The organism is Mesorhizobium sp. P2_F7, assembly GCF_056403695.1.
In genome coordinates, this window is the sequence record NZ_JBFUFA010000007.1 from 221,060 (window position 1) to 278,730 (window position 57,671).

Here is a 57,671-nt window from a genome sequence, read left to right on the forward strand (position 1 = left end):
CGAGATATCGCCCCTTGGCAACGACGCCGCGCAGCCAGTCGAGCCGCGCTTCGGTCGCCGCCAGAAGCACGCCGCCGGTCAGGTGCACCCCGGTCGCCTGGCCCGACAACTCCTCGATCTCCTTGTAGAGCGAGATCGTGTATTTCTGCAGCTTGGCGACGTTGGGGTCGCCATTGATGGTGTGCATGCCGCCGGCAGCATGCCAGGTCGACCCGGAAGTCAGCTCGTCGCGCTCCAGAAGCACGACATCGGTCCAGCCATGACGGGCCAGATGGAACAGCACCGAGCAGCCGACGACGCCACCGCCAATCACCACCACCTTTGCATGCGATTTCATGGATTTTTCTCTGATATCAATGAGTTGGGGAGATAATGTGAATCAGAAAGGCAGCGCCAGGCATCCCCCTCTGGCCTGCCGGCCATCTCCCCCTCGAGGGGGGAGACCAGCAGCGGCTGCGTTGCCGCCCGCTTGTCAGCGTTGGTGATTGGCGAAGGAAGATGTGCCAGCCAATCTCCCCCCTTGAGGGGGAGATGTCCGGCAGGACAGAGGGGGTGCCACGCGCCGACGCCAAAGAATTCACGGTTCGCCCTGCCCGATCGCTTGCTTGCGCCTGGTCACATACGCCTCCAGCGCCTCGCGCACGGCAGGATCCATCGTCGGCTCGACATAGTCCTCCAGCGCCTTCTTCCACAACCGCGTCGCGCGCGCCGTCGTATCGAGGCCGCCCGCCTCCTGCCATGCCTCGTAATTCTGCCAGTTGGACAGCATCGGCTGGTAGAAGGCGGTGGCATAGCGCTCCAGCGTGTGCGGTTCGCCAAAGAAGTGGCCGCCGGTCGGCACCGCGCCCAGCGCCTCCACCGCCAGCTCCGCCTCGTCGACGATGATCGGGCGCAAAAACTCCATCATGTGCTGGATCATCTCGACATCGATGATGAGCTTTTCGAATGATGCCGTCAGCCCGCCCTCCTGCCAGCCGGCGGCGTGGTAGACGAGATTGCCGTGGCCGAGCACAGCGCCCCACAGCGCCATCAGCGTCTCATAGGCGCCCTGCGCGTCGGCGGCGTTGGAGGCCGATCCCGGTGTCGTGCGGTAGGGCAAAGAATAGCGCCGCGCCAATTGCCCCGAGGCAATGTTGGCCTTGGTGTTTTCCGGCGTGCCGAAGGCAGGCGCGCCCGACTTCATGTCGACATTGGAGGTGAAGGCGCCGTACATCACCGGCGCGCCGGGGCGAACCAGCTGCGTCAGCACCACGCCGAACAGCGCCTCGGCATTCTGCTGCGCCAGCGCGCCGGCAAGCGTCACCGGGCTCATCGCGCCCATCAGTGTGAACGGCGTCACCGCCACCGACTGGCCGAACTCGGCCATGGTCATCAGCCCTTCGGCCATCATCTCGTCGAAGCGGCGCGGCGAGTTGACCGAGATGATGGTGGCGATGCCGGGGTCGTCGCGCATCTGGTCCAGCGTCAGCCCGCGCGCGATCGCCATCATCTCGATGCCGTCCAGCGCTCGGCCCCGGCCGATCGCCGAGACATGGAAGGATTTGTCGGTCAGCGTCAGATTGGTGAAATAGGTGTCCATATGCCGGGAATTGGCCGGCAGCTCCACCGGCGCGCAGACCTGGTTGCCGAGCATGTGGATGCAGTTGAAATGCTGCGCCAGCCGGGTGAGATCGGCATAGTCGCGCAAATTGCCGGCGCGGCGGCCGCGCTCCATGTCGTGCACATTGGGTGGCCCAGCGACGAGCGTGAAATTGATCGTGTTGCCACCGAGATGGATGGCGTTGGCCGGATTGCGCGGCGTCAGCCGATAGCTGGACTGCGTGGTCTTCAGCGCCTCGGCGACAAGGCCCCTGTCAATGCGGACATTCGCCGTCGCATGATCGACCGTGGCACCCGCCTTCTCGAACAGCGACAGCGCCCGGGGGCTCATCACCTCGATGCCGAAATTTTCCAGAATGTGCATAGAGGCCTGATGGATCGCCTCGATCTGGTCGGCCGACAGCATGGCCATCGGCGGATAGGGATTGGTCACCCGCCTGAGCGGGAGTTGCGGGATGGCCGACGGCCCCCTGTTGCTGGTGCGCTCGGCGCCGCGCTTGCGTCTTGGTTCATTCATGCCGGCATCAGAACGCCAGCATCCGGATACGGCTGTCAGAAATCCGCCCTTCGCAGGCGTGATTTTAGCCAAGGCGGCATTTTTGAATTCCGACGAAGACAAAGGCGACGCAAAAGGTCGAAATAATCACACCGGCTCTCGCCGGCGGAGCCGGGCCGGCAACCCGTTAAGAAACGCCGCAAGATTCCCTTTATGATTTCGGCCTATTCGTCTTCCCATGCGTAGGTCGAGTTTTAGTAAAATTGTAGCGGTTGGTGTGCTGCTGGCGTTGTCGGCCTGCGCGACGCCGCCCAACCACATCAACAATGTCTGCGCTGTCTTCGACCAGAATGACGGCTGGTTCGACAACTGGCAGGCGGCGGCCGAACGCGCCTCGCAGAAATACAGCATCCCCGTCCCCGTGCTGATGGCGACGGTGCGCAAGGAGTCCGGCTTCAAGGCCAACGCCCGGCCGCCGCGCACCAAATTGCTCGGCTTCATTCCGTGGACGCACGTCTCCTCGGCCACCGGTTTCTCGCAGGCGCTCGACGGCACCTGGTCGCAATACCAGAGCGAAACCGGCAGTTGGGGGGCGCGGCGGACCAAGTTTGCCGATGCCGTCGATTTCGTCGGCTGGTATCACTCAAAAACCGCCGACACCTTCGGCGTCGCCCGCAACGACACTTACAATCTCTACCTCGCCTATTATCTCGGCTGGACCGCCTATGGCCGCGGCAACCGCGGCGATGCGGGCGTGCAGGGTTATGCGCGGGCGACCGAAAAGATGGCCCGCGACTATGCCGTTCAGCTGCAGCAATGCAGCAACTGAACGCGCAGCTACGGCAATTCGAAAACCAGCACCCTTCCGGTTTAGTGCCGCCTTGTCGTATCTTTCGGCTTCTTGACACCGGTTTCGGAAGTCTCGTCGACTACTTTGAGGCGACGGACTCGCATCCCAGCCTGGCCCTGCTCCACGGCATCGCCAATCTCGTCCGCTGCCGCTGTCGACGATTTGCCACGCGGCCGTTTGGGCGCTGTTCCTGTCGAACCTGGCCCAGTGATATGGGGTGCGTCTTCCGGCACGCCTTCATGCGCCGCGTGCTCCTTGTCGAACTTGATTACCGGCTCCATCGTCGCCAGCACATCGTCCGATAGCCAGCAAAGGCTCATATGGCCGTCGCCGAGATGCTTGACCGGCGGCACCTTGGTTTCGCACAGATTGTCCGGCACCAGCTTCTTGTAGCCGCAGCGCGTCTGGAACGGGCAGCCTGATGGCGGGTTCATCGCCGACGGGATGTCGCCTTCCAGCACGATGTGCTTCTTGACCACGCTGGTGTCTGCGATCGGGATCGCAGAGAGCAATGCCTCGGTATAAGGGTGATAGGGCGGCGCAAAAATCTGGTCGGTCGTGCCTTGCTCGACGATATAGCCGAGATACATGACGACCACGCGGTCGGCGATGTAGCGCACGACTGACAGATCGTGGCTGATGAACAGCATCGTCGTCTTGTTCTTGCGCTGGATGTCCATCAAGAGTTCGGTCACCGCCGCCTGCACCGAGACGTCGAGGGCCGAGACCGGCTCATCGGCCACCACCACCTTGGCATCGCCAGCAAAGGCGCGCGCCACACCGATCCGCTGCTTCTGGCCGCCCGAGAGCTGGCGCGGCTTGCGCGTCTCGAAGGCGCGCGGCAGCTTCACCAGGTCGAGCAGTTCCAGCATGCGCTTGCGCCGGTCGGCGACCGTCTTGCCGACATTGAATTTTTCCAGCGTACGGATGATCTGCGAGCCCACGGAGTGGCTGGGATTGAGCGTGTCGAACGGGTTCTGGAACACCATCTGGATCGACGACACCGTATCGACGCTGCGCTTCTCGATGCCGGTCGACTGGATCTGCTTGTTGCCGAGCGTCACGGTGCCGGAACTTGCCGTCTCCAGGCCGAGCAGCACCTTGGCTAGCGTCGACTTTCCGCAGCCGGACTCGCCGACAATGGCGACGGTCTCGGATTCGCGCGCCATGAACGAGATCGTCTCATTGGCCTTGACGACGCGGCCTTCGCTCGAGCCGAACACTTCGCTGCCGCCGACCTTGTAGTATTTCCTGAGGTCTTCGATCTTGAGCACCGGATCGCCGGGCACGACCTTTTCATTGACCTTCTTGGCGCCGGGCGGCAACGCTTCCCAGTCGATCTCATTGAAGCGCACGCAACGCGAGAAATGGCCTTCGTGACCGGCGACCTCGATCATCGGGATTTCGGCGGCGTTGCAGACGCCCTCGACGAAATGGTGGCAGCGCGGGCCGAAATTGCAGCCCTTGGGCCGCTCATGCGGCAGCGGCAATTGCCCGGGAATGGAAATCAGCGGCCGCGAGTTCTTGTCGGCGCCCGGCAGCGGGATAGAACGGAACAGCCCTTGCGTATAGGGATGACGCATCCGGTCGAACACGTCCTTGATCTTGCCGGTCTCGACCGCCTCGCCCGAATACATCACCGTGATGCGGTCGCAAGTCTCGAGGATGAGGCCGAGATTGTGCGACACGAAGATCATCGACGTGCCGAACTTTTCGCCCAGCCCCTTGACCAGTTCGACGATGCCCGCTTCCACCGTCACGTCGAGCGCCGTCGTCGGCTCGTCGAGCAAAAGCAGCGCCGGCTTTGACAAGAGCGCCATGGCGATGACGATGCGCTGCTGCTGGCCACCGGAGAGCTGGTGCGGATAGGAGCGCATCATGCGCTCGGGATCGGGCAGCTTCACCGCCCGCACCATGTCGAGCGCGCGCGTGTAGGCCTCTTCCTTCGACACCTTGTCGTGGATCAGCGGCACTTCCATCAATTGCTGACCGACCTTCATCGCCGGATTGAGGCTGGCCATCGGCTCCTGGTAGATCATGGCGATCTTGTTGCCGCGGATGGCGCGCAGCTCCTCGTCGGACAGCTCGCCCATGTCCTTGCCCTGGAACTTGATCCTGCCGCCGACGATCTTTCCGATGTTGGAGAGGTCGCGCATGATGCCGAGCGACACGGTCGACTTGCCGCAGCCGGATTCGCCGACAATGCCCATCGCCTCGCCCGGCATCACCGTACAGGAAAAATCCATGACGGCAGGGATCTCGCCCTTGCGGGTGAAGAAGGAGATCGACAGGTTCTCGATCTCGATGATCGGTTCGCCGGGATTTCGAACTGCCTCATTCATGGGTCGCTCCAATCCTATTTTCATGCGTCGGGCCAAAACCCGCAGATCAGTCTTTCATCGATTGTTCGCGCAGCGAGTCGGCGAGCAGATTCAGCCCCAACACGAACGACATTAGCGCGATCGTCGGCGGCAGCGCCGGGTGGATGAAGGAGCGCAGCAGGCGGCTGGCGTCCTTGATCGCAGTGCCCCAGTCCGGGCTCTCCGGCGCCAGGCCGAGACCGAAATAGCCGAGCGTGCCGAGCAGGATCGTGGTGTAGCCGATGCGCAGGCAGGCATCGACGATCAGCGGTCCGCGCGCATTGGGCAGGATTTCCCACAGCATGATGTACCAGGGCGATTCACCGCGCGTCTGCGCCGCCGCCACATAGTCGCGCGTCTTGATGTCCATCACCAGGCCGCGCACGATGCGGAACACGCCGGGGCTGGAGGCGAACACCACCGCCACGAAGATGTTGAGCTGGTTGGGATCGATGTGGATGACCTTGAACGGATCGGCATCGAAGACCAGGCCGGCATAGACCCAGCCGCCGATGACCAGCGTCAGCCCGAGCAATATGTAGAGCCGATCCGGGCGGTTCTTGTAGCGGGTCCAGAACAGCACGGAAAAGAAGATGATCGGGAACAGGAAGAACAGCCCGGCCATGGCGTAGGGGATGGGCGTGTCCATGATGCCCGGCGTCACCAGCAGGTAGAACAGCAGGATCACCGGGAAGGCCAGCACCAGATTGGCCAGGAACGACAGCACGGTGTCGATCCTGCCGCCATAATAGCCGGCGGGCAGGCCGAGCGTGATGCCCACCATCAGCGCGAACCCCGTCGCCGCCGGTGCGATGATCAGCACGATCTGGCTGCCATAGACCATGCGCGAGAAGACATCGCGGGCGAGCTTGTCGCCGCCGAAATAGTAGATGAGCTTGGATACCGGCTCGATCCCGCCCGGCAGCGCGTCCTTCATGATCGGCACCTGGGAAAGCGGATCGAAGGGCGCGACGGTCGCCGCGAAGATCGCGGTGAACAGCCAGAACAGGCAGATGCCGACGCCGACAATGCCGACGCCGCTGTCGAACAGCTGGCCGTATAGGCCGAGCCTTTTCTTGTAGGTGAAGCTCGCCCCCATCACCAGGGCAAGCCCCAGCCAGACCGGCCAGAAGCGCGCAATCACGCCGAGCACGATGTTGAAGGCGCCGATATATTCGACCTGCATCTGCCCAGACCCCTATTGAACCCTGATACGCGGATTGAGGAACGCGTAGCCGACATCCGAGATAAGCTGCGTGATCAAGACGATGAACACCGAGACCAGCGAGCAGCCGAGCAGAAGGTCGATGTCGTTGTTGCCGGCAGCCTCGACCAGCGTGTAGCCAAAGCCCTGATAGCGGAACATCACCTCGACGATGACGACGCCGGTGAGCAGCCAGGGGAATTGCAGCATGATGACGGTGAAGGGCGCAATCAGCGCGTTGCGCAGCGCATGCTTGACCACGACGCTGCCGAAGGAGAGCCCTTTCAGGCGGGCGGTGCGGATATATTGCTGCGTCATCACCTCGACCATCGAGGCGCGCGTCATGCGGGCGATATAGCCGATGCCGTAGATCGCCAGCGTCATCACCGGCAGGGTGAAATTGTAGAAGGTGATGCCTTGGCTGGCCGAGGCGGCCGAACCGTTCAGCCAGCCGAGCCAGGAGGCGAAGATGACGGTGAAGATGACGCCCGACACATATTCGGGCGTCGCCGTCGAGGCGATCGAGGCGACGGACAGCGTTCGATCCGTTCGCGAGCCCTCGCGCATGCCGGCCAAAATGCCGATCAGCAGCGAAATCGGCACCATCACCGCCAGCACGCAAAGCATCAGGATGCCGGTGGCGCCGAGTGCGGGAAAGAGCTTTGACGCAACGGTGGTCTTGAATTTGGTCGAACAGCCGAAATCGCCTTCCAGGATGCCGGAGAATTTCGGTTCCAGCGGTTCATTGCAGAAGGAAAACCGCTGCGTCGGCTTGCCCGTCACCGGATCGGTCACCGGCTGCTTGGGCAGGACACCCAGCCACTGGCCGTAGCGCGCGAAGAAGTTCTGCCGGTAGCCATGGTTGACCAGCCAGCTTTCGAGCTGCTCGGCGGAGGTGTGCATTTCTGTCTGGCTGATCGCCAGCTTCTTCAAATTCGGCTCGAGATTGATCAGGAAGAAGACGATCATCGTCAGGCACAGCATCGTCAATGCCATGGTGCCCAGGCGCCTGATTACGAAAGAAAGCATGGCGGTCCCCTGCCGGTCTGGTTGGGGTTGGAGCCAGCTTGAACAACCAGCTTTGCCGTTGCCGGCAGAGTTGGCCCTCAAACCGGCCCTCGAATGCGATCAACCCTGTTTTATTGCATGGTCCTTGCTGAAGAGTCCGCAACTTGTTGCTGCGCCGGCTTCAGGTCCTGGACCCCTGCGAGGAGTGATGGGGAGGAGGCGAACCGCCCCCTCCCGATCTGTCCGATCAGGCCTGTTCAAGCCAGATCTTGCCGTAGTCGCGCTCGTACGTCGGATGCATCTTGTAGTTCTGCACCGCCTTGACCGAGTGGCTGTAGAGCTTGCGCCAGTAGGGCTGGATGATGATGCCGGAATCCTGCAGCGTCTGCTCGATATCCTTCATCATTTCCTTGCGCTTGGCAGCGTCGGCGACCGACAGCGCGGCGTTGAGCTTGGCATCCCAGTCCGGGTTCGACCAGGCAGCTTCGTTCCATGCCTCGCCGGTCCGGTAGGCGATGGCCAGCACCTGGACGCCGAGCGGGCGCATATTCCAGTTGGTCATCGACAGCGGGTACTTCGTCCAGTCGTTCCAGAACGTCGAGCCCGGCAGCACCGTGCGCTTCACCTTGATGCCGGCGTCGCGAAGCTGGGCGGCGATGGCGTCGCCGGTGTTCTTGTGCCAATCCTCGTCGACGGTGATCAGCTCATGCTCGAAATCGGCCTGGCCGGCTTCGGCCATCAAAGCCTTGGCCTTGGCCGGATCGCGGGCGATCTTCGGCAGTTCGAAATACTCCGGATGGATCGCGCAGACATGGTGGTTCTCGGCGACGGTGCCGGCATTGCCGTAACCGAGCTGGAGGACCACGGCGTTGTCAACGCCGAGCTGCAAGGCCTGACGAACCTTCTGGTTGTCGTACGGCTTGTTGCTGACGTTGGTGCGGCACACGATGGTTGCCGCGGTTACGACTTCCGACTTTACCAGGTCCAGTCCGTCGAGGATCGACACGTAGTCCGCCGAAGTCTCGAAATTGGTGTGGACTTCACCAGCCTCGAAAGCGCTGACCATGGCCGCCGGATCGGTGCCGTAGTCGATGAATTCGATGCCGTCGAGGAAGACTTCGCCGTCCCACCACTTGTTGTCTTCGCGGCGCTTGTAGACCACCTTCTGGCCGACATCGTAGGACACCAGCTCGAATGGGCCGGTGCCGATCGGGCAGGCTTTGAAGTCGCCGCCCTTTTCGTCGAAGCTCTTGTGAACGATCAGGCCGGGATAGTCGCACATGTTGGGGATCAGCGCGATGTCGGGCTTGGTGAGCTTCAGCACGACCGTGTGGTCGTCCGGCTTGGAGACGGCGCTTTCGTCGAGCTTGTCGTCCTTGACCAGTGAGCCGAGGCGGCCTGGCATCGAATTGCCCTCGGCTTTCTTGTCGGCCCAGCGCTTGAGGTTGAAGATGACGTCATCGGCGGTGAAGGGATCGCCGTTGTTCCAGGTCACGCCCTTGCGCACATGCAGCGTATACTGCGTGGCGTCGTCGTTGACGTCCCAGCTCTCGAGCAGATAGGGCCGGAAGGTGTATTCGGTCGTGTACTTGACCAGCGGCTCCAGCGCCTGGCGTTCGGCATTGGCGATTTCCGACCAGTCAGCCTTGCGCGGATCCTTGGGATCCTTGATCCATTGGGCGACCTTCAGGATGCCGCCTTTCTTGCCTTGCACTTCTTCGGCCTTGGCGGGCGTCGGGTCTACCAGTCCGAGCATGCCATAGGCCATCGCCGTGGACGCGCCGAAGACGCTGGCCAGAGCGAGGAATTCGCGGCGATCGACCCTACCTGCCTTGGCTTCTTCGGCCATGGCCAGGATATGATCGGGAACGCGATCGCCATTACTCTTGTAAATTGTCATGACTTAACTCCCATTGTTGGCTTTCCGCCTTTTACCATTCCGCATCCCTGCCGTGATGTCAAAGACGGCATGGATGGGAACATGTTAGGGAATGTGCAACTTTGGAAGGAGAGCGGTTCGCGCGATAACGACAGTCTTGACGCAAATTTGCTAGTGCGCCCAGATTCCGCCTGAATCTTTCTTAGGCGATTAAATTGATACATTTGGGCAGCTTAAGACAGCGCCAGTGCCGGCCGTGGTAAGGGCCAGAGGCTCAATATTCCTTTTCGTAGAAGATGCCGCCCTTGGCCTCGCCGCCATCATTGGCCTCGCCGCGCAGCTTGACGCCGCGCCCGACGTTCAGATCGATCGTCGCCTTGCCCGAGCCCGGCTTGTCGCCCTTCTGGATCGTCACATAGGTGCGGTCGTTGAGGTATTTGCCCGCCGAAACGGCGGTGCCGCCCTGATCGTCCGTGGTCACATCCAGATCGTCGACGCCGATTGCGCTGCGCAGGTTTTCGAGCAGCGAGGTCGAGCCGCCGACGCCGGCCAGTTGCCCGGCCGCCTCGGCCAGCTGGGCGATCTGCAGCGGCGACAGGTTCGACATCGAACGGCCGAAAATCAGCTGCGCCAGCACCTCGTCCTCTGGCAGCGCCGGCACCGAGGAGAAGGTGAATTTCGGATTGGTCGCCTCGCCCGAGACGACGATAGTGACGGTGGTGCTGGTCGTTGTCGAGGTCGCGGTCAAATTGAGATAGGGCACCAGCGAGCCGGAAAAGCCGACCGTGCCCTCGGTGAAGGTCAGCCGCTTGCCGAGGATCGACAGCCGCCCGCGCTGCAAGGTGAAGGTGCCGACCGCTTGCGGCGAAGCCGCGGGGCCGGTCAGCCTCAGCGAGCCGCCGAGCTCGGCGTCGACACCCCTGCCCTGGATGAAGATCTGGTTCGGCGCGTTGACGGTGACGTCGAGGACGAGCCCACTGCCGCCACCGCCGCTGGCAGCGGCAGGGCGCAAGGCCTTGTCCTGCGCCCGCACGCTGGCGGGCGCGTTCTTGTGCTTGACACCGAGCGCCGCCAGCGAGCCCGGCAGCTTCTCGGGAACGGTGATGACGGTCTTGGCCAGGTTGACGATACCCGAAATCACAGGCGCCGAAGTGAGCGGCCCCTTGATGGTCAGGTCGCCGCCGAGATTGGCGGTCACCACCCTGCCATCGGTATAGCGGCCATCGACCAGCTTGATCGACAGATCGGCCGGGAACCCTTGCGCCGGGTTGATGCCGATCGTGCCGGACGCCGACAGGCTGCCGCGCGTCGACAGCGTGCCGGTCAGCCGGTTGATCCGGGCGACGCCATTGCCGATTGAAACGTCGGCGGCGATGTCGTTGACCGCAAGGCCCGAGCGCGCATCGACCAGGCGGGCGCCGGACGTGCTGACGGTGCCGCCGATCACCGGCGATGTCGCTGGGCCGCGCACCTGGACATTGACGTTGGCCGTGCCGCTCAGCGACAGGCCTTGCGCGGCGAGCTTGGCGGCGAGGAAGGAAAACGGCACCTTGCCGTTGAAGTCGAGCACCAGCGCCGGGGTTCCCGATGTGGTGACGCTGCCGCCGCCCTTGAGGCCGAGCCCGGCGCCGTCGCTGATGTCGGCGTTGAAGGTGAGTTTCTTGCCGGCGAAGGTGCCCGACGAAGAGATGTTCATGCCGCCCAGGCCGGCGCTGCGCGTCTGCGATGTCTGCACCCCACCGGCGTCGATATTGAAGGCAACCGCCGGATTGGCCGGAGCGCCCGTCACCTTCACGGTTCCGGAGATCGAACCGGCGGTCTGAAGGCCCGGGGAAAAACTGTTGGCCAGTGACGCCGGCACCTTGGCCAGCGCGGCATTGATGTCGAGCGTCTGCCCGACCTTGCCGGTCACCGTCGCCGTGCCGCCGCCAAGATTGAGCACCAGCCTGTCCAGCGTCGTCGTGCCGTTGGCGATGCTGACGGTCGAGGCCTGCGCGATGGCGGCCTTGATGCCCTGCACCGTGGCCTGGCCGGAAGCGAGTTCAATGGTGGTGGTGCCACCGGCCACCTTCACCCGGCCCGCGGCCTTCGCCGGGATGCCCTTGACGGTGGCGCCACCGGAAAAGCCTGTCCAGTCGCCGTCGCGCTTCAGATCGACATCGATGCCGCTGATGGCGGTGCCGCCGGAGATGACGCTGTCGGCGCGGATTTTGCCGGAGATGACCGGCGCAGCGAGATAGTTGGCGACCAGCGCATCGATCGACACCGTCTTCGCCTGCAGGTCGCCGCGCGCGATCGACGCCGTCGACGCCTTGACGGCGACGTTGGCGCCGTCCGCGCTCTTGGAGAAGGCAATGGTGCCGCGCACGTCACCTTCGGCCTTCTCCAGCGCCAGCGCTGCCAGCGGTCCGATATCGGGCAGGTCGAGCGCGATGGTGCCGACCGGCACGAAAGCCTCGTCGAGCGCGAGGTCGCCGGAAATCCTGTTCTTGCCCAGCGACAACAGCAGGCCGTTGATGGCGCTCTTGCCGTCCGCCGTCGCCAGCACCGCGCTGCCTTGCAGCGCCTGCCCCGCGACATTGCCGGTCAGTTGCACATTGGCGGCCGGACTGGCGGCATCGGCCTTGCCGGTGGCCGTCAACTTCAGCCCTGTGATTTCCCGCTCCGCCACCAGCAGCCGGTCGCTGTTCACCGTCAGCGACAGGTCCGGCGCCAGGCTCGGCCCCTGCGCGTTGAGCGCAAAGGATATGGCGCCCTTGGCGTCCTTCGACAGCAGCGAGATGTCGGATAGCCCGCCCTTGATGTCGGCGCTGAGCTTGTTGTCGGCGAGGCTGGCCTGGCCGTCGGCGGTCAGCGCACCCGACACCAGCTTGACCGGATTGGCGCTGACATTGCCATTGGCGTCGCGCTTCAACGTAGCGCTGAGTTTTGTGCGTTCGGCCAGCATGCCGCGCACCGCCGCCGGCAGCGCTGCCGACAAGGCATCTGCATTGAGGTTAAGGTCGATGGCGCCATCGGCGAACGAGACGCGGCCATTGAAGGCCGCGCCCAGCGCATCGCCCTGTACCGAGCCGCTGTCGATGGTGATGGCGTCCGCCGCCAGGCTGCCAGCGACCTTGGCGGTGACCTTGCCGGCAATAAGCGGCGCGATGGTTGGATTTTTCAGCCCGATCTTGGTCGCCGTCACCGTGCCCGTGATCGGGCCGGTGCGGCTTTTCACATCGAATGCATCGGAGTGCAGCGCCAGCGTGATGCCTTCGACCTTGGTGTCATTCGTCGCCACCGAAGGCAGCACCGCCGAGATATCAAGCTTGGCTTGCGCAGCCTGCCCCGCCGCCTTCACCGACAGCGCCTGCAGTTCCAGTTTGATCGGGCTTTCCGCGCTGCCAAGCGTCAACGGCAGGCTCGGGCCGGACGAGGTCAGGTCGAGCGCAAAATCGCTGGCGCCGTTCGGGTTGATGGTCCCGGCCGCCTTGCCGGAGATTTTTTCGCCCGAGAGCGTTGCCTGGTCCAGCATCACGCCACCGGCCACGGAATAGCTGCCGGCCGCATCGAGATCGAGCGGCCCGAGCCCTGCTTTGCGGGTCTGGCTGGTTTCAGCCCCGGCCAGCTTTGCATTGAAGCGGATGTCCGGATTGGCCGGCGCCCCGGTGATCTGCGCCGTGCCGTCCAGAGTGCCCGCGGCGTCGAGGCCAGGCGAAAAATCATTGGCAAGGGCCGCCGGCAAGGCCGAGAAAGTTGCCGCAAGATCCAGCGTCTGGCCTGCTGTGCCCGAAAGCGTCACCGAGCCGCCGCCGAGATCGACCACCAACCTTTGAATATTGGTCACGCCATCGGCGATCGTCAGGCTCGACGGCTCGGCGATCGCCGCCTTGATGCCGCGCACCGTCGCCTCGCCGGACGCGATCTCGACGCTGGTCGTGCCGCCGGCGATCTTCGCCCGCCCGGCAGCCGTCGCCGGGATGCCTGATATGGTCGCGCCACCGGTAAAGTTGGTCCAGTCGCCGTCGCGCTTCAAATCGACACCGATGCCGCTGACCACAGTCGTCCCCGAGGTCACGCTGTCGGCCTTGATCGTGCCCGAGATCGCCGGGCTGTTGAGATAGTTGGCGATCAGCGCACTGACAGTGATCGCCTTGGCCGCCACATCGCCGCGCGATATCGACACGCTGGCTGCATTGATGGTGACGGTGGGCGCCTCGCCGTCCTTGGCAAAGACAACGGTGCCGCCGATATCGCCGGCCGCTGTCTGCCCGGCCAGCGAAGCCAGTGGCGCGATGTCGGAAGCGGCGATGGTCAGCGTGCCCGCCGGCAGGAAATGATCGTCCAGCGCGAGATCGCCCGACACCTTGTTGTCACCCAGCGCTACGCTGAGCCCGTTGATGGAACGCTTGCCGTTGCTCGTCACCAGCGCCGCTTTGACCGCGAGCGGCTGCTCGTCGACCGAGCCGGTCAGCGAGACTTGCGCTGCCGGACTTGCGATGTCCGCCTTGCCGGATGCGGTCAGCTTGATGTCCTTGACCGTGCGCCCCGACGCCGTCAGGCTGGCGCTGTCAGCCGAAACGCTGAAATCCGGTGCGTTGCGCGCGCCGCTTGCCGTCAGCGCGAAATCGACGCCGCCGGCGACCGGCACGCCAACCAGCGAAGACAGCACCGAGACGTCGCCGAGCTTGCCCTTGATATCGGCCTGGATGACGCTCCCTTGCGCGCTGGCCGTGCCGCTGGCGCTGAGCGAACCGGAGGTGAGTTCGATCGAATTGGCGGCAAACGCGCCCTGTGGATCGCGGGTCGCGGTCGCCGAGAACTTGACCCGTTCGCCAAGCAGCGAACTGATCTGCGGCGGCAGCGCTGTCGACACCGCATCGGCATTCATCTTCAGCGTCATGGCGAGGTCGGCCAAACTGACCTTGGCGGTCAGCCCGGCATTGAGCGCATCGCTGCGCAGCGTGCCTTCGTCGAGCGATATCTCATCCTTGCTGATCGTGCCGGCCAGAGAGGCCGTCAGTTTGCCGGTGATCAGCGGCGCCAGCGTCGCCACGTCGGTCTTCAGGCCGGCTGCCGACAGCGATACGCTGACCGGGCCGGCGCGGTTTTCGATATCAAAACCGTCGGAATGGATCTGCGCATCCAGATTGTTCACCTGGGAGCCGCCCGCCACCACCGAGACAAGCGAAGCGCTGGCGTCGATCATCGGCGCCTTGCCATCGCCGAACGCGCGCGCGGTGACATTGTTGATGGCGACCATGATCGGCTGCGCCGGGGTGCCGACATTGACCGTGACCGGCTCAGCCTTGGAAGCGAGTTCGACCGAAAGGTCACTGGCGCCCTTCGGATCGACCATGCCTGAGGCGGCGCCGTGGATGGCGCCGCTCTCGATCGTGGCTCGCTCGATGTCGACGCCGCCGGCCGTGGTCACGGTGCCGGCGACGTCGAAACTGGTCTTGCCGGCAAACAGCGACTTGAACTGTTCCGGCATGAAGCCTTCGAACGAACCGTCGCCTTTGGCTTCGATCCGGTTGCCCTTGTCGGTCAGCTGATGGCGGCCGGTAAGCTGGGTGACGATCTGTCCGTCGACCATGAAAGTGCCGACACCGCTCCAGTTCGCCAACGGCCCGGTGCCGGAGACAACGATGTTGACCGGCGGCGCGCCCGGCAGCTTCAGCAGATTGGCGATGATGCCATCCGCCGGCTCGGATGCCTTGAGGTCGAGGTCGAGCTTGTTCTCATCAGGCGCGAAGTGGATGTTAGCGTCGACATTGCCTTGTTTGCCGTCATGGCGGGTGATGTTGAGCACCGTCTGGACCGCCAGCGGCGAGGCATCGACCTTGGCCGATCCCTTGGCGGCAAGTTCGGCAATGCCGCTGCCGGCAAGCTGCTGGCCGAGCGCGATCTGTGGCAGATCGATCGCTCTGATATCGAGCGAAACCGGCAGACCGCCCGACCCGCTTTTGCTCGGCTCGGTGCTTGCCACCGGCAGCCGCGCCAGTTCGATGCGCTCGGCAGCGATACGGTCGGCGCTGAAATTCTTCGACAGCAGCGCCAGCGGCGACCAGTCGACAGCCACTTTTCGCGCCACCAGCCAGGCGCCGTTGCGGTCTTCCAGCACGACATGGTCGACCGTCAACGCGCCCGACCAGATGCCATCAATGCCGCTGACCGTGACCTTGCTGTCCGCTGATGAGGCCATAGACGAGATGATGCCGGCAAGATTTTCACGGCCGCGCTCGGTCTTGGTCAGCACGACGAGCGCGCCTATGGCCGCCGCCAGCACGATCAGCAGCGTGTAGAAGAAGAGGCGAAGGATGCGTTTCAAAATCTTCATCGTCAGAACGCCTGTCCGATGCCGGCATAGATGCCGAAACGCGGGTCGCCACGTTCGCGGTTGAGCGGCAGGGCGGCGTCGATGCGCAGCGGCCCGAACGGCGTGATGTAGCGCAAGCCGACGCCGGCGCCGACCTTCATGTCGGAAAAGTCGGGCGTCGATTTGGTCGAGACAGTGCCGGCATCGACGAACGGCACGATGCCGATCGTGTCGGTGATCGCGATGCGCATCTCGACCGATGTCTCGAAGAAGGACAGCCCGCCGATCGGCTTGTTGTTTATGTCCCTCGGACCAATGCCTTGGTAGGAATAGCCGCGCACCGAACCGCCGCCGCCGGAATAGAAGCGCCGGTCGGCCGGAACGTGTTCGAGGCTGGTGCCGACGATCGAACCCACCGCAACGCGTTCGGCGAGCACGAATTTCGAAGCCGTATCGACCGACTGATAGGCAGACCCCTCGCCCTTCAGCTTGAGGAAGGCAGCACCGCTCATGATGTCGTAGCTCGGCTCGGCATAGGCCAGCACCCTGAAGCCGCTGGTCGGGTTGAGGCGGTTGTCCCTGTTATCATAGACATATTGCAGCGGAATGCTGGCGATCAGGTAATTGTGCTTGCCGAAGGCGTCGGTGACCCTGGAATAGTCGAGCGCGATTTCGGCCGAAACCGTCTGCTTCTTGTCGATGTCATAGGACAGGCCGGTGCTGCCCTTGACCGAGAAATGGTCGTAAGCGTCGGGATGTTCGAACACGGTCTTGACGCTGGCGATGAATTTCGAGGCCGGTCCGACCACGCCCGGCTTCTCGAACATGATGCCGGCATTGTAGTTGAGTTCGCTGAGATCATTGCTGCCGATGCCGCTGATCTTGCCGTCGATGCGCAGCTTCTCGGCCCGGCCGAACAGATTGCGGTGGCCCCAATAGCCTTCGAGGCCGAGCCCCTCGGTGTTGGAGACGGTGCCGCCGACGCCGAAATAGCGCGGCTTGCGCTCGCTGACCTGGACGCCGATCGGGATGTTGCCGTCGGCGTCTAGCTTCTCGGCCTCCTTCAGCGTGACGCTGTTGAACACTTCGAGCCCAAGCAGCCGGTCGCGGGCATCGTCGATTTCGTCAGGCGAATATTGCTGGCCGCGTTTCAGCCCGGTCATGTATTCGGTGAACTCGCGATCGACCTTCTCGGTGCCCTCGACGGTGGTGTCGCCGTAGCCGGCTACAGGCCCTGCGGCCACCGTCAGCGTCACGTCGAGCGTCGAGGTGTTGTGCTCGGCGACGATCTGCCGGTCGGTTATACGGGCCAGCGGCCGGCCCTCCTGCTTCAGCGCCCGCACGATCAGCGCCTCGGCCTTGAGCACGGCGCCCGAACCGGCATCGCCGCCGGCGATCAGGCCGAAATCGGCGCTCGCCAGCCCGGCAGCGTCGCCTTCCAGCCGGATGTTGCCAAGCGTGAATTTAGGCCCGCTGGCGATGCTGATCACCACCGGAATCGGCTGCGGGCCTGTGAATTCGGCGTCCGGCGGCAAATCGTCGAGCGCCTTGCCCTGGATGGTGATGGTGACAACGCCTTCATAGCGGGCATCCGCATAAAGCGCCGCGACCAACTGCTCGCGGTCGCTGCGCGCCTTGGCCAGCAAGCCGAGCGAGCCGGAAACCGGACGCTCTTCGTCGGCTTTCAGTGTCGAGGCGTTTTCGAGCTTCTTAACCAGATCCTTATCGGCATCGGGAACTTCGATGCTGACGGAATAGCGCAGCGGGTCGACGATATCGGCGTCCTCGTCGTTGGACGAACCCCACAATTTGATGCCGAAAATCTCGAAGGCGGCCGCCGACCCCGATTCGGCGGCGAGCACGGTCGAACACACCAACGCCAAAATCAGCGCGCGCGAAAGCGCACGCCGTGGCGCGGTTCCTTTCGACATCTGCGCTTCACACGCCGGCATTAAGACAACCTAGGTTACAAAACTAAAATTGGAATGAAGTTTTGAAGCGCTCGTAAAGGGGCCACAATCCAATTGTCTGAAATAGGCAGGGCTTGGAATTCACACCTTTTGCGTTGCCGCAAGAAAGCGTGATCCCTTTCCCTGTGGATGAACTATCGGCATACCGGTCATTGGCCGGCTTGGGAACCGTTGGCAGGCGGAAACCTGCCCGTCCTCGTGTTGACAAGCTTGACTGAAGCTTGAACAAGCCTTGGACGTCAGCAGTGTCTGGAGGGTGTTATGGCAATGCGCGCGGCTCGTGGTCTGTCTATCCTGATCCTTCTCTTTTTCGCCTGGGGAGCTATCGCGCAAGCGGCAGAAGCCCGCCGGGTGGTGACCTCAAACAATTCCGACTATTTCGGTTTCGATCTCAGATCGGACCAGAATGTCAGCCTAGATCAGTGCAAGACCACATGCCTCGGCGACCCCGCCTGCCGCGCCTTTACTTACAACACCAAGGCCAAATGGTGCTTTCTCAAATCCGACTATAACCAGTTGAAACCGTTCAGTGGTGCGGTTGCCGGCAAGGTCGTCAACGTCGATGGCGACCCCGATATCGGCGCCCCGCCGGCACTCACTTTCTTTCCCAACTGGATGGACGACCAGGCCCAGCAATACCGCAACAAGCTGACCGATCCGGCCTATGACAAGCCGACCGAGGGCCTGGAAGCGCTCCGCGCAGCGGCCGAACAGGCCGCGCTGACCGGCGACCATGGCCAGGCCATGAACAAATACGAGGCCGCAGTTTCGGTCCTGCCCGATGACGGCCAGCTCTGGCTCGGCCTGGCGCGCGAAACGCTTGCCATACAGCCGGCTAGCGGCAGCTCGGAATCCTACAATCTGCCCGTCAAAGGCACCTCCGCCGCAATCAACGCCTACAAACTGCTGCGCACCACCAAGACCCGCGCCGAGGTGCTGGCGCTTCTGGGCGCAGGCCTCGACCGCCGCGATCTCTACCGCCCGGCCCTGCAGGCCTATGAAGCCAGCCTCGCCCTGGTCAGTTCGCCGGCGGTCAAGGCCGAATATGAGGATCTCAAGGCCCGCAAGGGCTTCCGCGTCATCGATCACTCGGTCGACGCCGACACCAGCGCGCCGCGCATCTGCGCGCAGTTTTCCGAGGAGCTGGTCAAGACCGGCGTCGACTACGCCCAGTTCGTCACCGTCGACAACCAGCCGCCCAAGGGTGTCGAGGCCAAGGACAAGCAGATCTGCGTCGAAGGCCTGGAGCATGGCCAGCATTATGAAGTGACCTTCCGCGCCGGCCTGCCGGCCGCAATCGGCGAGGTCACCGCCGCGCCGGTCGTGCTGTCGATCTATGTCCAGGACCGCGCACCATCCGCCCGCTTCACCGGCGACAGCTTCGTGCTGCCGGCCGGCGCCCGCCGCGGCATTCCGGTCGTCACCGTCAACATGAACGCCGCGCAGATGAAGCTTTATCGCATCGGCGATCGTTCGCTGGCGCAGCTTCTGTCCGGCTACCAGTTCCTGAAGCAGCTCGACGGCTACGATATCTCAAGCATTTCCGACCAGATGGGCGAGCCTGTTTGGCAGGGCCAGCTCGACATCGCCAACGACCTCAACAAGGACGTCACGACGTCGTTCCCGGTCGACGAGGCCTTGCCGCAGCGCAAGCCGGGCGTCTACGTGCTGACCGCGCAACCGGTCAACGACAATGGCGAGGACAGCTACAATTCGCTTGCCACGCAGTGGTTCGTCGTCTCCGACATTGGCCTTTCGACCTACACCGGCCAGGACGGGCTGAATGTCTTTGCCCGTTCGCTCGGCACCGCCAAGCCGATCGCCGGCGCCGAACTGACGCTGCTGGCCAGGAACAATGAAATCCTCGGCACTGCGACCTCGGATGCCGAAGGCCACGCCGTCTTCAACCCCGGCCTGACCCGTGGCGACGGCGGCATGGTGCCGGCCGTGCTGATGGCCAAGCAGGGCGACAACGACTTCGTCTTCCTCGACATGGGCCGCGCCGGCTTCGATCTTTCCGATCGCGGCGTCTCCGGACGTGCCGCACCTGGCGCGCTCGATGTCTATGCCTGGACCGAACGCGGCATCTACCGCGCCGGCGAGGATGTGCATGTCGCAGCCCTTGCCCGCGACGGCGCCTCCAAGGCGGTCGAGAACCTGCCGCTGACCTTCATCTTCACCCGTCCCGACGGCGTCGAGAACCGCCGCATCGTTGCCGACGGCGTGTCGGCCGGCGGCTATGCCGTCGACCTGCCGCTCGAGGCCAACGCCATGCGCGGCACCTGGACGGTGTCGATCTACACCGATCCCAAGCAGGCCGCCGTTTCCAGCCAGATGTTCCTGGTCGAAGACTTCGTGCCGGATCGCATCGAGTTCGACATGAAGTCCGACAAGCAGGAGATCGCACAGGGCGAAACCGCCAATATCAACATTGACGGCCGCTTCCTCTATGGCGCACCGGCAGCCGGCCTCGCCCTCGAAGGCGAGCTGACGCTGTCGACGGCGCGCGACTGGGACCGTTTCGCCGGCTATTCGTTCGGCCTCGCCGACGAGCAGTCGGCCGAACCTTCGGTCACCCCGTTCACCGGTCTTCCCGTGGTCGGCGACGACGGCAAGGCGACCTTCCCGGTCACGGTCGACCAGTTGCCTGCGACCACCAAGCTGGTCGACGCCAAGGTCACGGTGCGCATGCGCGAAACCGGTGGCCGTGCCATCGAGCGCTCGCTCAACATCGGCATCCGCCCGCAGGGCCACATGATCGGCATCCGTCCGGATTTCGCCGACAATGAGGTGCCGCAGGGCGGCACCGCCAAATTCAGCCTGATCGCGGTCGATCCCGACGGCAAGCGCGAAACGCTGAAAGGCGCACAGTGGTCGCTGGTCAAGGTCGAGCGCAATTACCAGTGGTACCGCTCCAACAACTCCTGGAACTACGAGCCGGTCACCTTCACCAAGTCGATCGCCAACGGCCAGGTCGATCTCAACGCCGATGCCGAGGCGACCGTGACGATGCCGGTAGACTGGGGCCAGTACCGGCTCGAGATCGAGACCGCCGATCCCGAGGGTCCGGCGACCAGCTATGAGTTCGACGCAGGCTGGTATGTCTCCTCGACCTCCACCGAAACGCCCGATGGGCTCGAGATCGCCCTCGACAAGGAGAACTATGCCGCTGGCGAAGTGGCCAAGCTTAAAGTGTCGCCGCATTTTGCCGGCGAACTGCTGGTCACCATCGGCGCCGACAAGCTGCTCAAGACCGTCACGGCAACCGTACCGGCCGGCGGCAGCACTGTCGACATCCCGGTCGGCGACGACTGGGGCGCCGGCGCCTACATCACCGCAACCCTGTTCCGGCCCGGCGATGCGCAGGAAACACGCATGCCGGCCCGCGCCATCGGCGTGAAATGGCTGACGGTCGATCCGGGCTCGAAGAAGCTCGCCGTCACCTTGACGCCGCCGGACAAGACGATGCCGCGCCAGCAGCTGTCGATCCCCGTCGCAGTGGCCGGCGTAGCACCGGGCAGCAATGCCTATGTCACGGTCGCGGCCGTCGATGTCGGCATTTTGAACCTTACCAACTACAAGGTGCCGGACCCGGAGGACTGGTATTTCGGCCAGCGCATGCTGGGGCTTGAAGTCCGCGATATCTATGGCCGCCTCATTGACGGCTCGCTCGGCACCACCGGCAAGCTCAGGACCGGCGGTGACGGTGCCGCCATGCAGACGCAAGGCAGCCCGCCAACCGAAAAGCTGGTCGCCTTCTTCTCCGGCTCGGTCCAGCTCGACGCCGACGGCAAGGCAAGGATCGATTTCGACATTCCGCAGTTCAACGGCACCGTGCGCGTCATGGCCGTCGCCTGGACCAAGGATGCTGTCGGCCATGCCACGACCGACGTCATCGTTCGCGATCCGGTGGTGATCACCGCCGGCCTGCCGCGCTTCCTGGCGCCCGGCGATGCCGCCGTCATGCGGCTCGACGTTGCCGACACGGACGGACCGGAGGGCGACTATGCCTTGTCGATCGCAACGACGGGCGACCTCTCGACCGGCGACAAGCCGCTGCCCGAAAAGCTGACGCTGGCCAAGGGCAAGCGCCAGACGCTGACCGTGCCGCTGATTGCACAGACCGCGGGCAATGCCTCGATCACCATCAAGCTCGCCCATGGCGACGGCACCGCCGTGGAACAGACGCTCTATGTGCCGGTGCGTCCGGCGCAATTGCCGATCACCACCCGGCTGGTCGTCGACCTCAAGGGCAATGGCGGTTCGCTGCGCGTCGACAAGGAGCTGCTCGCGGCAAGCCTGCTCGACGGCGCCTCGATCAGCGTCGGCGTTTCGCAGGCAGCCGCCTTCGACGTGCCGTCGCTGCTGATGACGCTCGACCGCTACCCCTATGGTTGCGCCGAGCAGACCACCAGCCGTGCCATGCCGCTTCTCTACGTCAATGACCTGGCGTCCTCCATCGGCATGGCAAGCGACCCCGATCTGCACGACCGCGTCCAGGCCGCCATCTACAAGGTGCTGAGCTACCAGGCTTCGGCCGGCAGCTTCGGCCTGTGGGGTCCGGGCTCCGGCGATCTGTGGCTCGACTCCTATGTCACGGACTTCCTAACCCGGGCGCGCGAGCAGAACTACGACGTGCCGGCCCTGGCGATGAGCCAGGCTCTGAGCAATTTGCAGAACTCGGTCGGCTACGACCAGGACGTCCAGGACCGCGGCAGCGAGATCGCCTACGCGCTCTATGTCCTGGCTCGCAACAAGAAGGCCTCGGTCGGCGATCTGCGCTACTACGCCGACACCAAGCTGGAAGCCTTCTCGAGCCCGATGGCCGTCGCCCAGCTGGCGGCGAGCCTGGCGCTCTACGGCGACGCGCAGCGTTCGGAAGCGACCTTCCAGACGGCGCTGCAGCTGGCCAAGTCGACCACGGACTATGATTACTACCGGTCCGACTATGGCTCGCGGCTGCGTGACGGCGCCGCAATCCTGGCGCTCGCCGCCGAATCGAAGCCGGTGCCGACCATCGTGCCGGAGCTGATCAAGCTGGTGGCCAGGGAACGCGCCGATGCCCGCTGGACCAGCACGCAGGACGAATCCTGGATGCTGCTGGCGGCTCGTGCGCTGAAGTCGGGCAATGACTCGATCAAGCTGTCGGTCAACGGCGCGCCGCATGCCGGTGGTTACTCCACCCAGCTCAGCGGCAGCGATATCGCCGACAGCCCGCTGACCATCGCCAACACCGGCACCACGCCACTGCAGGCGGTCGTCACCACGGTCGCCTCGCCGGTCGAGCCCTTGCCGGCCGGCGGCGACGGCTTCAACATCGATCGCACCTACTACAAGCTCGATGGCACTGAGGCCAACGTCACCGAGGCGACGCAGAACGAACGCTACGTGGTCGTGCTCAAGATCTACGAACAGAACCGCTGGCCTTCGCGCCTGCTGATCACCGACCTGTTGCCGGCCGGCTTCGAGATCGACAATCCGGGCCTGGTCTCCAGCGCCCAGCTGTCGAACTTCACCTGGCTGGCGCAGACCGACGCTGCCCATCTCGAATTCCGCGACGACCGTTTCGTCGCGGCATTCAACCCCAATGACGGCGACGGCGACCGCAACATCATGCTGGCCTACGTCGTGCGCGCGGTGACGCCGGGCACCTATGCTCATCCGGCAGCCACGGTGGAGGACATGTACCGGCCGCAATATTCGGCCCGCACCGCCACCGGCATGATGGAGATCAAGGCGCCGTAAGGCGCCTTGGCGAAGATGAACATGCCGACGGCTGCGACAATCTCCTTCTCCCCGTCCGGGGAGAAGGAGCCAGCAGGCGGATGAGGGGCAGCACTATGCTCTCCAGAAAATTTCTCCGTCGAACAGGCATCGCCGCAGCTTCCCTCGTGGGCTTTGCGGCAATCGCCGCTGCTTCTCTCTGGCAGCTCGACCGCGCCTTCCCGCCGCCGCTGCCCGAAAAGCTCACCGTCTCGACCGAAGTCCAGGATCGCGACGGCCAGCTGTTGCGTGCCTTCGCCACCCCGGACGGCTACTGGCGGCTCGACACAAGGCTCGATCAGGTCGACAAGCAGTTCGTCGACATGCTCGTCACCTATGAAGACAAGCGCTTCTGGGACCATAAGGGCGTCGACGTGCTGGCGCTGGCGCGCGCCGCCGGCCAGCTTGTCACCAACGGCCATATCGTCTCCGGCGGCTCGACGCTGTCGATGCAGCTTGCCCGGCTGATCGAGCCCCGCGAAAGCCGCAGCCTCGGCTCCAAGCTCAAGCAGATGCTGCGCGCCATCCAGATCGAGCGGCGGCTGTCCAAGCAGGAGATCCTCGAACGCTACCTGACGCTGGCACCCTATGGCGGCAATCTCGAAGGCGTGCGCGCGGCCTCGCTCGCCTATTTCGGCAAGGAGCCGAAGCGGCTGACGGTCTCGGAAGCGGCCTTGCTCGTGGCGCTGCCGCAATTGCCGGAAAAGCGCCGCCCCGACCGCAATCTCGACATCGCACACGCCGCCCGCGACCGCGTGCTGACACGCATGGTCTCATCCGGCCTGCTTGGCGAGCGCGAGGCCGCGCGCGCCGCCCTTGACGATGTCTCGGGCCTGCGCCGCAAACTGCCGGCGCTTGCGCCGCACGCCGCCTATGCCATGCTGCCCAAGGCCGTCCCCGGCAAACCGCTGCAGCTGACGATTCGCAAAAGCGTCCAGCAAGGGCTGGAGCAGGTGGCACGCGATGCCGCCATCAAGCTCGGCCCTCGCCTCTCTGTCGCCATGGTGATGGCCGATGCCCGCACCGGTGACATCCTGGGCGAAGTCGGTTCGGCCGATTTCTTCGATGCAAGCCGCTCCGGCTGGATCGATATGACCAGGATCGTGCGCTCGCCCGGCTCGACGCTAAAACCGTTCATCTATGGGCTCGCTTTCGAGCAGGGGCTGGTGGCACAGGAAATGCTGATCGAGGACAGTCCGGTCGATTTCGGCGGCTACCGGCCGAAGAATTTCGACATGGGCTATCAGGGCGATGTCTCGATCCGCCAGGCGCTGCAGCTGTCGCTCAATGTGCCGGCGATCCGTGTGCTGGACTCTGTCGGCCCGGCACGGCTGATGGCGCGCTTCCGCCAGGCCGGCGTCAGCCCGGTGCTGCCGGTCAACGAGGCGCCGGGCCTCGCCATCGGCCTTGGGGGCGTCGGCGTGACGCTGCGCGATCTGGTCCAGCTCTATACCGGGCTCGCCAATGGCGGCAAGGCGAACACGCTGCATGACGGCACCGAGCCAGCCAACGCCGAACGCACCACCGCCACCATTCTCGACGCCCAGGCGAACTGGCAGATCACCGACATATTGTCGGGCGTAAAGCCGCCCGAGGGCGCCTTGCAGCGCGGCATCGCCTACAAGACCGGCACGTCCTATGGCTACCGCGATGCCTGGTCGGTCGGCTTCGACGGCCGCTACGTGTTGGGCGTCTGGGTCGGCCGCGCCGATGCGGGTGCCGTACCCGGCCTGTCCGGCTATGTCTCGGCCGCTCCCATCCTGTTCGAAGGCTTCGTCCGCTCCGGCCTCGCCGCCGTGCCGTTGCCCGGCCAGCCGGCCGGCGTCGTCAAGGCCAAGCGCGAAGACCTGCCGGTGACATTGGCGCGTTTCGGCGCCGGCGCCGACGGGCTGGTGGAGGCAGGCCCGACCGAGCCGGCGCCGACGATCATCTTCCCGCCCAACGGCGCCCGCGTCGATCTCGCCACCAACTCCGCCGAGGCCTCGCCACTGGTGCTGAAACTGCAAGGCGGCCGCGCGCCGTTCCGCTGGCTCGCCAACGGCAAGCCGCTCATCGGCATCGACCGCCGCCGCACCGCCACCTGGCTGCCGGACGGCGCCGGCTATTCGACGCTCACCGTCATCGACGCCGTGGGACGCGCCGCCAGCGTGAAGGTGTTCGTTGAATAGACTGCGCCAAGCGATTCAGGGTATTGGGCTTCTTCGCCTGAAACCCGGCGCGAGGCATCCCCCTCTACCCTGCCGGGCATCTCCCCCTCAAGGGGGGAGATTGGCAGCCTCAGCGTCGTGCGCTGCCCTCGACCGTTGGCGAAAGCGGTGCGCATATCTGATCTCCCCCCTTGAGGGGGAGATGGCCGGCAGGCCAGAGGGGGGTGCCTCGCGCCATACCTTGCGCAGTGTCACCACCATTCTCGCCACTTTGCTGACCACCCTCCCCGCCGCCGCCGATCCGCTACCCGCCGGTTTTGTCCGCCTGGCCGATGTCGACCCCACAATCCGCCAGGACATCCGCTATGCCGGCCTGGAAAACTTCCTGCATCGCAAGGCCGACGGCTATGACGCGCCGGTCTGCATCCTCACCCGTCAGGCGGCTCAAGCGCTGTCCGGCGTGCAAAAAGCGCTCGCCACCGATGGCCTGACACTTGTCGTCTTCGACTGCTACCGCCCGGCCCGCGCCGTTGCCGACATGGGCAAATGGACCAGAGAAGGTGGCCCGCCCGACCCGCAATGGTATCCCGAGGTCAAGCGCGGCGACCTTATCGCCAAGGGCTATATCGGCGAACTGTCCACCCATTCACGCGGCTCAACCGTCGATGTCGCCATCGCCCGCAGCGACGGCAAAAGCACCTCATCCGCCGCCTGTGGTGCGACCGGCGCCGGCACGCTCGATTTCGGCACCAGCTTCGACTGTTTCGATCCGGCGAGCGAAATCGCCCACCGCCCGCTCAGCGTCGAGGCGGCGGCCAACCGCAAGAAACTGCTCGATGCCATGCGCGCCGGCGGCTTCAAGAATTATGCGCGCGAGTGGTGGCACCACACGCTGGCAAACGAACCGTTTCCAAAGCAGCGATTCGACTTCCCCGTCACTGCGAATTGAAACCGCCCCGCTGCTACGGCGAATCTCCGCGGCAGCGGCCTTGCCTCGGCGCGGCCCGCTTCTAAATAGCGCCGGACCGACCTGGAATCGGTCTAGGCTAATATGAGGAAAATGTTTCCTCTCAGCGCGCAATATCGGCGAAAAATTGCTTCGAGGGGCCAAAAAAGGCAACGTTGAATGCATCTAATTTCTATCAATTCGATAGAGTTCAGCCGTCATCAACGGAGGCGGAAATGACCAAACCTCATTTCAGGAAACTGCTCGGCGCACTGGTCGCCACATCGATCCAGTTCGGCACGCTCGGTTTCGCGTTTGCCGATACCACCATTCTCAACGTGTCCTACGATCCGACACGCGAACTCTACAAGGCCTATGACGAGGCGTTCGCCGCGCACTGGAAGGCCGAGACCGGCGAGACGGTCACCATCCAGCAATCGCATGGCGGCTCCGGCGCCCAGGCCCGCGCCGTGATCGACGGCCTCGACGCCGATGTGGTCACGCTGGCGCTCGAAGGCGACATCAACGCCATCGTCACCAAGTCGAAGAAGATCAATCCGGACTGGCGCAAGAAGTTCGAGAACAATTCGGCGCCCTACACCTCGACCATCATCTTCCTGGTCCGCAAGGGCAACCCGAAGGGCATCCATGACTGGAGCGATCTGGTCAAGGAGGGTGTCCAGGTGATCACGCCGAACCCGAAGACGTCGGGCGGCGCGCGCTGGAACTACCTCGCCGCCTGGGCCTACGCCAATGCCAATGATGGCGGCGACGAAGCCAAGAACAAGGAATTCGTAGGCAAGCTCTACGCCAACGCTCCGGTGCTCGACACCGGCGCGCGCGGGTCGACCGTAACCTTCGCGCAAAAGGGCATCGGCGACGTGCTGATCGGCTGGGAAAACGACGCCTATCTGGCACTCAATGAATTCGGCGCCGACAATTTCGAGATCGTCTACCCGCCGACCTCGATCCTGGCCGAACCGCCGGTGGCGATCGTCGACGCCAATGTCGATGCCAAGGGCACGCGCAAAGTGGCCGAAGCCTATCTAGGCTGGCTCTACTCCAAGGAAGCCCAGACGATCATCGCCAAGAACCACTATCGTCCGGCCAAGCCCGAACTGGTGGATCCGGCGGATATTCCGAAAACCCCTGAAATCAAGCTGATCTCCATCGACGATCCGCTTTTCGGCGGCTGGAAGAAGGCACAGCCTTATCATTTCGGCGACGGTGGTATATTCGACCAGATCTACAAGCCGGCCCAGTGAGCTAAAATCTAGATCAGGACGACATGACCATAGCACCCGCCAAGGCGGGGTGGCGGTTCAGACAGCCGAGTGTCATTCCGGGTTTCGGACTGACGCTCGGCTTCTCGCTTGCCTACCTCACGCTTATCATCCTCATCCCCTTGTCGGGGCTGGTCTGGCGATCGGCAGCCCTCGGCTGGACCGATTTCTGGGCGATCGCCACCGATCGTCGTACCCTCAACGCGCTTGAGATCAGCTTCGGCGCCGCCTTCATCGCGGCTGTCGTCAATGTCGTCTTCGGCACGCTCGTCGCCTGGGTGCTGGTGCGCTACCGCTTTCCCGGCCGCCGCATCGTCGACGCCATGGTCGACCTGCCCTTCGCGCTGCCGACCGCTGTCGCCGGCATCGCGCTGACCACGCTCTATGCGCCCAATGGCTGGATCGGCCATCTCCTGGCGCCGCTTGGCATCAAGGTCGCCTATACGCCGCTCGGCATCGTGGTGGCATTGGTCTTCATCGGCCTGCCCTTTGTCGTGCGCACGGTGCAGCCGATCATGGAGGAGATCGACAAGGAAGTGGAGGAGGCCGCCGCCACGCTCGGCGCCAACCGCTTCCAGATCATCACCCGCATCCTGTTTCCAGGCCTGGCGCCGGCCATTGTCACCGGCTTCTCGCTCGCCTTCGCGCGCGGCGTCGGCGAATACGGCTCGGTCATCTTCATCGCCGGCAACCTGCCCTACAAGTCGGAGATCGCGCCGCTTCTGATCGTCATCCGGCTGGAGGAGTACAATTATCCGGCGGCGACCGCGATCGCGGCGATCATGCTTCTGCTGTCGTTCGTGATGCTCCTGATCGTCAATCTCGCGCAGTCATGGAGCCGCAAGCGCTATGGCTGATCCCGAGATCAAATCCTACGAGCCGCATCACGAGAGTCAGTCGGCGGCGGTGACCGAAAGCCTGCCGGTGCGGCTGCTGCTGATGGCGGGGGCCTTCGCCTTCCTCGTCATCTTCGTGCTCCTGCCGCTGATCATCGTCTTTCACGAGGCGCTGGCCAAAGGCGTCGGTTCCTACACGGAATCGCTCTCCAACCCCGATACGCGTTCGGCGATCCGGCTGACGCTGCTGGTGGCGGCGATCGCCGTGCCGCTCAACGTCGTCTTCGGCATTTCGGCTGCCTGGGCGATCGCCAAATTCGAGTTCAAGGGCAAGGCGTTTCTGACCACCCTGATCGACCTGCCCTTCTCCGTCTCTCCGGTCATTTCGGGCCTGGTCTATGTGCTTTTGTTCGGCGCGCAGGGCCTGCTGGGCGGCTGGCTGAAGGAGCACGGCATCCAGATCCTGTTCGCCGTGCCGGGCATCGTGCTCGCCACCGTCTTCGTCACCTTCCCCTTCGTTGCCCGCGAACTGATCCCGCTGATGCAGGAACAGGGCAATGGCGATGAAGAGGCGGCGCTCTCGCTCGGCGCCAATGGCTGGCAGACCTTCTGGTATGTGACGCTGCCCAACGTCAAATGGGGATTGCTCTACGGCGTGCTTCTGTGCAACGCCCGCTCGATGGGTGAATTCGGCGCGGTCTCGGTCGTGTCCGGCCACATACGCGGACTGACGAACACCATGCCGCTGCATGTCGAAATCCTCTACAACGAGTACAACGCCGTTGGCGCTTTTGCCGTCGCTTCGCTGCTTGCCGGCCTGGCTTTGGTGACGCTGGTCTTGAAAACACTTCTCGAGATGCGCTACGGCGCCGAGATCGCCGCGACGCGCGGGCATTGACTAAATGCATGTCGCCCAAAAGTGGGAACCGGTTTTGGGATAACGACCTGCATCAAATTAAATTATTGAGGGATTTGCATGGAAGTTCGCGTTGCCAACGTGCGCAAGGAGTTTGACCGGTTTCCGGCCCTCCATGACGTATCGCTTGACATCAAGTCGGGGGAGCTGATCGCGCTGCTCGGGCCATCCGGCTCCGGCAAGACGACGCTGCTGCGGCTGATTGCCGGCCTGGAACGCCCCACGCGCGGAAAGATCTTCTTTGGCGACGAGGATGCCTCGCAGCGGTCGATCCAGGAGCGCAATGTCGGCTTCGTCTTCCAGCACTATGCGCTGTTCCGGCACATGACGGTCGCCGACAATATCGGCTTTGGCCTGAAGGTCCGGCACGGACCATCGCGGCCGCCGGCGGCCGAAATCCGCCGCCGCGCCTCGGAACTGCTCGATCTCGTTCAGCTTTCCGGACTGGAGAAGCGCTACCCCGCGCAGCTTTCCGGCGGCCAGCGCCAGCGTGTGGCCCTCGCCCGCGCCATGGCCATCGAGCCCAAGGTGCTGTTGCTTGACGAGCCGTTCGGCGCGCTCGACGCGCAGGTGCGCCGCGAACTGCGCCGCTGGCTGCGCGAGATCCATGACCGTACCGGCCACACCACCGTCTTCGTCACCCACGACCAGGAAGAGGCGCTCGAGCTTGCCGACCGCGTCGTGGTGATGAGCCAGGGCCGCATCGAGCAGGTCGGCTCGGCCGACGAGATTTACGACACGCCGAACTCACCCTTCGTCTACTCCTTCATCGGTGAATCGAGCACGCTGCCGGTCAAGGTCGAGGACGGCCAGGTCTGGATCGCCGACCGGCCGATCGGGCTGTCGGCGCCGCATGCGCCGAGCGGCGAGGCCGTGCTCTACTTCCGCCCGCACGATGTCGAACTGCTCGACGGCTGCAGCGGCTGCATCGCCGGCACCGTCGCCGCCAGCCGCCGCGTCGCCGGCACCAGGCGCGTCGAATTGGAAATCGGCGGCGAGCGCCAGCGGGTCGAGATCGAACTGCCCGTCGACCATCCAGCGGCGCAGAAGAGCCGGGTGGCGTTCAGGCCGCGGCGCTGGAAACTTTTCCCGGCGGCATAGACATCATCCGCCGACTGGCCGAAGCGAATGCGTTTGGAAGGAAATCCTACCAACCAGCTGTTTTAGCAACGCTTTTTCTCATCACCGTTCAATGGACCCGGACTGCGTGTCTGGCGGCATTGGACATCGTCCTATTATGTTGGCGCACTATATTGAAGCATTCGAACCGGCATTCCCAAGGAGCCCTTTTCATGAAGCGATTTTTGCTCAGCGTCGCCACCGCCGCCGGCCTGGTGCTCGCCTCCTCGCAAGCCTGGTCGGCCGACAAATTGCTCAACGCCTCCTATGATGTCGGCCGCGAGCTGTTCGTCCAGGTGAACAAGGCTTTCATCGCCGGTCATCCCGGCGTCACCGTCGACCAGTCGCATGCCGGCACCTCGGCCCAGGCGCGCGCGATTGCCGAAGGCCTTGGCGCCGATGTCGTCACCTTCAACCAGGTCACCGACATCGACTTCCTGGTCAAGAAAGGCCTCGTCTCCGCCGACTGGCAGAAGGATTTTCCCGACAACGCCTCGCCCTTCTATTCGCTGCCGTCCTTCCTGGTGCGTGCCGGCAATCCCAAGCACATCAAGGACTGGAACGACCTCGTGCGCGACGACGTGCAGGTGATCTTCCCCAATCCGAAGACGTCGGGCAATGCGCGCTACACCTATCTGGCGGCGACCGCCTACGCCAAGGAAGCCTTCAAGGGCGATGACGCCAAGGTGAAGGAGTTCGTCACCAAGCTGTTCAACAACGTGCCGATCTTCGACACCGGCGGCCGCGCCGCCACCACCACCTTCGTGCAGCGCGAGATCGGCGACGTGCTGATCACCTTCGAGTCGGAAACGCGCGGCATTCGCAAGGAATACGGCAACGACAAGTTCGAGCAGGTCACGCCCACGGTCAGCCTGCTCGCCGAGTTCCCGGTAGCAATCGTCGACAAGGTTGCCGACGAGCATGGCACGCGCGATCTGGCCAAGTCCTATCTCGACTTCCTCTACACGCCGGAGGGCCAGACCATCGCCGCCGAAAATGGCCTGAGGGCCCGCGATGCCGCTGTGGCCGCGAAATACAAGGCCGACTTCCCCGATGTCCGCCTGCTGACGGTGGAAGACGTCTTCGGCGGCTGGGCCAAGGTGCAGAAGGAACACTTCGCCGCCGGCGGCCTTCTCGACCAGACCTATGGCAGCCGCTGACATCGGCAGCAGCTGGCCTGAAAACGGAACAAGAAAGCCGGCTCCTTGCCGGCTTTTTTGTTTTCGCGCCGACGAACCGCTTTCGGCAGAATCCGGCGGCATATGTGAAAAACGTTACAAAGAATCAACGCCTTTGTGCCTAACCTCTCAACCAGGCGGCTTGTTCTACGCGAAACCGGGTTGTTCAGGCGAAACGTCATGATTTGCACACAAACAACCGCCAGATGCGGGTGGTTGGGGTTTTCATGAACTGAATCGGGCATGCTTACCAAAAAAGGCAAATACGGCCTCAAGGCCCTCGTGCATCTTTCCGGCCTGCCGGTCGGCCAGCTTGCATTCGTCAACGACATTGCGGTCGCCAACAACATCCCGAAGAAATTCCTGGATGCCATTCTGGGCGAGTTGCGCAATGCCGGCTTCGTCCTGAGCCGCAAGGGTAAGGAAGGCGGCTATCGCCTCGCCCGGCCTGCTTCCGAGATCAAGATCGGCCATGTCGTGCGCGTCCTGGACGGCCCGCTGGCGCCGATCCCGTGTGCCAGCCGCACCCAATACCAGCGCTGTGAGGACTGCGACGAGGCGACCTGTCAGGTCCGGCACATGATGCTGGAAGTGCGCCAGGCCATCGCCGAGGTGCTGGACAACAGAAGCCTCGCCGCCATGCGCGATGCCGATAATGACGATTTTCCGGTCGAACTGACGTCGCAGATCTAATTCCGGCGGTCAGACCAAGCCGAGCCTGCCGGCCAGGCCGACGCGCTGGATCTTGCCGGTCGGACCCTTGGGGATCTCCTGCAGGAACAGGATGTGGCGCGGCACCTTGAACTCGACGATGCGGCTGCGCGCGAAATCGCGGATCTGTTCGGCGTCCGCAGTGGCGCCCTCGGCCAGCACGATCGCAGCCCCCACCTCTTCGCCCAGCATGGCGTGCGGCACGGCGAAGGTCACCGCTTGCGCCACCAGCGGATGATCGAGCAGCACATTGTCGACCTCGAGCGGCGAGATTTTTTCGCCACCGCGATTGATGATCTCTTTCAGCCGCCCGGTGATCTTGAGGTCGCCATCGCCGTCGATCAGTCCCTGGTCGCCGGTGCGGAACCAGCCATCGGTGAAGGCAGCTTCATTGGCCACCGGATTGTTCAGATAGCCGTCATGGATGTTGGCGCCGCGCACCGCGATCTCGCCCTTCTCGCCCGCCGGCAGGATTGTCCCCTTGTCGTCCAGTATCGTCACCTCGGGGCCGGCGGGCAGGCCGACCGAGCCCGGCTTGCGGCGTGCCGGCGGCAGCCCGTTGGACGTCATCTGATGCGCCGCCTCGGTCATGCCATAGGCCTCGACCACCGGGCAGCCGAAGACGCGCTCGAGATCGCGGAACACGGCATCGGGAAGTGCGGCCGAAGACGAGCGGATGAAGCGCAGCCGCGTAGCCACGATCGTCTCGCCATTGCGCGTGGCGCGCGCCAGGATCGCCTGATGCATGGTCGGCACCGCGCTGTACCAGCTCGGCCGGAAGTCGCCCAGCCAGCCGTAGAATTTCAGCGCGTTGAAGCCCGGCGTGCAGACAACAGTGCCGCCGACCGCAAGCTGTGCGCTGAGCGCGGCCATCAGCCCGTGAATGTGGAACAGCGGCATCACGTTGAGACAGATATCGTTTCCCGACAGCACAAGCGTGCGGGCGATGTTGGCCATCGATGCCTTGAGATTGCGCTGCCGCAAGCCGACGATCTTCGGCCGCGCCGTGGTTCCCGATGTGTGCAGCACCAGCACGAAATCGTCGGGTCCGTTGAGCTGCGCGTCACCAGGAGCCGCCAGTTCGGCCTCGCCTGACAGGACAAATTCGCCGGCTTTGGCACCCTCGGTCACGACGACATCGAGTACCGGGATACCGAGCGACCTTGCCGCGTTGCGCGCGGCATCGCCCATGCCTTGTCCGCACAGCAGGAGCTTCACGTCGAGATCGCCGAGATAGAAGCGGAATTCGTCTTCGCCGTAAGCCGGATTGAGGGGCGCCGCCGTCGCCAGCGCCGAGACCGCCAGGAAACAGCTGGCCATTTCCGGGCCGTTGGGCAGGACGATGCCGACGGCCGTGCCGCGGCGAACGCCACGCCTGGCGAGATCGCCGCAGAGTTGGTCGACAAGGTCAGCGAGGCCGGCAAAGCTGAGCGGAGCCCGGTCTGGCGCCATCAGCGCCGCCGCAGCCGGCTGCCAGGGCGCCAGTTGCGGAAGTGCTACCGATAGGGCCTGTTTCAAGTTCGAACCCTGAATGGCGTTCACCATGGCCTGCCGGCGCCGATTGCGCGCCCGTGGCAGACGCAGTAAAGCGATTTTCGGAAGCGCGCAAGAACAGGTGGACACCGATCGGATGAGGCTGCCGTGGTTGGGAAAATCCCGGAAAGCCGATCGGACACCATCGTCCGCCGTCATTTACCACACGGAAATCATCGCCGACATCTTGGTGCCCGAGCGCGCCGAGCATGTCCGCTTCTTCAGCCGCAAGCTGGTTCGCCCCGGAAAGTTGCGTACCTTCAACAACAGGGATTTTCGCGAGCTGCTGCTGGCCGCCTTCTATCTCGGCGTCGCGGCAGTGCTGCCGGTCAGTTGGTGGGCCGCGATCTGCAGCCGCGTATCGGGGCTGCGCCTCAAGCGCCATATCCGCAAGGATTTCGTGCGCTACGCCGCCGCGACCCGCGCAGTGCTCGGCAACGGCATCGATGCGCGAAAGCAGTTCAGGGCCCTCCTCTACGCCAACCACCGCCGGCGTTTGCTGCTTGCCGCACATCTCGTTCACCGCCGCTGGTCACCCGATATCCGGCTGGAGGGCCTGGAGGGCCTGCAAACAGCGTTGAAGCGCGGCCATGGCGCCATCATCTGGTGCGATCAGTTCACGGCCCAGACCATCATGGGCAAACGCGCGCTCTATGAAGCCGGCATCGAGGCGCACCAGCTCAGTGTCAGCGCTCACGGCATATCCGACTCGACCTTCGGCTTGCGCTTCCTGAACCCGCCAATCGTCCGGGTCGAGAATCGTTTTCTGAAAAGCCGGATCGTGTTCGATCGCGGCGACGCCTACCAGGTCACCGGCCGGATCCAGAGGATCCTCGGCAACAACGGCGTCGTGCTGGTGACCAACACCGTGCATGCCGGTTCGACATTCACTGAAGTCGGCATTGGGGAGAGCGGCTGGACCCACCTCGCCTCGGCGCCGACGAATTTCGCTGCCAGAGGCAAGGCGGCGCTGTTTTCCATGTCGACCTTCGAGACCGATCCGTTCCGCCAGTACCGCGCCATCCTGAGTCCCGAACTGGTGCCGGCCCCGGCGGCAACCGGCGAGCCCACGACCAGAGCCGGCGGCGCCAAGAACATGACGTTGCAGGCCGAGTACATTCTGCTCAAGCGCGACCGCGTGCTGGAGGCGTTGCAACTCTATCCCGAGCAAATGATGGTCTGGTCCGGCGCCGACCGGTTCACCGAACGGCCGGAGAACGCCTTGCCCGATGACGGTGGTTCATGATTTGGCGTTGGCCAGCAGGCTGGCAACGGCGGTGACGATGTCGGCGACCGGAAGCTTGGCGTCGACCGTCAGCGCCTGCTCGTCGGCGCCAGGCGGCTCGAGGATGGCGAACTGGCTTTCGACCAGGCTAGCCGGCATGAAATGCCCCTTGCGGGCGGCGACGCGCCGCTTGGCGGTGACGGGATCAATCTCCAGATAGACGAACACGATATCCCGGCGAAAGCCGCGCAGGCGATCGCGGTAGCTGCGCTTCAGCGCCGAGCAGGCGGCGACCACGCTTTGGCCGCTGCCGGCCAGGTCCGCGATCCGCTCGCCAATGGCATCGAGCCAGCCTTCGCGCAGCTGATCGGTGAGCGGCTCGCCGCTCGCCATGCGCGCGACGTTTTCGGGCGGGTGCAGCCTGTCGCCTTCGACAAAGACGGCCCCTTCGGCTGCTGCCAGCGCCTTGCCGACGGCCGACTTGCCGCAGCCGGCGACGCCCATCACCACGATGGCCCGAGGCACCGAGCCGGGAGCGCCCGTTGGCGCCTGTGCCGTCTTTTCGTCCACGGTCAGCGGCTTGCCGGCGCGCGGCCGTAGAGCAGGAGCATGGCGACGATGACGACACCATAGATGATCTGCCGGCCCGCCTCGGGCATCTGCATGACCGACAGGATGGACTGCAGCAGCGTGATCAGGATGACGCCGGCGACGGTGCCGAGATAGGAGCCGCGGCCGCCGAGGATCGAGGTGCCGCCAAGCACCACGGCGGCGATCGACGGCAGGAGATATGCGTCACCCATCGACTGCGCCGCCTTGGAAGCATAGCCGGCCAGAAGCACCCCGCCAAAGGCCGAGAGGCCGCCCGATATGGCGAAGGCGATCATCACCACGCGCCTTGTGTCGATGCCGGAGAGATAGGCGGCACGCTCGCGGTTGCCGATGCCGTAGACGCTGCGGCCGAAGCTGGTGCGGGTCAGCACGAATACCATCGCAGCACCGATCAACGCCCAGATGATGACGGCGTTGGGAACGCCCGGAATGGTAAAACCTGTCGCAAGATAACGCATGGCGCCGGTGGCCGAATCCTGTGGCGAGAAGCCACCGGTATAGACGACCATGAGCCCTTGCGCGACGGCGTTGGTAGCGAGCGTAATGATCATCGAGGGGATGCGCAGATAGGCGACGCCGATGCCGTTGACGATGCCGATCAGCACCCCGCAAAGGATGCCGAACGGAATGGCCAGCGCCACACCGATCGGGCCATAGGCCGCGGCCGCGGCCGCCATCATGGCGCCGACCGCCACCGACCACGGCACCGACAGATCGATCTGGCCGAGCAGGATGACCAGCATCATGCCGGTGGCGATGACACCAAGGAACGACGCCACCTTGAGCTGCTGCAACAGATATTCGGGCGACAGGAAACTGCGCGAATAAAGACTGCCGAGAAACAGCAGGAGCACGATGCAGGCAAAGGCGGTGAGCACCGCTGGATCGGCGCGGCGAATGAATTTGGGCATACGGTTGGCGATGCCGCTCATCGTCGTCTCGCTCACAGGAACCACTCCAGCCGGTTGCGGACCCGAAACAGTGCGAAGGCGCCGAGGCTGACCGCGATCAGCAGGATAACGCCCTGGAACAGCGGCTGCCACAGCGGATCGAAATCGAAAACGAACAAAAGGTCGCCGATGGTGCGGAAGGCGAGCGCGCCGAAGATCGCGCCGATGGCGCTGCCTTTGCCGCCGAACAGCGAAACGCCACCCAGCACGACGGCGGCGATCGAGAACAGCGTGTAGGCGTTGCCGCTGGCATAGGCCGCATCGCCCGTATAGGTGAAGAAGGTCAGGAACAGCCCGCCGATCGCCGCCAGCAGCCCGGCCAGCGCGTAAGCCGCGAACTTGCCGCGCCGGATCGGCACGCCTGACATGTAGGCCGCCGTCTCCGACGAGCCCGCGGCGTAGGCGGCACGGCCAAGCACCGAACGGCTGAACGGCACCCAGACGATCAGCACCACGGCGAGCAGCGTGACCAGGCTTGCCGGCACCACGCCGAACAGGCGTCCGGTGAGCGCATCGGCCAGATCCTCGTTGACCGAGCCGCCCGGGAACGGCCTGAGCAGCAGTGCGATGCCGAAATAGACGGCACCCGTGGCGATGGTGGCAACGATCGGCTGCAGTCGGCCGTAGATGACGATGGCGCCGTTGATCGCCCCGCACAAGAGCCCGGTGCCGAGCACGGCGATGACGCCGAAGGCGGTCTCGAGGCCGGTGCCGATGACCAGCCAGGAGGCGAGGCAATTGGTCAGCGTGAAGATCATGCCGACGGAAAGGTCGATGCCGGCGGTGATCACCACCAGCGTCTGCGCCATGGCGACGAAGGCGAGCAGCACGCCCTTGTTGGAGGCCGTCTGCACGACATTGGCGGTAAATCCCGCCGGATGGTTCGCGGTGTAGATCGCGAACATGAGGATGAAGATGGCGAACGCCAGCAGCGTTCCGCGTTGTTCGGCAAGCCAGTAGCGCCAATCCTTCACGCGTCCGCTCCGTGCCTTGGGGTGGCGTCGCCGCCATGGATGTTGAGCGCGCTGGAGATCAGCGCCCGTTCGGTGAGCTCGGCGCCGACCAGCTCTCGCTTGACCGCGCCGTCATAGAGCACCAGCACCCGGTCGCAGCAGCCGATCAGCTCGTCATAGTCGGTCGAGTAGAACAGGATGGCGGCACCCGCGTCCGCAAGCTTGCGCATCAGTTGATACAGCTCCTGCTTTGTGCCGACATCGATGCCGCGCGTCGGGTCGTTGAGCAGGATGATGCGCGGCTGGCGCATCAGCCATTTGGCGATGACCACCTTCTGCTGGTTGCCGCCCGACAGTGCACCGACCGGAATGTCGAGGCCCGCCGTCTTGATCGCCAGCAGCCCCACCATGTCGTCGATCAGCCGCTGTTCGGCGGCGCGGTCGATGATGCCGCCTTTGGACAGCCGGTCGAGTGCCGCGAAGGAGAGGTTTTCGCGCACAGTCATCGGCAGCATCAACCCTTCCGTCTTGCGATCCTCGGGGATCAGCGCCATGCCGATCCGGTCGTCGCGCGCCGCCGCCGGGCTGGCGATCGCCACCGGCTTGCCATCGATCAGGATCTCTCCGGAGAGACCGCGCAGCACGCCGAAGAAGGCAAGCAGCAACTCGCGCTGCCCCTGGCCGTCGAGGCCGCCAAGGCCCACCACCTCGCCGGCCGCGACGGTCAGCGAGACATTGTCCAGCCGGTCTGTCCACGACAGGTTGCGCGCTTCGAGCACCGGGGCAGCGGCAGCCGGCAGACGCACCGGCTTGGGCGGGAAAATATGGCTGTATTCTCGCCCGATCATAAGCTCGACGACCTCATTGTCGCTCTTGGAACCGGCGGCATAGCTGGCGACATTGCGGCCGTTGCGAAACACCGTGCACTGGTCGGCAAGTTCCGCGATCTCGTTCATCCGGTGCGAGATATAGAGCAGGGCCAGCCCCTCCCCACGCAGCCGCTTCAGCACCGCGAAGATCTTGGCGACATCGGCGGCAGCCAGCGCTGACGTCGCCTCGTCGAGGATCAGGATGCGCGGCTTCCTGGCCAATGCCTTGGCGATCTCGACCATCTGCCGTCTTGAAAGGGGAAGATCCTTGACCAGCGCCAGCGGATGGATGTCGGCCGCACCCGCGCGTGCCAGCGCCTCTTCGGCGATGCGGCGCTGCGCCTTGCGGTCGATCATGCCGAACCGGGTCGGCGGATCGGAAATGACGATGTTGTCGGCGACGCTGAGTTCGGGGACCAGCGACAGTTCCTGGAAGATGCAGACGATGCCGGCTTGGTTGGCCGCGGCCGGCGAGGCAAAGCTGACCTCACGCCCGTCCAGCGTCATCGTGCCCTCGTCGGCCGCCACCACGCCGGCCATGACCTTGATCAGCGTCGATTTGCCGGCGCCGTTTTCGCCGAGAATAGCGTGGATGCTGCCTGATGTGACCGAAAGTTCGGCCTTCTCCAGCGCACGCACGCCGCCATAGCGCTTGGAAATGCCTTCCATGCGAAAGAGTGGAGCCGCACCGTCCATCAGCCCTCCGGGGCAGTTTTAGGATTGAGATGGCAAGTGGTTCGGCGCCGCGGAGCATCCCGCGGCGCCGAATGTGCAGCCTATTGGTCCGCCTTGGTCTGGCCCATGATTTCCTGCGCGGTGAAATTGATGCCGCAGGTCGGGAAGGAATTGCCGACGAAGAAATTGTCGGACTGGTCAGGGAAGTAGTCCTGGCCTTCCTTGAAGTTCGGATCCTCGACGATGGCGAGCGGCAGCTTGACCGATTGCGGTACGACCTGACCCTCGAGTGCGGCGATCGCCGTCTTGATGGCGACCGCGACCTGGGCAGGGCCGGTGCCGGCCGAGGAGCATTTCAGGCCGTCCGCCGCGTGCGCCGCGCAGAATTTGCGGAAGCCGTTCTCGGTTTCGCCGCCGAACGGCACGAACGCATGCTTGGCGTCGATCATGGCCTGAACGATGCCGGTGTCGCCGCCTTGGCCGGTGATGCCGACGAACGGACCATTGGTGGCGATCGCGTCAGCCGTGACCTTCTGCGCTGTCGGATCATCCCACTTGCCCGCGACTTCGGTGACCTCCCATTTCTTGCCCGAGGCGTCGAAGGCCTCATGGATACCGTTGTGGCGGTCGGTATCGACCGACGTGCCGGCAACGCCGCGCACTTCAAGTATCTTGCCGCCATCCGGAATATGGTCGATCAGCCATTTGCCCCACAGCGTGCCAAGACCCTTCTGGTCCACGTTGACGTTGATGGCGTCCTTGGTGTCGAGGATGTTGTCGAAGGCGACCAGCACGACGCCGGCTTCCTTGGCGCGCTTGATGACCGGCCCGAAGGCGGTCGGATTCTGCGCGTTGACGACGATGGCGTCAAAACCGGAATCGATGAAGTTGTTGATCGCCGAGATTTGCGCCGGCACATCCTCGCCGGTCGATACGACCTTGAATTCCTTCAACTTTGCCGCGACGTCCTTCTGCGCAGCGTAGGCCTTGGCCGTCTGGATCATCTGGATGCGCCAAGTATTGGCAATATAGCCATTGGCGAGCGCGATGCGGTATGGGCCATCTTTCTTGGGGAACTTGAAGAACTGCGTATCGGCCGCCCACGGCGCGAAGCAGTCGGGCTCGGCCGCTGGTCCCTTGACGACTTCAGGGTCGGCCATCGCCGACGAACTCAACATGACGAATGCAGTGGCGGCAACGATGCCGCCAACGAATGACTTGATCATCGATATTCCTCCCGTTTGCAGTGCTGCTTGATGCTGTTTGTCGTGGCGATTTTCCACGCCTGGCGAAGCCCCTCCAGCCTTGCCGGCGGCACGTCTCAAGGGCCCGAAGCCGGCCCGATCCCCTCCCCCTCGCCGCTTCATGAGCGAGACACTCAACCTAGCATATTATACATAATAAACAAGCATGAGCTGTTGCTTATGTATAATAAACAGGCTCGGCTTTCCGCCAAAACGCCTGCTCAACGAAAATGGTAGCGCTACCATGACGTTGTGTAAAGCACCATTTGCTGAGGCCTCGAATGCTGGTTTCAGCGTGCCGTGCTCTCGCGGGGTTTGAGCTCGAAACCGAGATCGACGACCCGCTGCTCGGGCCTTCGCCCAGCGATCGCCGCCAGCGCCATGGCAACAGACCGGCGGCCGATTTCATAGCGAGGGGTGCGGATGCTGGTCAGCGGCGGGAACGCCGCCTGCATCATCTCGAGATCGTTGAAGCCGACAATGCCGATTGTCTTCGGCACATCGAGTGCAGCGCTATGGCATTCGAACAGAACGCCGAGCGCGATATCGTCATTGTTGCAGAAGACGCCGTCGAGCGCCGGCATCTTGGCCAGCGCATCGCGAAGCAGCTCGCGGCCGAGCGTCACGCTGGACAACAGCGGCGTGGTGGTGATCAGCCGCGGGTCGAACAGGCCGGCCTTCTCCATTGCCGCGCGATAGCCGGCAAGGCGCCGCTGCGAGCGCGGATCCATGCGCGCGCCGATGAAGCCGATCCGCCGGTAGCCCGCCTCGATCAAGTGCTCGGTTGCTGTCCTGCCGCCGTCGAAATGCGAGAAGCCGACCAGCATGTCGACTGGATCGGGCCCGGTCTCCATCACCTGGACCACCGGGCAGCCGGCGCTCTCCAGCAGTTTTCGCGACGTCGGCGTCTGGTCGATGCCGGCCACAATCAGCGCCGCCGGGCGCTGCGGTGCGAACACCTGCAGCAGGCGCTCCTCCTCGAGGCCGGAATAATGGGTGTTGCCGAGCTGGACACGGAACGGGCCGTCCGACAGGCTGTCGTAGATGCCGCGCACCACTTCGGCGAAGACGTTGTTGGTCAGCGAAGGCACCAGCACGCCGAACACATCGGCGCGCGCCGAGGCCAGCGCCCGCGCATTGGGGTCCGGGACATAACCGAGTTCGTCGACGGCAGCCTGGATCTGGCGGCGCAAATCCTGGCTGACGCGGTCGGGCTCGCGCAGCGCCCGCGACACAGTGATGGCGCCGACACCGGCCTTGCGCGCGACATCGGCGATGGTCGGGCGGCCGCCGCCACGGCGCGAGCGCGGCTTGGTCACGGCCCTGCCCCTTGCGTCGCGCGCGATTGCGGCTTCGTCGCCTCTGTCGCCATGTTTGTCCAGCTTCCCCCACTGCGCCATGCCAGCTTGGCGTCGCGCAGCAACTGGCGATTGTCAAGCCGACGGCGGGCTGCGGCTTCGCCGGCTGAAGCCTCAGGCCGTAACCATGGCCGGGCGCCCCGCCCTCCACATAAGCAGCAGGATCGCCGCCACGTTGACCAGGTTCCACGCGATCCCATTGAGGAACGCGGCCGCGTAGGAACCGGTAAGGTCGTAGATCCAGCCCGACATCCAGCCACCGATCGCCATGCCGAAGATGGTCGCCATCATGACGATGCCAATGCGCTGGCCGGCCTCCTTGGCCGGCAGGTATTCGCGCACGATGATGGCATAGCAAGGCACGATGCCGCCTTGCGACAGGCCGAACACCAGCGACACGACATAGAGCGAGGCGAGTCCGTCGAACGGGATGTAGAACAGCAGTGACAGGCATTGCAGCACGGAGCCGATAAGCAGCGTCTTCACACCGCCGATGCGGTCGGCGATAAAGCCGGAGGCAAGTCGGCTGACAACGCCCGCCGCCATCATGATCGACAGCATGTCGGCGCCATGCGCGATGCCGTAGCCAAGATCCATGCAATAGGCGACGATGTGCACCTGCGGCATCGACATTGCCACGCAGCAGCCGAGACCGGCGATGACCAAAAGCACCTGCAGTGCCGCCGGCGAAATTGAAATCGGCTGCACAGGCCGGCTTCCAGGCGAGCCGGCCGCTGCCGCGTCCGGAGCGCGGCGCCGCAGCAACAGCACCAGCGGTATCATCGTGACCAGACAGAAGATGCCGATGGCGGCATAGGTGAAGCGCCAGCCTTCCGCCTTGATCAGCGTCGGCATGATGGTTGGCCACAGCGCTCCGGCGAGGTAGTTGCCCGCGGCCGCCGCCGTGACGGCAACGCCGCGCCGACGATTGAACCAGTGCGAGATATCGGCGATCAGCGGCCCGAAGATCACCGATGAGCCAAGCCCGATCAGCACCCCCTGGGCAAGGGTGAATTGCAGGATCGACGTCGACACCGCCGCAAGCAGTAGTCCGGCGGCGAGTGCGACCGACGAGATCAGCGCCGGGATCCAATAGCCCATGCGATCGATGGCGCGGCCGACCAGCACGTTGCCGGCGGCAAAGCCGACCATGGTTGCGGTGTAGGGCATCGATGCCGCCGCGCGGTCAACGCCGAACTCGGCCTGCACGGCCGGCAGCACCACGACGACCGCCCACATGCCGACGGCGCCGATCGTCGCCAGCAGCATCGAGATGGCAAGCCGCATCCAGGCATAGGAGCTGTCGATGCCAGGGTTGCTCGCCGGATTGGCGACGATGGGGGTCAAGGTGTTTCCTGTGCGCGGTTCCGGGAAGTCGACCAGCGCCACTATCGGCGCATTCGCGGCGACGGGCAGCGCCACAGCGCCCCGATCCGTGGCTCCAGCGATTGGTTCTGCCAAACTCGCATCAACTGGACCTAGTGACAGGTCCTCTTTCCCTCCAGTTTGCCAGCTTCGGCATTGTGTTCCCCAAGCCTGCAAAGTGGCGGCATGACGGTCAAGATCGGCATCAATCCCATCACCTGGAGCAATGACGATGTTCCCGAACTCGGCGGCGACACGCCGCTCGAGACCTGCCTGTTGGAAACCAGGCAGGCCGGCTATAGCGGCACCGAGCTCGGCGGAAAATTCCCCAGGCGGAGCGACGAGCTTGGAGCGATCCTCTCGTCCTATGGGCTGGAGCTCGTTTCCGGCTGGTATGACGGCCGTATTCTCGACCGCACGGTCGACGAGGAATTCTCCGCCATCACCCCGCATCTGACCCTGCTGCGCGACCTCGGCGCCGAGGTCGTGGTCTATGCCGACACGTCGCGCGGCCGTCATGACGGCATCTTTGCGCCGATCTCGCAGCGGCCGCGCCTCGCCGATGGCGAATGGGCCGCCTATGGCAAGAAGCTGACCGAGCTTGCCGACCGCATGGCCGCCTTCGGCGTCGGCATGGCTTTTCATCACCATATGGGCACCATCGTCGAGACCGACGACGAGGTCGACAGGCTGATGGCGGTCACCGGAAAATCCGTCGGCCTGCTGTTCGACACTGGCCATTGCCTGTTTTCGGGCGGCGACCCGGCTTCCCTCCTGAACCGGAATCTCGACCGCATCGTGCATTTTCATTGCAAGGACGTCCGCGCGGCCGTGCTGGATAAGGCACGGCGCCAGGACATGAGTTTCATGGCGGCGGTGATGGAGGGCATCTTTACCGTGCCCGGCGACGGCTCCGTCGATTTCCTGTCGCTGCTGCAGCCACTCGCCAGACGCGGCTACGAAGGCTGGATCGTCGTCGAGGCCGAACAGGATCCGGCCAAGGCGCATCCCTTCACCTACGCCACGAAGGGTTACACTTCGCTTCTCAAGACGGCCTGTGCGGCCGGCTTCGATGTAGCGACACGAGACTTGGCCTGACCACCGCCGGGGGGCTGGTGGTTGGCCGGTTGGGCGCGCGCCTCGGTAGGGGTAGCGACGCGAAAGCGCCCGGCGATCCGCGCCGCCGTCCTCCCCTGGCGGCGCGGATCGCATAATTCTCGGCACCGGCTTGGGAAGGTAGGACTTTCGACCCAGGAGTTTCCAGCTTGAGGCTGGCGGCAAGCCGTGCCTTGATGCAAATGGAGGAGCGACATGGCATTCGAAGCGTCACTCGGCATGGAACGGCTTTGCACCATCCGTGAGATTGCGCAAAAGGCGGAGCTCGGCGCCGCCACCGTGCATCGCGCGCTGAAGAACAGCCGCGAGGTTCGTGCCGAAACCAGGCGGCTGGTGCTCGAGACCGTCTGCCTCCTCAACGAGGAAAAGATCGCCCGCGCAGCCAGGTTCGTCGGAGACTAGGTTTGGCCGACCACATGCGCCTTTCCCTCGACATCATGTCGGTCGACCGCGCCTCGGACGAGCCGATGCACCGGCAGATCTACGGCGCCTTGCGGCGTTTCATCCTCGACGGCCAGATTCAGCAGAATACGCTTTTGCCGTCGACGCGCTCTCTGGCCGAGGATTTGAAAGTCGGCCGCAATACGGTGATCGCCGCCTACGACCAGCTGCTCGCGGAAGGCTTTATCGAGGCGCGCGCCGGGTCCGGCACATGGGTAGCGCCGATCCAGCAGAAGCGCCCGCCGGCCTCGCTGCGCGCCGGTCTCGCCGCTCCGCAAAAACTCTCGCGGCGCGGCCAGACCATCGTCAATGGGCCGCAGCCGCCGCGCAATGCCGGCGTCATCAACTTCCATCCCGGCGTCCCCGAGACCGCCTCGTTTCCCTTCACCATTTGGTCGAGCCTTCTGGTGCGCAATGCGCGCAGCCGCGACGAGAATCTGCTCGGCTATATCTCCTTTGCCGGCCATCCCGGCTTGCGCCAGGCGATCGCCTCGACCATCAGCCTGTCGCGCGGCATCAACTGCACCGCCGACCAGGTCATCATCGTCACCGGCGCGCAGGCGGCGCTCGATCTCGCCTCGCGCGTGCTGATGGACGAGGGCGACCATGTCTGGATGGAGGAACCCGGCTATCTCGGCGCCAAGAGCGCCTTCCTCGCCAGCGGTGCCCAGCTTGCGCCGCTAAAGGTCGACCGGCAGGGCTGGCACCTGTCTGATCCCGATCTGCCGCCGCCGCGGTTGATCTACGTGACGCCGTCCTGCCAGTGGCCGTTCGGCACCATCATGCGCATCGAGGAACGGCTGCAGCTGCTCGACATCGCCGAGCGCCACGGCGCCTGGATCGTCGAGGACGATTATGACGGCGAGTACCGCTACCGCGGCCGGCCGGTACCGGCTTTGCGCGGCCTCGATCACGCCGACCGCGTCGTCTATATCGGCTCCTTCGGCAAGACGCTGATCCCGGCGCTGCGCATCGGCTATCTCATCGTGCCGCGCGAATTGTCGGTGCCCTTCGACCGCGCCGTCTCCATCACCGGCCAGTTCGCGCCGCTGATCCTGCAGGCGACGGTCAACGACTTCATCACGCAGGGCTATTTCGCCACGCATCTGAAGCGCATGCGCCGGCTCTACGCCCGCCGGCAGGCCAATTTCGTCAAACTGTGCCAGGATCATCTGGCCGAATGGCTGGCGGTAACCGAGAACGATTCCGGCATGCAATTGCTGGCCAGTTTCACCAGGCCCTACAAGGACAGCGACGTCGTCGCCGCCGCCGTCAAGGAGGGCCTCGACGTGCAGGGCATCTCGATCAACTACCACTCCGGCGAGCCGGAACACGGCCTGCTGCTCGGCTACGCCGCCATGGACGAACGCCAGATCCTGCGCGCGGTGCTGGCCCTGCGGGCTGCGTTCATGCGGCTGGATCGGCAATAGACCGGTCCGGCACGACGCCTTCTCAGTTGACGCTATCGAACTTCTGCAGGTCCACCGGGGCGGCCTTACGCACGTCGACATCATCCAGCGAGGCGTTTTCCAGTGCCACCCGCGCCGCCGCGTCGATGTTGTGGATCATGTCGTCGATGTCGGCATCGCCATGCGCCGGGTTCATCGCCACCATCACCGTGCGGTTGAGGATATCCAGCGACCCCTTGCCGAGGTCGTCGGCATAGGTGAGCCGCAGCCCCTTGTTCTCCGGCAGCGTGTAGGGATTGACCGCGGGATGATGTGCGCCCTCATGCATCAGCACCTGGTCCCACTGGGTGAAATTATGGCGACCGGTCTTGCCGGCAATGACGCTCGGAATGGTCTTGGAGAAGGTTTGCGCCGATTGTTCGCTGGGCAAGAGATACATCACCTGCGCCGCGCAGTCGTCGTCGGGGCTGTTCATCGGCGACGGCGTCAAGCCGAGATTGCTGAGATGCCGCGTGCCGGCCAGCACCTTCTTCTTCTCGGCCCGCATCGCCTCGATGATGCCGTCGAGACGGTCGAGCTGGACGTTGAGCATGGCCCCCATCAGTTCCGAGGCGCGCGCGCCGATGCCGGCGAACGGCTTGATGCTGTCGCTGCGGCCCTGCCAGTAGAAATGGCAGGGATCGATGGCGCAGCGCGCGCGCTCGGCCACCTTGGGATCGCTGGTGGCGATGCCGCCGCCCTCGCCCGAGGTCATGTTCTTGAAGTAGTTAAAGGAGTAGGCGCCGGCATGACCGATGGAACCGAGCTTCTTGCCCTCATAGCCGCCGCCAATGCCCTGGCAGACATCCTCCAGAACCAATAGGCCGCGTTTTTTGGCGATATCCATGATCGCGTTCATGTTGCAGGCGGCACCCCACATATGCACCGGGATGACCGCCTTGGTGCGCGGGCCGATGGCATCGCGCAAGGCTGCCGGATCGATGGTCAGGCTCTCGTCGATATCGACAATGACCGGAATGGCGCCGACCGACAGCACCGCGGTAGCGGTCGCCATGTAGGTATGCGCCGGAACGAGCACCTCGTCGCCCGGCCCGATGCCGAGCCCGATCAGGCCGGCGGCGAGCCCATAGGTGCCGCTGGCTGCCAGCGCGAAATGCTCGACGCCGAGATGCCTGGCATAGCGGGCCTCGAAGCGGTCGCATTCGCTGTTGTCGCCATAGCGAAACAGCGCGCCGGAGCGGATGACCCTGGCAATGGCTTCGATCTCTTCTTCGCCGGCAGTGTACATGACAGCTCTCCACATCGCTTGATGGTGTGAAAGCTCTACGCTTGCCGGTGCTGTTTGAAAGAACCACTCCGCCGCGATCGGACCAAGCCATCAGGTTGCGCGAGCACCCTGTTTGACCTCGAATATGGGCACAGCTAATGAATTCGGCATTCCAGAAGGCAGGCCAGCGGAAAAATCGTACCCATCCGAATTCGCTGAAGTGGCCCTGTCGGAAGACCGGCTTTGGGCGTTCCATCGCGTCCAGTTGGGCAAACGGTCGGTTCCATGCAGAACGGGACACACTTTGGAGGACCCTCGCTACCGGCGTGCCGGCAAGACGGTGGCCGTTCATGAATGTCCAAAGGCGACAGCTTGTGCTGCATGAAGACGATGTCGGCATGTGCCACGGCGCCAACAGCGCCTTCCTCGAACTGACCGGGCTGGGCGCCTGCAGCTCCGGCGCGGTGATGGTGCCGTGCCCGTGGTTCCCCGAAATGGCCGAGGCGGCAGCCGCGGACCCTGCGCTTGATCTCGGCGTTCACCTGACGCTCAACAGCGAAAAGCAGCACTACAAATGGCGGCCGTTGACGTCACCGTCACGCGCGGCCGGCCTGACCGACGAGTTCGGCTATTTCTGGCCCGATGTCGCGACCACCCGCCGCAAGGCAGCACCGCAAGCGGTCGAGACCGAACTGCGCGCCCAGATCGACACCGCCTACCGCGCCGGCATCGACGTCACCCATCTCGACGCGCATATGGGCGCGGCCCTGTCGCCGGAATTCTGCGACGTCTACATCCGGCTCGGCCTGGAATACCGGCTGCCGGTGCTGCTGACCAAAACGCTGTCGGCCTATTCGCCCAACGATAATCTGGTCGGCGTCACCGAGGAGGGTTTCCAGCGCGGCGTCACTGAAGCCCGCGCCAAGGGCTTTGTCATCTTCGACGCCGCCATCCAGACGACCTGGGGCCGTCCGCGTTCGAAGCCGATCGAGCCGGCATACAAGGCGCTGGTCGAAGGCGTGCGCGATGGCCTGACCTTCTTCTGCCTGCATTTCAACGCGCCGGGCGAACTCGAACTGATCGAACCGCGCTCCGCCTATATCCGCACCGAGGAATATGAGCTGTTTCGCGACCAGGGTTTTCGCGACTGGCTCGGCGCGCAGGACGTCGACATCATCGGCATGAAGCCATTGCGCGAGGATCTGCGTGCAAGGCTCGGAGGATCGATACCGGCAAAGGCCCGCAAAGCGGCCACCCGGTCAGCGCTGTAAGCCGATCCGTCGGCCTGCGGCGCAAAGAGGGAATTGGAACTGCAACGACAATGGGAGAATGACATGAAGACCGTTCTGAAACTGGCGCTCGGCGCGCTTGTCTCGATGAGTATGCTGGCGGGCGTCGCGCAGGCCGCTGGCCTCAAGGACCCCAAGGATGTCCGCATCACCTTCGTGGTGCACGGCTCGGCTTCTGATCCCTACTGGTCGGTGGTCAAGCGCGGCGTCGACGATGCGGCAGCACTTACCGGCGCCAAGGTCGAATATTACGCGCCGCAAGTGTTCGATGTGGTCGAGCAAGCCCGCCTGCTCGATGCAGCCATTGCCACCAACCCGGACGGCATCGCCGTCTCCATTGCCGACGCCAATGCGCTCGGCAAATCGGTCAAGGCGGGTCTTGCCGCCAACATCCCGATGGTGGTTCTGGATTCCGGTGAGAAGGAAGGTGCTGAACTCGGCACGACGCTCTACGTCGGCACCGTCTCCGAATATGATTCCGGCAAGAAGGCCGGCGAACGGCTGGCCAAGGACGGCACGCTCAAGGTCGTCTGTATCAACCACGAGGTCGGCAATGTCAGCCTCGACCAGCGCTGCCAGGGTTTGAATGACGGGCTGAAGCCTTCCGGCGGCGGCACCGAGGTTCTGACCGTTTCGCCCGATCCGGCCGACATTCAGCGCCGCACCGAGGCCTATCTGTCGGCGCATCCTGACACGCAGGCCGTGTTCGCGCTGGGCGCCACCGCCGCCAACCCGCTGATCCCGTTCTTCCGGCAGAAGGAACTGTTCGGCAAGATCAAGCTCTACACGTTCGACATCAGCCCCGAAGTTCTGGATTCCGTCGTCGCCGGCGAGATGGGCTTCGGCATGGACGCCCAGCAATATCTGATGGGCTATTTGCCGGTGATCTATCTGGTCGAGCATGCCACGCACGGCTTCTGGCCGCAGAACAACGCTTATACCGGCCCGCTGTTCATCGACTCTCCCGACAAGGCCAAGGCGATCCTGGCGCTCGCCAAGGACGGCATCCGCTAAGGCAAGAAACCAAAACGGATCGGGGAGCCGCCATGCGCTCCCCGATCTCTGGTCGACATTGCGAAGCGAGCGATTGGGGAGCCTAATGGCAGCCGTGGAAGACAAGGCGATACCTTCAGAAGGGTCGGTCAAGGACCGTTTCGGCATGACGTCGAAGCGGGCCGCCGGCGCCGATGAGCGGCTGGCCAGCACCGGCCGGCTGACGCAATGGCTGCGCCGGCCCGAAGCCGGTGCCGCCGGCGGCCTGATCGCCACCATCATCATCTTCGCGCTGCTGCCCGGTGCGTCGAACCTCTATTCGCTGCAGGGGTCGATGACCTTCCTGACGCTCGCGGCCGAACTCGGCATCATCGCCACGGCCGCCGCGCTCCTTATCATCGCCGGCGAATTCGATCTCTCCGTAGGGTCGATGGTCGGCTTCGCCGGTGTCGTCATCGGCCTCACGGTCAAATATTGGGGCCTGCCGCTATGGGGCGGCATTGCCTGCGCCTTCGCGGTCGCCATCCTCACCGGCTACGTCAACGGCCTGATCGTGGTGAAGACCCGCCTGCCTTCCTTCATCGTGACGCTCGCTTCGCTCTACATCCTGCGCGGCCTGTCCATCGGCATCACCCGCGCCGTCACCGGTCGTACGCAGATCCCCTATATCCTCGACGGCGCGCCGGACCCGGCCACCGCCGGCCTGTTCAACGGCCATCTCCTGACCGGCTTCTTCCACTGGATGGGCACGCAAGGCTGGATCGCCACCCGCACCGATGGCATTCCCTTCGTTGTCGGCATTCCGATGTCGATTGTCTGGTGGCTCGGGCTGACCGCACTCGCCGGTTATGTCCTGACTCAGACCAAATACGGCAACTGGATCTTCGCCACCGGCGGTGACCTCAATGCCGCCCGGAACGTCGGCGTGCCGGTCGACCGGGTGAAGATCGCGCTGTTCATCTACACCGCTTGTGCCGCGACCCTGCTGGCCACAATCCAGGTGATGGAGGCTGGCTCCGCCGACACCACGCGCGGCCTGCTGAAAGAATTCGAGGCGATCATCGCCGCGGTCATCGGTGGCGTTCTGCTTACCGGCGGCTACGGCACCGTCTATGGCGTGCTGTTCGGCGCGCTGATCTTCGGCCTGGTGCAGATGGGCATCTTCTACACCGGCATCGACACCGACTGGTTCAAGGTCTTCCTCGGCATCGTCATTTTGATGGCGGTGCTGGTCAACAACTACATCCGCCTCAAGGCGCTCGGACGCGGAGGCGGCAAATGACCAACCCGGCCCAGACCATCCAGCCGGCAATGGAACTGCGCGGCGTCTCGGTCAATTTCGGCTCGGTGCGCGCGCTGCAGGACATTGACATCAAGGTCTATCCCGGCGAGGTGCACTGCCTGCTCGGCGACAATGGCGCCGGCAAATCGACGCTGATCAAGGTGCTGTCGGGCGTGCACCGGCCGAGCAAGGGCGAGATTTTCGTCGACGGCAGGCAAGTCGCCTTCCGCAGCCCGCGCGACGCGCAGGATCTCGGCGTCGCTACGGTCTTCCAGGACCTCGGCATGATTTCGCTGATGTCGATCACCCGCAATTTCTTCCTCGGCCGCGAGCCGACCATAAGCCACCTGCCCTTCTCGCGCTTCGACAAGGAACGCGCCAATACAATAGCCCGCCAGGCGATGGCCGATATCGGCATCGACGTGCGCGACCCCACGCAGGCCGTCGGCACGCTGTCGGGCGGCGAGCGCCAGTCGGTGGCGATCGCGCGCGCCGTGCATTTCGGCGCGAAAGTGCTGATCCTCGACGAGCCGACCTCGGCGCTCGGCGTGCATCAGGCGGCGATGGTGCTGAAATTCATCATCGAGGCGCGCATGCGCGGGCTGGCGGTGATCTTCATCAGCCACAACATCCACCACGCCTATCCCGTCGGCGACACTTTCACGCTGCTCAACCGTGGCCGCAATCGCGGCACATACGCCAAGTCGGAGATCTCGCGCGACGAGGTGATTTCGATCATGTCGGGTGGTGAGGACCTGAAGGCAGTCGAGGCGGAGATCGCTGGCCTCCTCGCCCAGATCGGCAATAGGCCATCGGCAGCGCCGTGAAAATTTGCAGAGAGTAGCAGCATGAGCAGGATACGGGTCGGCGTCATCGGCGCCGGCATGATTTCGCAGGTCGAGCATATTCCGAACCTGTTGCGGCTCGGCGATCTGTTCGAGCTGGTTGGCGTCGCCGATCCCTCTAGGATTTCGCGCGAATATGTCAGCGAGATTCACAGCATCGCCAACTTCGAGACGCCGGAGCAGCTGTTCGACCAAAAACTCGACGCCGTCGTCATCGGCTCGCCCGACCCGCTGCATCACGAGCAGGTACTGGCGGCTCTGGAGCGCGGCCTGCATGTCTTCTGCGAAAAGCCGCTCTGCTATTCGCCGGCGGAAATCGCCGAGATAGTCGCCGCGCGCGACAAGGCCGGCAAGGTGATGCAGGTCGGCTACATGAAGCGCTTCGATCCGAGCTACCGGCTGGCGCTGGCCTCGCTGCCGGGCAGCGCGAAGACGCTGCGCTCCGTCTCGGTCGAGGTCAACGATCCCGATGCCTGGCCCTTCATCGCCCACCAGCGCTATGTCAGAGGCAACGACATTCCCAAGGAGCTGATCACAGTGGCTCAAGGCAAGCAGAAGCAACAGGTCGAGCGCGCCATCGGCCAGCCCCTGACCGATCTCGCTTTCCGTGGATTTACTGGCGCTTACAGCTCCGCCTTGATTCACGATGTGAATGCCGTGCTCGGCCTGCTCGACGCACTCGGCGTGCCGGACGGCGAGGTGGTCGGCGCGCAGATCTTCGCCAATGGCGATGGCGGCCAAGGTGCGGTCAGGCTGCTGGGCGGCCAGGCGCTGTGGACCATGACGCATCTGACGGTGCCGAAGCTTACCGACTACAAGGAACGCATCACGCTGTTCTTCGACGATGCCAGCCTCGAGCTCGAATTCCCCTCGCCCTGGCTCAACCATCACCCGACCCGGCTGACGGTGAAGACGTCGGACAACCATACGCTGTCGACCAGGGACCTCCGCGCCGGCTACGGCGAAGCCTTTGTCGAGGAACTGCGCGGCTTCTGGGGCGCGATCGTCAACGGCGACGATGTAGTCAACCCGCCGGAGCACGCCGCCCGCGACCAGGCCTTGCTGATCGCACTGACCAGGCGGCATCTCGCTGGATAGGCGCCGAGTCGGGCCAGCGCTCGCAGGATGTGCTGAGATTCAGGTCAGGCCGAGTCGAGAAGGGTGGCTCCCGAGAACCGGAGCGGAGCGTACTCAAAGTACGTGAGCACCGGAAGCGCAGGAAGCCGCCTTTCGCAGGCCGGCCTCATCTGAATATCAGCACATCCTATCTTGAGTTGATCACGCCGTCGGTATTGGCGAGCAGCTTGCGCACGGCGTTGCGGGCCGCCTCCGGCCGCTGCAGGCGGATGGCTTTCTCGATCGCCTCGTGCAACTGCTGTGCGTGCTGCAGATCGTCGAGTTCGCGCGTCGTAAAGGTGAACAGATGATCGAAAGCGGATTCGATCAGCACGCCGAGCGGCACCAGCAGGTCGTTGCCGGAGGCGCGCAATATGGCGAGATGAAAGCGGGTGTCGGCGCGCGTGCGCTCCTGCAGGCTCGTCGCCTCGCCCATCTCGCGACAGGCCTGGCTGATCTCGGCCATCTGCTCCTCGGTCCGCCGCATGGCGGCGAACGCTGTCGCTTCCGGCTCGATGATGTGGCGGAATTCCTGGACCGTTTTGAGAAACACCTCGCGGTCGGGCGAGGTCGCGTACCAGGCCAGCACATCGCGATCGAGCAGGTTCCAGCGGTCCCTGGGTTCAACCCAGCTGCCGATCTTGGGGCGTGATGCCAAAAGGCTTTTGGCCATCAGCATCTTGATGGCTTCGCGCACCGCCGAACGGCTGACGTTGAAGGTTTCCGACCATTTTGCCTCGTTGGGCAGGATGGTGCCCGGCGGATAATCGCCGCGCACGATCCGAAGCCCGATTTCGCTGGCCAGCGAGGCGTGCACGCTGGAGCCGGGCACCCGGGTTGCGTCGGCCCGACGAAGCGCTGCCGGGCGCTCGGCGGCGGCCGCCTTGTCGGGTTTCTTTCCCTTATTCGGCTTTCCGTCCCTCATGCGTCCACAAAGTCCGGATTTTTGAAGCTGTCAAGCAAAGGAAAGGGCGTTGGCGGCAAAGCCTGCGGCTGTGCACAGATCAGCTTACAACCTTGGCCCCAAAGCCCTATTTGCCAGCCCTATTTGACGTATTTGCGCCAGCTGTGCTCGGGGCGGAAGCCAAGCATGTCCCGGGCCTTGCGGTTGGAGAGCAGCGTTTCATACTCGCCGAGCTCCGTTTTGACCGGCACATCGGGATAGAACCGCTTCAACAGTTCGGCCGTCGGCAGGTCGGACGAGGTGTCGTCATTGGCGGCGTTGAACACCTGGAAGCCGAGACCGTCCTTTTCCACCGCGCGCAGCGTGATCTGGCCGAGATCGCGGGCATCGACATAGCTCCAGGCGATGCGCTTGCGGAAGCCCGGATCGGCAAACCACTTCGGAAACAGCGAATATTCATGCGGTTCGATGACGTTGCCGATGCGCAGCGCATAGATATCGGTGCCGTTGCGCTGCGCAAAGGCGCGCGCCGTGTGTTCGTTGACGACCTTGGACAGCGCGTAGCTGTCCATCGGATCGACGTCGTATTCCTCATCGAGCGGGAAATATTTGGGGTCGCGCGGCTCGTTGGCGAACACCACGCCATAGGTCGTCTCGCTGGAGGCGATCACCACCTTCTTGATGCCGAGCTTCACTGCCGCTTCGATGACATTGTAGGTGCCCATCGCATTGATGCGAAACACCTCATTGTCGGGCGTGATCATGATGCGCGGGATGGCGGCGAAATGCACGACGGCATCGACCGGCTGCGAGCGCAGCGACGGGTCGAATTCATGCAGGCCCATGTAGCTCGTCAGCGCGTTGAACACTTGGCCGCTGTCGGTGATGTCGGTGATCAGCGTGCGCACCTTGGGATTGTCGAGCGGCTTGGTGTCGATGTTGAGCACCTGGCAGCCCTGCTCGACCAGATATTGCACGACATGGCGCCCGGCCTTGCCGCTGCCGCCGGTGAACATGATCCGCTTCGTCATTTTCGCCTCCAATGCCTAGGATTTCTGTGTATTGTCAGACAATATGGCGTTCCGCAACCACCCTCGCCGGCTAAACGGCGGCGCCAGATATCAATCATTGCAACAGGACTTCAAGACATGACCACGACCGCCGCGAGCGAAAAGATCGGCTTCATCGGCCTTGGCCTGATGGGGCACGGCATCGCCAAGAACATCGTCGACAAAGGCTATGGCCTGACCTTCCTCGGCCGCAAGAACCGCAAGCCGGCGGAAGATCTTCTGGGCCGGGGCGCCAAGGAGGCGGCGACCTCGCGCGACGTGGCGGCGGCTTCCGATATCGTCTTCATCTGCGTCACCGGCTCGCGCGAGGTAGAAGCCATCATCCGCGGCCCCGGCGGCCTCAAGGAGGGCCTGAAGAAGGGCTCGGTCGTTGTCGATTGCTCGACCTCCGATCCCGTCTCGACCGTGGCGCTGGCGGCGGAACTGAAGGAGATCGGCGTCGACTTCGTCGACGCGCCGCTCAGCCGTACGCCGAAGGAAGCCTGGGAAGGCACGCTCGACGCCATGGTCGGCGCCCCCGACGCGCTGTTTGCGCGTGTGAAGCCGGTCATCGAGACCTGGGCGGGACGCATCGTCCAAATCGGCGACACCGGCGACGGCCACCGCATGAAGCTGCTCAACAACTTCATCTCGCTGGGCTATGCCGCGATCTATTCCGAGGCGCTGGCGCTGGCCGAGAAGGTCGGCATCTCGCCGCCGCGCTTCGACAGCGTCATCCGCAACGGCCGCATGGATTGCGGCTTCTACCAGACCTTCATGCGCTGGACGCTGGAGGGCGACCGCGACGCGCACAAATTCACAATCGCCAACGCCTTCAAGGACCTGACCTATCTGGAATCGATGGCGGGTGCGGCCGGCATCGCCAACCCGCTGGGTAACGCCACCAAGAATTCCTTCGCCGGCGCCCACGCTACCGGGCCGGCCGAGCAGTTCGTGCCGATGCTGGCCACGCATATCGCCAAGGTGAACGGCATCGATCTCATGCCAAGCAAGGACGGCAAGAAGCAGACGATCTGATCAGCCGATCTCCCCCGGTGTGGGGGAGATTGCGCTGCCTCACCGCCGCGCCTTGCCGATGCCCTCATCCGTATTGGCCAGCAACTTTCGCACGGCGTTGCGGGCCGCGTCGGGCCGCTGGAGGCGGATGGCCTTCTCGATCGCTTCGTGCAGCTTCTGGGCGTGCTGCTGGTCGCTGACCTGTATGGTCGTGAAGACGAAGAGATGGTCGAGCGCCGATTCGATCAGCACGCCGAGCGGCACCAAAAGATCGTTGCCGGAGGCGCGCAGGATCGTGAGATGAAAGCGCGTATCGGCGCGGATACGCTGCTGCAGGCTCAGCGCCTCGCCCATGTCCCGGCAGGCCTGGCTGATCTCGGCCATCTGCTCGTCGCTGCGTCGCATCGCGGCAAAGGCGCTGGCTTCCGGTTCTATGATGTGACGGAACTCCTGCACCGTGCGCAGGAAGGCCTCCCGGTCCGGCCCGGTCGCATACCAGGCCAGCACATCGCGGTCGAGCAGGTTCCAGCGTTCCCTGGGCTCGACCCAGCTGCCGATCTTGGGCCGTGAAGCCAGCAGGCTTTTGGCCATCAGCATTTTGATGGCTTCGCGCACCGCCGATCGGCTGACGTTGAACATCTCCGCCCATTTGGCTTCGTTTGGCAGGATGGCGCCTGGCGGATAGTCGCCGCGCACGATCCGAAGCCCGATCTCGTTGGCCAGCGAGGCGTGTACACTGGAGCCAGGGGGCCAGGCCGTATCCGGTCGTCGAACAGCGGTGGCAACCGGGCCGGCCGGCACATCAATCCTGGCGGATCGCCTTCTTGGCATGTCGTCCGGCATCTTCGGCATCGGCAATTTGTCGCTGGAAAACCGTCCGGAATTGTCCGTGCCCTTCGCCGAAAGCAAGACGCATGAGCCCGTCAAAGCCGGAGCTTGCCGCCCCGACAATGTTGCCTGTCCTTGTCCCTGAGGAAAATGACGGGGCGCCCCTGAAAGGCGCCCCCGGTATCGCTGGCTATTTCTGGATGCAGGTGTCAACCGTATCCTTGGTGCATTCGTCGAGGCCGGTGAACACCGGATCGGCGACGGCCTTGCCTTCGATGAGATCGATCATCACCGACGGCGCCTTGTAGCCCATTTCGAACGGCCGCTGGCCGACCAATGCGGTCACCAACCCATCCTTGGCGATCGCCACTTCGTCGCCGATCGTGTCGGCGGCGCCGATGACGAAGTCATTGCTGGCGATGCGGTCCTTGAGCGGCCCGAACAGGTCGCGATAGGGCTGCGGGGCGCCGAACAGCGGCCAGCCGCCCATGATGCCGAACGCATCGAGCTTCGGGTTTGCGGCGAGGATGTCGGTCATCGCCTGCACGCCCTTGGCGCCGTCATCATTGGTGAACACCGGGCAGCCGGCGACTTCCGTCCAGCCGCCTTCGCCGGCAAGTGCCGCCAGGCCTTCCTTGCCCGACAGCGCGTCGCGCATGCCTTGCGCGCGGCGCAGGATGTTGTCGGCCGCAGGATTGCCTTCGATGGTGCAGATCGTGCCGCCATTCGGCTTGCCCTTCTTGATGTACTCACCGATCTTGTGAC

At 64.1% G+C, this 57,671-nt stretch carries 41 protein-coding genes (2 of these 41 running past the window's edge); 20 read left to right on the forward strand and 21 right to left on the reverse strand.

The features are described 5' to 3' along the window. Both AC1DZ8_RS22975 and AC1DZ8_RS22980 read right to left on the reverse strand, forming a co-directional pair. Nucleotides 1-337: the 5' end (the start) of a GcvT family protein gene (locus tag AC1DZ8_RS22975; protein ID WP_477301074.1), read on the reverse strand. 2,090 nt of this gene lie to the left of the window's left edge; only the first 337 of its 2,427 coding nucleotides appear in the window; it begins with the start codon at nt 335-337; the stop codon falls past the left edge of the window. Nucleotides 338-577: 240 nt separating this feature from the next. Beyond that, nucleotides 578-2,116, reverse strand: a complete 1,539-nt coding sequence (locus tag AC1DZ8_RS22980) for a trimethylamine methyltransferase family protein (protein WP_477301072.1) — start codon at nt 2,114-2,116, stop codon at nt 578-580. Nucleotides 2,117-2,333: 217 nt separating this feature from the next. Between AC1DZ8_RS22980 and AC1DZ8_RS22985 the strand changes: the two genes are divergently transcribed. Beyond that, complete coding sequence (locus tag AC1DZ8_RS22985) at nt 2,334-2,924, forward strand: transglycosylase SLT domain-containing protein (RefSeq protein WP_477301070.1); 591 nt, start codon at nt 2,334-2,336, stop codon at nt 2,922-2,924. A 41-nt stretch (nt 2,925-2,965) separates the two neighbouring features. Here AC1DZ8_RS22985 and AC1DZ8_RS22990 read toward each other — a convergent pair whose 3' ends face one another. From AC1DZ8_RS22990 to AC1DZ8_RS23015, 6 genes are all read right to left on the reverse strand, one after another. Continuing rightward, nucleotides 2,966-5,287, reverse strand: coding sequence for a dipeptide ABC transporter ATP-binding protein (locus AC1DZ8_RS22990; RefSeq protein WP_477301068.1), 2,322 nt, complete (start codon nt 5,285-5,287; stop codon nt 2,966-2,968). A 46-nt stretch (nt 5,288-5,333) separates the two neighbouring features. Then, nucleotides 5,334-6,491: an ABC transporter permease gene (locus AC1DZ8_RS22995; RefSeq protein ID WP_477301066.1), complete on the reverse strand. Its 1,158-nt coding sequence runs from the start codon at nt 6,489-6,491 to the stop codon at nt 5,334-5,336. Nucleotides 6,492-6,503: 12 nt separating this feature from the next. After that, nucleotides 6,504-7,538: an ABC transporter permease gene (locus tag AC1DZ8_RS23000; RefSeq protein WP_477301064.1), complete on the reverse strand. Its 1,035-nt coding sequence runs from the start codon at nt 7,536-7,538 to the stop codon at nt 6,504-6,506. 226 nt (nt 7,539-7,764) lie between these two features. Further along, nucleotides 7,765-9,417 carry an ABC transporter substrate-binding protein gene (locus AC1DZ8_RS23005; RefSeq protein WP_477301062.1) on the reverse strand — a complete coding sequence of 551 codons (1,653 nt, stop codon included), beginning with the start codon at nt 9,415-9,417 and terminating at the stop codon, nt 7,765-7,767. Between the two features lie 253 nt (nt 9,418-9,670). Next, nucleotides 9,671-15,718, reverse strand: coding sequence for a translocation/assembly module TamB domain-containing protein (locus AC1DZ8_RS23010; protein ID WP_477401681.1), 6,048 nt, complete (start codon nt 15,716-15,718; stop codon nt 9,671-9,673). Between the two features lie 2 nt (nt 15,719-15,720). Next, nucleotides 15,721-17,649 carry an autotransporter assembly complex protein TamA gene (locus AC1DZ8_RS23015; protein WP_477301059.1) on the reverse strand — a complete coding sequence of 643 codons (1,929 nt, stop codon included), beginning with the start codon at nt 17,647-17,649 and terminating at the stop codon, nt 15,721-15,723. Nucleotides 17,650-17,928: 279 nt separating this feature from the next. Between AC1DZ8_RS23015 and AC1DZ8_RS23020 the strand changes: the two genes are divergently transcribed. From AC1DZ8_RS23020 to AC1DZ8_RS23060, 9 genes are all read left to right on the forward strand, one after another. Next, nucleotides 17,929-23,412, forward strand: coding sequence for an alpha-2-macroglobulin family protein (locus AC1DZ8_RS23020; RefSeq protein WP_477301057.1), 5,484 nt, complete (start codon nt 17,929-17,931; stop codon nt 23,410-23,412). Between the two features lie 95 nt (nt 23,413-23,507). Further along, the gene (pbpC, locus tag AC1DZ8_RS23025; protein WP_477301055.1) at nt 23,508-25,598 is read left to right on the forward strand and encodes a penicillin-binding protein 1C; all 2,091 of its coding nucleotides are present in this window, start codon (nt 23,508-23,510) and stop codon (nt 25,596-25,598) included. Nucleotides 25,599-25,779: 181 nt separating this feature from the next. Beyond that, entirely contained in the window at nt 25,780-26,526 is a 747-nt protein-coding gene (locus tag AC1DZ8_RS23030) for a M15 family metallopeptidase (RefSeq protein ID WP_477301053.1), read from the forward strand. A gap of 233 nt (nt 26,527-26,759) precedes the next feature. Continuing rightward, nucleotides 26,760-27,788: a sulfate ABC transporter substrate-binding protein gene (locus AC1DZ8_RS23035; protein WP_477301051.1), complete on the forward strand. Its 1,029-nt coding sequence runs from the start codon at nt 26,760-26,762 to the stop codon at nt 27,786-27,788. A 23-nt stretch (nt 27,789-27,811) separates the two neighbouring features. Beyond that, on the forward strand, nt 27,812-28,663 hold the full coding sequence (gene cysT / locus AC1DZ8_RS23040) for a sulfate ABC transporter permease subunit CysT (protein WP_477301050.1): 852 nt from the start codon (nt 27,812-27,814) through the stop codon (nt 28,661-28,663). Further along, the gene (gene cysW / locus AC1DZ8_RS23045; protein WP_477301048.1) at nt 28,656-29,540 is read left to right on the forward strand and encodes a sulfate ABC transporter permease subunit CysW; all 885 of its coding nucleotides are present in this window, start codon (nt 28,656-28,658) and stop codon (nt 29,538-29,540) included. The genes cysT and cysW overlap by 8 nt, the downstream gene beginning before the upstream one ends. Before the next feature lie 78 nt (nt 29,541-29,618). After that, nucleotides 29,619-30,659, forward strand: a complete 1,041-nt coding sequence (locus AC1DZ8_RS23050; protein ID WP_477301046.1) for a sulfate/molybdate ABC transporter ATP-binding protein — start codon at nt 29,619-29,621, stop codon at nt 30,657-30,659. Nucleotides 30,660-30,850: 191 nt separating this feature from the next. After that, complete coding sequence (locus AC1DZ8_RS23055) at nt 30,851-31,837, forward strand: sulfate ABC transporter substrate-binding protein (RefSeq protein WP_477301044.1); 987 nt, start codon at nt 30,851-30,853, stop codon at nt 31,835-31,837. A gap of 261 nt (nt 31,838-32,098) precedes the next feature. After that, entirely contained in the window at nt 32,099-32,548 is a 450-nt protein-coding gene (locus AC1DZ8_RS23060) for an RrF2 family transcriptional regulator (protein ID WP_112394487.1), read from the forward strand. Nucleotides 32,549-32,557: 9 nt separating this feature from the next. On the opposite strand, the gene AC1DZ8_RS23065 is transcribed toward AC1DZ8_RS23060, so the two are convergent. Further along, nucleotides 32,558-34,084 (reverse strand): acyl--CoA ligase, encoded by a 1,527-nt coding sequence (locus AC1DZ8_RS23065; RefSeq protein ID WP_477301042.1) that lies wholly within the window; start codon nt 34,082-34,084, stop codon nt 32,558-32,560. A 127-nt stretch (nt 34,085-34,211) separates the two neighbouring features. Here AC1DZ8_RS23065 and AC1DZ8_RS23070 point away from each other — a divergent pair, with 127 nt between their 5' ends. Beyond that, nucleotides 34,212-35,345, forward strand: a complete 1,134-nt coding sequence (locus AC1DZ8_RS23070) for a hypothetical protein (RefSeq protein WP_477301040.1) — start codon at nt 34,212-34,214, stop codon at nt 35,343-35,345. On the opposite strand, the gene AC1DZ8_RS23075 is transcribed toward AC1DZ8_RS23070, so the two are convergent. From AC1DZ8_RS23075 to AC1DZ8_RS23105, 7 genes are all read right to left on the reverse strand, one after another. Further along, on the reverse strand, nt 35,340-35,894 hold the full coding sequence (locus AC1DZ8_RS23075) for a gluconokinase (RefSeq protein ID WP_477301038.1): 555 nt from the start codon (nt 35,892-35,894) through the stop codon (nt 35,340-35,342). The genes AC1DZ8_RS23070 and AC1DZ8_RS23075 overlap by 6 nt on opposite strands. Nucleotides 35,895-35,896: 2 nt before the next feature. Further along, nucleotides 35,897-36,883 carry an ABC transporter permease gene (locus tag AC1DZ8_RS23080; protein ID WP_477301036.1) on the reverse strand — a complete coding sequence of 329 codons (987 nt, stop codon included), beginning with the start codon at nt 36,881-36,883 and terminating at the stop codon, nt 35,897-35,899. Then, nucleotides 36,880-37,860, reverse strand: a complete 981-nt coding sequence (locus AC1DZ8_RS23085) for an ABC transporter permease (protein ID WP_477301034.1) — start codon at nt 37,858-37,860, stop codon at nt 36,880-36,882. Before AC1DZ8_RS23085 ends, AC1DZ8_RS23080 begins: the two co-directional genes overlap by 4 nt. Further along, a complete protein-coding gene (locus tag AC1DZ8_RS23090; protein ID WP_477301032.1) occupies nt 37,857-39,404 on the reverse strand; it encodes a sugar ABC transporter ATP-binding protein in 1,548 nt (515 codons plus the stop codon). The genes AC1DZ8_RS23085 and AC1DZ8_RS23090 overlap by 4 nt, the downstream gene beginning before the upstream one ends. An 80-nt stretch (nt 39,405-39,484) precedes the next feature. Beyond that, nucleotides 39,485-40,609 carry a sugar ABC transporter substrate-binding protein gene (locus AC1DZ8_RS23095; protein ID WP_477301030.1) on the reverse strand — a complete coding sequence of 375 codons (1,125 nt, stop codon included), beginning with the start codon at nt 40,607-40,609 and terminating at the stop codon, nt 39,485-39,487. A 308-nt stretch (nt 40,610-40,917) separates the two neighbouring features. Further along, nucleotides 40,918-41,946, reverse strand: a complete 1,029-nt coding sequence (gene gntR, locus AC1DZ8_RS23100; RefSeq protein ID WP_477301028.1) for an HTH-type transcriptional regulator GntR — start codon at nt 41,944-41,946, stop codon at nt 40,918-40,920. A gap of 153 nt (nt 41,947-42,099) precedes the next feature. Continuing rightward, entirely contained in the window at nt 42,100-43,272 is a 1,173-nt protein-coding gene (locus AC1DZ8_RS23105) for an MFS transporter (RefSeq protein ID WP_477301482.1), read from the reverse strand. A gap of 264 nt (nt 43,273-43,536) precedes the next feature. On the opposite strand from AC1DZ8_RS23105, the gene iolE reads away from it, so the two are divergent. The 3 genes from iolE to mocR all read left to right on the forward strand — a co-directional run bounded on the left by iolE (nt 43,537) and on the right by mocR (nt 46,337). Next, on the forward strand, nt 43,537-44,448 hold the full coding sequence (gene iolE, locus AC1DZ8_RS23110) for a myo-inosose-2 dehydratase (RefSeq protein ID WP_477401685.1): 912 nt from the start codon (nt 43,537-43,539) through the stop codon (nt 44,446-44,448). Between the two features lie 213 nt (nt 44,449-44,661). Continuing rightward, nucleotides 44,662-44,868 (forward strand): LacI family DNA-binding transcriptional regulator, encoded by a 207-nt coding sequence (locus AC1DZ8_RS23115; RefSeq protein WP_477301024.1) that lies wholly within the window; start codon nt 44,662-44,664, stop codon nt 44,866-44,868. Between the two features lie 2 nt (nt 44,869-44,870). Then, on the forward strand, nt 44,871-46,337 hold the full coding sequence (gene mocR / locus AC1DZ8_RS23120) for a rhizopine catabolism transcriptional regulator MocR (RefSeq protein ID WP_477301022.1): 1,467 nt from the start codon (nt 44,871-44,873) through the stop codon (nt 46,335-46,337). 22 nt (nt 46,338-46,359) lie between these two features. Here mocR and AC1DZ8_RS23125 read toward each other — a convergent pair whose 3' ends face one another. Beyond that, nucleotides 46,360-47,604, reverse strand: a complete 1,245-nt coding sequence (locus AC1DZ8_RS23125) for a DegT/DnrJ/EryC1/StrS family aminotransferase (RefSeq protein ID WP_477301020.1) — start codon at nt 47,602-47,604, stop codon at nt 46,360-46,362. Nucleotides 47,605-47,957: 353 nt separating this feature from the next. On the opposite strand from AC1DZ8_RS23125, the gene AC1DZ8_RS23130 reads away from it, so the two are divergent. The 5 genes from AC1DZ8_RS23130 to AC1DZ8_RS23150 all read left to right on the forward strand — a co-directional run bounded on the left by AC1DZ8_RS23130 (nt 47,958) and on the right by AC1DZ8_RS23150 (nt 53,090). Beyond that, nucleotides 47,958-48,854, forward strand: coding sequence for a ChbG/HpnK family deacetylase (locus AC1DZ8_RS23130; RefSeq protein WP_477401688.1), 897 nt, complete (start codon nt 47,958-47,960; stop codon nt 48,852-48,854). A 63-nt stretch (nt 48,855-48,917) separates the two neighbouring features. Then, nucleotides 48,918-49,886, forward strand: coding sequence for a rhizopine catabolism ABC transporter substrate-binding protein (locus AC1DZ8_RS23135; protein WP_477301016.1), 969 nt, complete (start codon nt 48,918-48,920; stop codon nt 49,884-49,886). 145 nt (nt 49,887-50,031) lie between these two features. After that, a complete protein-coding gene (locus tag AC1DZ8_RS23140; protein ID WP_352584327.1) occupies nt 50,032-51,147 on the forward strand; it encodes an ABC transporter permease in 1,116 nt (371 codons plus the stop codon). Continuing rightward, on the forward strand, nt 51,144-51,974 hold the full coding sequence (locus AC1DZ8_RS23145) for an ATP-binding cassette domain-containing protein (RefSeq protein ID WP_477301014.1): 831 nt from the start codon (nt 51,144-51,146) through the stop codon (nt 51,972-51,974). The genes AC1DZ8_RS23140 and AC1DZ8_RS23145 overlap by 4 nt, the downstream gene beginning before the upstream one ends. A 21-nt stretch (nt 51,975-51,995) precedes the next feature. Then, nucleotides 51,996-53,090: a Gfo/Idh/MocA family protein gene (locus AC1DZ8_RS23150; protein ID WP_477301012.1), complete on the forward strand. Its 1,095-nt coding sequence runs from the start codon at nt 51,996-51,998 to the stop codon at nt 53,088-53,090. Nucleotides 53,091-53,256: 166 nt separating this feature from the next. Here AC1DZ8_RS23150 and AC1DZ8_RS23155 read toward each other — a convergent pair whose 3' ends face one another. Both AC1DZ8_RS23155 and AC1DZ8_RS23160 read right to left on the reverse strand, forming a co-directional pair. Beyond that, entirely contained in the window at nt 53,257-54,033 is a 777-nt protein-coding gene (locus AC1DZ8_RS23155; protein ID WP_477301010.1) for a FadR/GntR family transcriptional regulator, read from the reverse strand. 119 nt (nt 54,034-54,152) lie between these two features. Then, nucleotides 54,153-55,043, reverse strand: a complete 891-nt coding sequence (locus AC1DZ8_RS23160; RefSeq protein ID WP_477301008.1) for an NAD-dependent epimerase/dehydratase family protein — start codon at nt 55,041-55,043, stop codon at nt 54,153-54,155. 117 nt (nt 55,044-55,160) lie between these two features. Between AC1DZ8_RS23160 and AC1DZ8_RS23165 the strand changes: the two genes are divergently transcribed. Next, nucleotides 55,161-56,099 carry an NAD(P)-dependent oxidoreductase gene (locus AC1DZ8_RS23165; RefSeq protein ID WP_477401691.1) on the forward strand — a complete coding sequence of 313 codons (939 nt, stop codon included), beginning with the start codon at nt 55,161-55,163 and terminating at the stop codon, nt 56,097-56,099. A 39-nt stretch (nt 56,100-56,138) separates the two neighbouring features. Here the strand turns inward: AC1DZ8_RS23165 and AC1DZ8_RS23170 are convergent, their stop codons facing one another. Further along, nucleotides 56,139-56,909 carry a FadR/GntR family transcriptional regulator gene (locus tag AC1DZ8_RS23170; RefSeq protein WP_477301479.1) on the reverse strand — a complete coding sequence of 257 codons (771 nt, stop codon included), beginning with the start codon at nt 56,907-56,909 and terminating at the stop codon, nt 56,139-56,141. A 187-nt stretch (nt 56,910-57,096) separates the two neighbouring features. Then, a protein-coding gene (locus tag AC1DZ8_RS23175; RefSeq protein WP_477301006.1) for a sugar-binding protein crosses the window boundary here: on the reverse strand, nt 57,097-57,671 show its 3' portion. Its footprint extends 415 nt past the window's final position; the window shows 575 of its 990 coding nt (coding positions 416-990); the start codon falls outside the window, past its right edge — the gene reads right to left on this strand; it ends in the stop codon at nt 57,097-57,099.

Bases quoted from the DNA above. Each gene is read 5' to 3' on its own strand.
- AC1DZ8_RS22980 (WP_477301072.1), bottom strand. From the start codon at position 2,116: ATGAATGAACCAAGACGCAAGCGCGGCGCCGAGCGCACCAGCAACAGG.
- AC1DZ8_RS22985 (WP_477301070.1), top strand. From the start codon at position 2,334: ATGCGTAGGTCGAGTTTTAGTAAAATTGTAGCGGTTGGTGTGCTGCTG.
- AC1DZ8_RS22990 (WP_477301068.1), bottom strand. From the start codon at position 5,287: ATGAATGAGGCAGTTCGAAATCCCGGCGAACCGATCATCGAGATCGAG.
- AC1DZ8_RS22995 (WP_477301066.1), bottom strand. From the start codon at position 6,491: ATGCAGGTCGAATATATCGGCGCCTTCAACATCGTGCTCGGCGTGATT.
- AC1DZ8_RS23000 (WP_477301064.1), bottom strand. From the start codon at position 7,538: ATGCTTTCTTTCGTAATCAGGCGCCTGGGCACCATGGCATTGACGATG.
- AC1DZ8_RS23005 (WP_477301062.1), bottom strand. From the start codon at position 9,417: ATGACAATTTACAAGAGTAATGGCGATCGCGTTCCCGATCATATCCTG.
- AC1DZ8_RS23010 (WP_477401681.1), bottom strand. From the start codon at position 15,718: ATGAAGATTTTGAAACGCATCCTTCGCCTCTTCTTCTACACGCTGCTG.
- AC1DZ8_RS23015 (WP_477301059.1), bottom strand. From the start codon at position 17,649: ATGCCGGCGTGTGAAGCGCAGATGTCGAAAGGAACCGCGCCACGGCGT.
- AC1DZ8_RS23020 (WP_477301057.1), top strand. From the start codon at position 17,929: ATGGCAATGCGCGCGGCTCGTGGTCTGTCTATCCTGATCCTTCTCTTT.
- pbpC (WP_477301055.1), top strand. From the start codon at position 23,508: ATGCTCTCCAGAAAATTTCTCCGTCGAACAGGCATCGCCGCAGCTTCC.
- AC1DZ8_RS23030 (WP_477301053.1), top strand. From the start codon at position 25,780: ATGGCCGGCAGGCCAGAGGGGGGTGCCTCGCGCCATACCTTGCGCAGT.
- AC1DZ8_RS23035 (WP_477301051.1), top strand. From the start codon at position 26,760: ATGACCAAACCTCATTTCAGGAAACTGCTCGGCGCACTGGTCGCCACA.
- cysT (WP_477301050.1), top strand. From the start codon at position 27,812: ATGACCATAGCACCCGCCAAGGCGGGGTGGCGGTTCAGACAGCCGAGT.
- cysW (WP_477301048.1), top strand. From the start codon at position 28,656: ATGGCTGATCCCGAGATCAAATCCTACGAGCCGCATCACGAGAGTCAG.
- AC1DZ8_RS23050 (WP_477301046.1), top strand. From the start codon at position 29,619: ATGGAAGTTCGCGTTGCCAACGTGCGCAAGGAGTTTGACCGGTTTCCG.
- AC1DZ8_RS23055 (WP_477301044.1), top strand. From the start codon at position 30,851: ATGAAGCGATTTTTGCTCAGCGTCGCCACCGCCGCCGGCCTGGTGCTC.
- AC1DZ8_RS23060 (WP_112394487.1), top strand. From the start codon at position 32,099: ATGCTTACCAAAAAAGGCAAATACGGCCTCAAGGCCCTCGTGCATCTT.
- AC1DZ8_RS23090 (WP_477301032.1), bottom strand. From the start codon at position 39,404: ATGGACGGTGCGGCTCCACTCTTTCGCATGGAAGGCATTTCCAAGCGC.
- AC1DZ8_RS23095 (WP_477301030.1), bottom strand. From the start codon at position 40,609: ATGATCAAGTCATTCGTTGGCGGCATCGTTGCCGCCACTGCATTCGTC.
- AC1DZ8_RS23105 (WP_477301482.1), bottom strand. From the start codon at position 43,272: ATGCGGCTTGCCATCTCGATGCTGCTGGCGACGATCGGCGCCGTCGGC.
- iolE (WP_477401685.1), top strand. From the start codon at position 43,537: ATGACGGTCAAGATCGGCATCAATCCCATCACCTGGAGCAATGACGAT.
- AC1DZ8_RS23115 (WP_477301024.1), top strand. From the start codon at position 44,662: ATGGCATTCGAAGCGTCACTCGGCATGGAACGGCTTTGCACCATCCGT.
- AC1DZ8_RS23125 (WP_477301020.1), bottom strand. From the start codon at position 47,604: ATGTACACTGCCGGCGAAGAAGAGATCGAAGCCATTGCCAGGGTCATC.
- AC1DZ8_RS23135 (WP_477301016.1), top strand. From the start codon at position 48,918: ATGAAGACCGTTCTGAAACTGGCGCTCGGCGCGCTTGTCTCGATGAGT.
- AC1DZ8_RS23140 (WP_352584327.1), top strand. From the start codon at position 50,032: ATGACGTCGAAGCGGGCCGCCGGCGCCGATGAGCGGCTGGCCAGCACC.
- AC1DZ8_RS23145 (WP_477301014.1), top strand. From the start codon at position 51,144: ATGACCAACCCGGCCCAGACCATCCAGCCGGCAATGGAACTGCGCGGC.
- AC1DZ8_RS23150 (WP_477301012.1), top strand. From the start codon at position 51,996: ATGAGCAGGATACGGGTCGGCGTCATCGGCGCCGGCATGATTTCGCAG.
- AC1DZ8_RS23155 (WP_477301010.1), bottom strand. From the start codon at position 54,033: ATGAGGGACGGAAAGCCGAATAAGGGAAAGAAACCCGACAAGGCGGCC.
- AC1DZ8_RS23160 (WP_477301008.1), bottom strand. From the start codon at position 55,043: ATGACGAAGCGGATCATGTTCACCGGCGGCAGCGGCAAGGCCGGGCGC.
- AC1DZ8_RS23165 (WP_477401691.1), top strand. From the start codon at position 55,161: ATGACCACGACCGCCGCGAGCGAAAAGATCGGCTTCATCGGCCTTGGC.
- AC1DZ8_RS23170 (WP_477301479.1), bottom strand. From the start codon at position 56,909: ATGCCAAGAAGGCGATCCGCCAGGATTGATGTGCCGGCCGGCCCGGTT.